This window comes from Streptacidiphilus sp. PB12-B1b, from assembly GCF_014084125.1.
Lineage (GTDB): Bacteria > Actinomycetota > Actinomycetes > Streptomycetales > Streptomycetaceae > Streptacidiphilus.
In genome coordinates this window covers 4,276,221-4,331,921 of record NZ_CP048405.1, presented here as the reverse complement: position 1 = coordinate 4,331,921, position 55,701 = coordinate 4,276,221, and the positions used below count along the sequence as shown (strand labels likewise).

54 protein-coding genes and 1 pseudogene (2 of these 55 running past the window's edge) are annotated in these 55,701 nt (G+C 73.3%); 29 read left to right on the top strand and 26 right to left on the bottom strand.

Going from position 1 to position 55,701, the window contains the following annotated elements:
• On the bottom strand, window positions 1-425 hold the 5' portion of the coding sequence (locus tag GXW83_RS19175; RefSeq protein WP_182444256.1) for a GntR family transcriptional regulator. Its footprint begins 298 nt before the window's first position; the window shows 425 of its 723 coding nt (coding positions 1-425); the start codon lies at window positions 423-425; its stop codon lies beyond the left edge, outside the window.
• Window positions 426-608: 183 nt separating this feature from the next.
• Between GXW83_RS19175 and GXW83_RS35370 the strand changes: the two genes are divergently transcribed.
• The 5 genes from GXW83_RS35370 to GXW83_RS19150 all read left to right on the top strand — a co-directional run bounded on the left by GXW83_RS35370 (window position 609) and on the right by GXW83_RS19150 (window position 3,933).
• Window positions 609-1,145 carry a hypothetical protein gene (locus tag GXW83_RS35370; protein WP_370466736.1) on the top strand — a complete coding sequence of 179 codons (537 nt, stop codon included), beginning with the start codon at window positions 609-611 and terminating at the stop codon, window positions 1,143-1,145.
• A 154-nt stretch (window positions 1,146-1,299) separates the two neighbouring features.
• A complete protein-coding gene (locus GXW83_RS19165) occupies window positions 1,300-2,544 on the top strand; it encodes an MFS transporter (RefSeq protein WP_182444255.1) in 1,245 nt (414 codons plus the stop codon).
• Between the two features lie 121 nt (window positions 2,545-2,665).
• Window positions 2,666-3,118 (top strand): hypothetical protein, encoded by a 453-nt coding sequence (locus tag GXW83_RS19160; protein WP_182444254.1) that lies wholly within the window; start codon window positions 2,666-2,668, stop codon window positions 3,116-3,118.
• A gap of 36 nt (window positions 3,119-3,154) precedes the next feature.
• Window positions 3,155-3,640 (top strand): DUF6292 family protein, encoded by a 486-nt coding sequence (locus tag GXW83_RS19155; protein WP_182444253.1) that lies wholly within the window; start codon window positions 3,155-3,157, stop codon window positions 3,638-3,640.
• 74 nt (window positions 3,641-3,714) lie between these two features.
• Window positions 3,715-3,933 (top strand): hypothetical protein, encoded by a 219-nt coding sequence (locus GXW83_RS19150; RefSeq protein ID WP_182444252.1) that lies wholly within the window; start codon window positions 3,715-3,717, stop codon window positions 3,931-3,933.
• Window positions 3,934-3,951: 18 nt separating this feature from the next.
• Here the strand turns inward: GXW83_RS19150 and GXW83_RS19145 are convergent, their stop codons facing one another.
• A complete protein-coding gene (locus tag GXW83_RS19145; RefSeq protein WP_182444251.1) occupies window positions 3,952-5,181 on the bottom strand; it encodes a saccharopine dehydrogenase family protein in 1,230 nt (409 codons plus the stop codon).
• A gap of 105 nt (window positions 5,182-5,286) precedes the next feature.
• On the opposite strand from GXW83_RS19145, the gene GXW83_RS19140 reads away from it, so the two are divergent.
• Entirely contained in the window at window positions 5,287-5,994 is a 708-nt protein-coding gene (locus tag GXW83_RS19140) for a TetR/AcrR family transcriptional regulator (protein ID WP_182444250.1), read from the top strand.
• A gap of 119 nt (window positions 5,995-6,113) precedes the next feature.
• Window positions 6,114-6,635, top strand: coding sequence for a Rieske (2Fe-2S) protein (locus GXW83_RS19135; RefSeq protein ID WP_182444249.1), 522 nt, complete (start codon window positions 6,114-6,116; stop codon window positions 6,633-6,635).
• 22 nt (window positions 6,636-6,657) lie between these two features.
• On the opposite strand, the gene GXW83_RS19130 is transcribed toward GXW83_RS19135, so the two are convergent.
• Entirely contained in the window at window positions 6,658-7,386 is a 729-nt protein-coding gene (locus tag GXW83_RS19130; protein WP_225447102.1) for a TetR/AcrR family transcriptional regulator, read from the bottom strand.
• Window positions 7,387-7,491: 105 nt separating this feature from the next.
• Here GXW83_RS19130 and GXW83_RS19125 point away from each other — a divergent pair, with 105 nt between their 5' ends.
• From GXW83_RS19125 to GXW83_RS19085, 9 genes are all read left to right on the top strand, one after another.
• The gene (locus tag GXW83_RS19125) at window positions 7,492-8,064 is read left to right on the top strand and encodes a YbhB/YbcL family Raf kinase inhibitor-like protein (protein ID WP_182444248.1); all 573 of its coding nucleotides are present in this window, start codon (window positions 7,492-7,494) and stop codon (window positions 8,062-8,064) included.
• A 152-nt stretch (window positions 8,065-8,216) separates the two neighbouring features.
• On the top strand, window positions 8,217-9,845 hold the full coding sequence (locus tag GXW83_RS19120; RefSeq protein WP_182444247.1) for an MFS transporter: 1,629 nt from the start codon (window positions 8,217-8,219) through the stop codon (window positions 9,843-9,845).
• A gap of 196 nt (window positions 9,846-10,041) precedes the next feature.
• Complete coding sequence (locus GXW83_RS19115; protein ID WP_182444246.1) at window positions 10,042-10,848, top strand: SAM-dependent methyltransferase; 807 nt, start codon at window positions 10,042-10,044, stop codon at window positions 10,846-10,848.
• On the top strand, window positions 10,845-13,001 hold the full coding sequence (locus GXW83_RS19110; RefSeq protein WP_225447101.1) for a bifunctional diguanylate cyclase/phosphodiesterase: 2,157 nt from the start codon (window positions 10,845-10,847) through the stop codon (window positions 12,999-13,001). Before GXW83_RS19115 ends, GXW83_RS19110 begins: the two co-directional genes overlap by 4 nt.
• Window positions 13,002-13,381: 380 nt before the next feature.
• The gene (locus tag GXW83_RS19105; RefSeq protein WP_225447100.1) at window positions 13,382-14,380 is read left to right on the top strand and encodes a glycosyltransferase family 2 protein; all 999 of its coding nucleotides are present in this window, start codon (window positions 13,382-13,384) and stop codon (window positions 14,378-14,380) included.
• Window positions 14,377-15,801 (top strand): glycosyltransferase family 2 protein, encoded by a 1,425-nt coding sequence (locus tag GXW83_RS19100; protein ID WP_182444245.1) that lies wholly within the window; start codon window positions 14,377-14,379, stop codon window positions 15,799-15,801. Before GXW83_RS19105 ends, GXW83_RS19100 begins: the two co-directional genes overlap by 4 nt.
• The gene (locus GXW83_RS19095) at window positions 15,798-17,144 is read left to right on the top strand and encodes a lipopolysaccharide biosynthesis protein (RefSeq protein ID WP_182444244.1); all 1,347 of its coding nucleotides are present in this window, start codon (window positions 15,798-15,800) and stop codon (window positions 17,142-17,144) included. The genes GXW83_RS19100 and GXW83_RS19095 overlap by 4 nt, the downstream gene beginning before the upstream one ends.
• Complete coding sequence (locus GXW83_RS19090) at window positions 17,141-18,079, top strand: glycosyltransferase family 2 protein (RefSeq protein ID WP_182444243.1); 939 nt, start codon at window positions 17,141-17,143, stop codon at window positions 18,077-18,079. The genes GXW83_RS19095 and GXW83_RS19090 overlap by 4 nt, the downstream gene beginning before the upstream one ends.
• The gene (locus GXW83_RS19085) at window positions 18,076-18,888 is read left to right on the top strand and encodes a polysaccharide deacetylase family protein (RefSeq protein ID WP_182444242.1); all 813 of its coding nucleotides are present in this window, start codon (window positions 18,076-18,078) and stop codon (window positions 18,886-18,888) included. The genes GXW83_RS19090 and GXW83_RS19085 overlap by 4 nt, the downstream gene beginning before the upstream one ends.
• 26 nt (window positions 18,889-18,914) lie before the next feature.
• Here GXW83_RS19085 and GXW83_RS19080 read toward each other — a convergent pair whose 3' ends face one another.
• The 5 genes from GXW83_RS19080 to GXW83_RS19060 are packed head-to-tail and all read right to left on the bottom strand — an operon-like array spanning window position 18,915 to window position 23,575.
• Entirely contained in the window at window positions 18,915-19,670 is a 756-nt protein-coding gene (locus tag GXW83_RS19080) for a family 16 glycosylhydrolase (RefSeq protein ID WP_182444241.1), read from the bottom strand.
• Window positions 19,667-20,251: a hypothetical protein gene (locus tag GXW83_RS19075; RefSeq protein WP_182444240.1), complete on the bottom strand. Its 585-nt coding sequence runs from the start codon at window positions 20,249-20,251 to the stop codon at window positions 19,667-19,669. The genes GXW83_RS19080 and GXW83_RS19075 overlap by 4 nt, the downstream gene beginning before the upstream one ends.
• The gene (locus GXW83_RS19070) at window positions 20,248-22,221 is read right to left on the bottom strand and encodes a glycosyltransferase (RefSeq protein WP_182444239.1); all 1,974 of its coding nucleotides are present in this window, start codon (window positions 22,219-22,221) and stop codon (window positions 20,248-20,250) included. Before GXW83_RS19070 ends, GXW83_RS19075 begins: the two co-directional genes overlap by 4 nt.
• A complete protein-coding gene (locus tag GXW83_RS19065; protein ID WP_182444238.1) occupies window positions 22,200-22,364 on the bottom strand; it encodes a hypothetical protein in 165 nt (54 codons plus the stop codon). Before GXW83_RS19065 ends, GXW83_RS19070 begins: the two co-directional genes overlap by 22 nt.
• A complete protein-coding gene (locus GXW83_RS19060) occupies window positions 22,361-23,575 on the bottom strand; it encodes an FAD-dependent oxidoreductase (protein ID WP_225447099.1) in 1,215 nt (404 codons plus the stop codon). Before GXW83_RS19060 ends, GXW83_RS19065 begins: the two co-directional genes overlap by 4 nt.
• A gap of 273 nt (window positions 23,576-23,848) precedes the next feature.
• Between GXW83_RS19060 and GXW83_RS19055 the strand changes: the two genes are divergently transcribed.
• The 3 genes from GXW83_RS19055 to GXW83_RS19045 all read left to right on the top strand — a co-directional run bounded on the left by GXW83_RS19055 (window position 23,849) and on the right by GXW83_RS19045 (window position 26,392).
• Window positions 23,849-25,174 carry an ATP-grasp domain-containing protein gene (locus GXW83_RS19055; RefSeq protein ID WP_182444236.1) on the top strand — a complete coding sequence of 442 codons (1,326 nt, stop codon included), beginning with the start codon at window positions 23,849-23,851 and terminating at the stop codon, window positions 25,172-25,174.
• Between the two features lie 89 nt (window positions 25,175-25,263).
• The gene (locus GXW83_RS19050; RefSeq protein WP_182444235.1) at window positions 25,264-25,488 is read left to right on the top strand and encodes a hypothetical protein; all 225 of its coding nucleotides are present in this window, start codon (window positions 25,264-25,266) and stop codon (window positions 25,486-25,488) included.
• Between the two features lie 310 nt (window positions 25,489-25,798).
• Complete coding sequence (locus GXW83_RS19045; protein WP_182444234.1) at window positions 25,799-26,392, top strand: hypothetical protein; 594 nt, start codon at window positions 25,799-25,801, stop codon at window positions 26,390-26,392.
• Between the two features lie 196 nt (window positions 26,393-26,588).
• Here GXW83_RS19045 and GXW83_RS19040 read toward each other — a convergent pair whose 3' ends face one another.
• Together GXW83_RS19040 and GXW83_RS19035 are read right to left on the bottom strand one after the other, a co-directional pair.
• Entirely contained in the window at window positions 26,589-27,392 is an 804-nt protein-coding gene (locus tag GXW83_RS19040) for a lytic transglycosylase domain-containing protein (RefSeq protein ID WP_182444233.1), read from the bottom strand.
• A 629-nt stretch (window positions 27,393-28,021) separates the two neighbouring features.
• Window positions 28,022-28,690 (bottom strand): class F sortase, encoded by a 669-nt coding sequence (locus GXW83_RS19035; protein WP_370466735.1) that lies wholly within the window; start codon window positions 28,688-28,690, stop codon window positions 28,022-28,024.
• A gap of 154 nt (window positions 28,691-28,844) precedes the next feature.
• Between GXW83_RS19035 and GXW83_RS19030 the strand changes: the two genes are divergently transcribed.
• Entirely contained in the window at window positions 28,845-29,411 is a 567-nt protein-coding gene (locus GXW83_RS19030) for a GNAT family N-acetyltransferase (protein ID WP_182444232.1), read from the top strand.
• Between the two features lie 40 nt (window positions 29,412-29,451).
• Here GXW83_RS19030 and GXW83_RS19025 read toward each other — a convergent pair whose 3' ends face one another.
• From GXW83_RS19025 to GXW83_RS18980, 10 genes and pseudogenes are all read right to left on the bottom strand, one after another.
• Window positions 29,452-31,824 carry a ricin-type beta-trefoil lectin domain protein gene (locus GXW83_RS19025; protein WP_225447098.1) on the bottom strand — a complete coding sequence of 791 codons (2,373 nt, stop codon included), beginning with the start codon at window positions 31,822-31,824 and terminating at the stop codon, window positions 29,452-29,454.
• Window positions 31,825-32,016: 192 nt separating this feature from the next.
• Window positions 32,017-32,664 carry a histidine phosphatase family protein gene (locus tag GXW83_RS19020; RefSeq protein WP_182444231.1) on the bottom strand — a complete coding sequence of 216 codons (648 nt, stop codon included), beginning with the start codon at window positions 32,662-32,664 and terminating at the stop codon, window positions 32,017-32,019.
• 118 nt (window positions 32,665-32,782) lie between these two features.
• Window positions 32,783-33,031 (bottom strand): hypothetical protein, encoded by a 249-nt coding sequence (locus tag GXW83_RS19015; RefSeq protein WP_182444230.1) that lies wholly within the window; start codon window positions 33,029-33,031, stop codon window positions 32,783-32,785.
• Between the two features lie 31 nt (window positions 33,032-33,062).
• Window positions 33,063-33,323 (bottom strand): hypothetical protein, encoded by a 261-nt coding sequence (locus GXW83_RS19010; protein WP_182444229.1) that lies wholly within the window; start codon window positions 33,321-33,323, stop codon window positions 33,063-33,065.
• A 98-nt stretch (window positions 33,324-33,421) separates the two neighbouring features.
• Window positions 33,422-33,625, bottom strand: coding sequence for a hypothetical protein (locus tag GXW83_RS19005; protein WP_182444228.1), 204 nt, complete (start codon window positions 33,623-33,625; stop codon window positions 33,422-33,424).
• Window positions 33,626-33,900: 275 nt separating this feature from the next.
• Window positions 33,901-34,749 carry a helix-turn-helix transcriptional regulator gene (locus GXW83_RS19000; RefSeq protein ID WP_182444227.1) on the bottom strand — a complete coding sequence of 283 codons (849 nt, stop codon included), beginning with the start codon at window positions 34,747-34,749 and terminating at the stop codon, window positions 33,901-33,903.
• A gap of 36 nt (window positions 34,750-34,785) precedes the next feature.
• The gene (locus GXW83_RS18995) at window positions 34,786-35,310 is read right to left on the bottom strand and encodes a DUF6879 family protein (RefSeq protein ID WP_182444226.1); all 525 of its coding nucleotides are present in this window, start codon (window positions 35,308-35,310) and stop codon (window positions 34,786-34,788) included.
• Window positions 35,285-35,527: a hypothetical protein gene (locus GXW83_RS18990; protein WP_370466882.1), complete on the bottom strand. Its 243-nt coding sequence runs from the start codon at window positions 35,525-35,527 to the stop codon at window positions 35,285-35,287. Before GXW83_RS18990 ends, GXW83_RS18995 begins: the two co-directional genes overlap by 26 nt.
• 125 nt (window positions 35,528-35,652) lie before the next feature.
• A pseudogene (locus GXW83_RS18985) lies at window positions 35,653-36,181 on the bottom strand (DUF6879 family protein).
• A gap of 131 nt (window positions 36,182-36,312) precedes the next feature.
• A complete protein-coding gene (locus GXW83_RS18980) occupies window positions 36,313-37,239 on the bottom strand; it encodes a hypothetical protein (protein WP_182444225.1) in 927 nt (308 codons plus the stop codon).
• Window positions 37,240-37,447: 208 nt separating this feature from the next.
• Here GXW83_RS18980 and GXW83_RS18975 point away from each other — a divergent pair, with 208 nt between their 5' ends.
• Window positions 37,448-38,485: a P1 family peptidase gene (locus GXW83_RS18975; RefSeq protein ID WP_182444224.1), complete on the top strand. Its 1,038-nt coding sequence runs from the start codon at window positions 37,448-37,450 to the stop codon at window positions 38,483-38,485.
• 264 nt (window positions 38,486-38,749) lie between these two features.
• Here the strand turns inward: GXW83_RS18975 and GXW83_RS18970 are convergent, their stop codons facing one another.
• The gene (locus tag GXW83_RS18970) at window positions 38,750-39,628 is read right to left on the bottom strand and encodes a hypothetical protein (RefSeq protein ID WP_182444223.1); all 879 of its coding nucleotides are present in this window, start codon (window positions 39,626-39,628) and stop codon (window positions 38,750-38,752) included.
• A 161-nt stretch (window positions 39,629-39,789) separates the two neighbouring features.
• Here GXW83_RS18970 and GXW83_RS18965 point away from each other — a divergent pair, with 161 nt between their 5' ends.
• The 5 genes from GXW83_RS18965 to GXW83_RS18945 are packed head-to-tail and all read left to right on the top strand — an operon-like array spanning window position 39,790 to window position 47,137.
• Window positions 39,790-41,508 carry an acyclic terpene utilization AtuA family protein gene (locus GXW83_RS18965; RefSeq protein WP_182444222.1) on the top strand — a complete coding sequence of 573 codons (1,719 nt, stop codon included), beginning with the start codon at window positions 39,790-39,792 and terminating at the stop codon, window positions 41,506-41,508.
• Between the two features lie 58 nt (window positions 41,509-41,566).
• The gene (locus GXW83_RS18960; RefSeq protein ID WP_182444221.1) at window positions 41,567-43,165 is read left to right on the top strand and encodes an acyl-CoA carboxylase subunit beta; all 1,599 of its coding nucleotides are present in this window, start codon (window positions 41,567-41,569) and stop codon (window positions 43,163-43,165) included.
• Entirely contained in the window at window positions 43,162-45,237 is a 2,076-nt protein-coding gene (locus GXW83_RS18955; RefSeq protein WP_182444220.1) for a biotin carboxylase N-terminal domain-containing protein, read from the top strand. The genes GXW83_RS18960 and GXW83_RS18955 overlap by 4 nt, the downstream gene beginning before the upstream one ends.
• A complete protein-coding gene (locus GXW83_RS18950; RefSeq protein WP_182444219.1) occupies window positions 45,234-46,394 on the top strand; it encodes an acyl-CoA dehydrogenase family protein in 1,161 nt (386 codons plus the stop codon). The genes GXW83_RS18955 and GXW83_RS18950 overlap by 4 nt, the downstream gene beginning before the upstream one ends.
• A gap of 59 nt (window positions 46,395-46,453) precedes the next feature.
• The gene (locus tag GXW83_RS18945) at window positions 46,454-47,137 is read left to right on the top strand and encodes a TetR/AcrR family transcriptional regulator (RefSeq protein ID WP_182444218.1); all 684 of its coding nucleotides are present in this window, start codon (window positions 46,454-46,456) and stop codon (window positions 47,135-47,137) included.
• Window positions 47,138-47,228: 91 nt separating this feature from the next.
• Here the strand turns inward: GXW83_RS18945 and GXW83_RS18940 are convergent, their stop codons facing one another.
• Window positions 47,229-47,657, bottom strand: coding sequence for an OsmC family protein (locus GXW83_RS18940; RefSeq protein WP_182444217.1), 429 nt, complete (start codon window positions 47,655-47,657; stop codon window positions 47,229-47,231).
• 174 nt (window positions 47,658-47,831) lie between these two features.
• Between GXW83_RS18940 and GXW83_RS18935 the strand changes: the two genes are divergently transcribed.
• The gene (locus tag GXW83_RS18935; RefSeq protein ID WP_182444216.1) at window positions 47,832-49,052 is read left to right on the top strand and encodes a hypothetical protein; all 1,221 of its coding nucleotides are present in this window, start codon (window positions 47,832-47,834) and stop codon (window positions 49,050-49,052) included.
• Between the two features lie 38 nt (window positions 49,053-49,090).
• Here the strand turns inward: GXW83_RS18935 and egtD are convergent, their stop codons facing one another.
• From egtD to egtA, 4 genes are read right to left on the bottom strand one after another with little or no spacing between them, the layout of a single operon-like run.
• Window positions 49,091-50,071 carry an L-histidine N(alpha)-methyltransferase gene (egtD, locus tag GXW83_RS18930; protein ID WP_182444215.1) on the bottom strand — a complete coding sequence of 327 codons (981 nt, stop codon included), beginning with the start codon at window positions 50,069-50,071 and terminating at the stop codon, window positions 49,091-49,093.
• Entirely contained in the window at window positions 50,068-50,874 is an 807-nt protein-coding gene (gene egtC / locus GXW83_RS18925; RefSeq protein WP_182444214.1) for an ergothioneine biosynthesis protein EgtC, read from the bottom strand. The genes egtD and egtC overlap by 4 nt, the downstream gene beginning before the upstream one ends.
• Window positions 50,874-52,274, bottom strand: coding sequence for an ergothioneine biosynthesis protein EgtB (gene egtB / locus GXW83_RS18920; RefSeq protein WP_370466734.1), 1,401 nt, complete (start codon window positions 52,272-52,274; stop codon window positions 50,874-50,876). The genes egtC and egtB overlap by 1 nt, the downstream gene beginning before the upstream one ends.
• A complete protein-coding gene (gene egtA, locus GXW83_RS18915; RefSeq protein ID WP_182444213.1) occupies window positions 52,271-53,545 on the bottom strand; it encodes an ergothioneine biosynthesis glutamate--cysteine ligase EgtA in 1,275 nt (424 codons plus the stop codon). The genes egtB and egtA overlap by 4 nt, the downstream gene beginning before the upstream one ends.
• Before the next feature lie 243 nt (window positions 53,546-53,788).
• On the opposite strand from egtA, the gene GXW83_RS18910 reads away from it, so the two are divergent.
• Window positions 53,789-54,499, top strand: coding sequence for a helix-hairpin-helix domain-containing protein (locus GXW83_RS18910; RefSeq protein ID WP_182444212.1), 711 nt, complete (start codon window positions 53,789-53,791; stop codon window positions 54,497-54,499).
• A 404-nt stretch (window positions 54,500-54,903) separates the two neighbouring features.
• Window positions 54,904-55,701, top strand: partial view of a type I polyketide synthase gene (locus GXW83_RS18905; RefSeq protein WP_182444211.1) — the start only. Its footprint extends 13,461 nt past the window's final position; the window shows 798 of its 14,259 coding nt (coding positions 1-798); the start codon lies at window positions 54,904-54,906; its stop codon lies beyond the right edge, outside the window.

Sequence of the window (55,701 nt, the reverse complement as noted above, 5' to 3'; positions counted from 1 at the left end):
ACCGCGAACGTCGTCCGGCTCTGGCCTCTGCCGGCGATCCACTCTCTGCGGACCACCTGGTCGCCCGGGTCCAGGTCGAACAACTCGGCAACGTACAACGGCGGAACGACCAGTTCGGCCGCGGTCACCCGGCTGGTCTCGCCGTCGGCGAGGATCGACTTGACCCGCTGCACCCTGGCCAGCCGGTCGCGCCCGGAGAGTCCCACCCGGGGGTCGTCGGCGACGAAGGTGCCGCGCGGCGTGGTCCTGATGAAGCCCTCCACCTGCAATGCCTGGAGCGCGCGGGAGACGGTGGCGGCGGCCACCTGCCACTGGCCGCTGATCTCGCGGTTGGTCGGAAGCTTCGTACCCGGTTCCAGGTCACCGGACAGGATGCGCTGACGGAAGTGGTCCGCGATCACGGTGAACGTCTTGGGAGCTGCCATCGCCTTACCTCACAATGCATCTGAGCTGCCGTCAGGTCGCAACCTAGTGCACCGGGAACCGTTGCGCGAGTGCTTCGGCCAGTCACAAACTGAACTAGTGCACCCGGATCCGACGGGACGCGGGCCCCGGTGCGGCCCCTCGGCAGGCGTGCCGTTCGGGACATTCAGGCCAGGAGGTGCGATATGGGCATGGTCGCCCGGGACGGAACGCCCACCCCGTCCGTTCAGCCACGCCCAGAGGTCGCCTGGGACCGCCGGGCCCGGCTCTGGAGGGTCACCACCGCAGGTGAACCGCTCGTCGGCGAGGACGGCCGACCGCTCGGCTGGCTGCTGTTCAGCGCCGCGTTCGACGCCAAACTGGAGCACGAGCAACGCCGCCGACCGCCGCACCCCGAGCCCCAACCCGGCCCCGAGCCAACGCCGGTGGCGCCACCGGCGCCCGAGGCGGCGTCCCGGTCCGGGGCCGGGTCCGCGCCCGCCGGTCACGCGGAGCCGCAGCGGCCCGGCTTACCCGAGGTCGGTGCCTGGGTGCTGGACACCCGCACCGACCGGGTCGCTCTTGTGGTCGACGTCCTGTACGGACGGGTCTACCTGCGCAAGGCGGGCGGCGGTACCGAATGGGAGGCGATGCCCGCGCACCTGCGCCCGGCCACCGCGCGGGAGGAACTCTCCGCCCGGGTGGCCGAGATCAACTTCCGCAGCCGGGCGGGCGGTGCGTAGCAGCGCGGTGGTGATCCGCACCGCTCACCACTGACCCACAACGATTGGTTGTTCTTCTTCGGCTCGGGGTTGTTGGATCTGCAGCTCCGCCGCCTGCTTTGATACCCCTGGTCAATGCAGGGTTGTTCGACAGAGGTAGCGGGGTGCGGTGGGCATGGCGGGTCGGCGGTCGCTGGGGCGGCGTTTCGGATGGCTCTGGGCGGCGTACGTGGTCAGCGCCTACGGCTCGGGATTCGGATTCGGCGCCTTCCCGCTGATCGCCATCCTGGTGCTGCACACCGGTCCGGCGAAGGTGTCGGCGCTGTCGGCGGCCGGGCTCGCGGTCGGCGCGCTGGTGGCGGTGCCGCTCGGCCCCTGGGTGGAGTTCCGCCGCAAACGGCCGGTGATGATCGCCATGGACCTGATCAGGTTCGCGGCGATGACCACCATCCCGGTCGCCTTCGCGCTCGGTCGGCTCAGCTTCGCCCAACTGCTGGTGGTGTCAGTGGTCGTCGCCGCAGCCAAGATCATTTTCAGGTCGGCCAGCGGCGCCTACCTCAAGGCGCTGGTACCGACGGAGGACCTGCTCGTCGCCAACGGCCGCTTCGAGTCCGCCACCTGGACGTCCATCGTCGTCGGCCCGCCGCTCGGCGGCGCGGCGGTCGGACTGTTCGGCCCGGTGACGACGGTGTTGGTCGACGCGGTCAGCTACCTGCTCTCCGCCGTCGGAGTCGGCGCCATCGGCGGCGGCGAAGCGCGACCCGAGCGGACCGGAGCACGAGGGTTCCGGATGGGCGAACTGCTCGACGGGTGGCGCTACCTCCTGGGCCACCCGGCACTGCGCCCGCTGTTCCTGAACACGATCCTGGTCAACGGCCTGATCCTGGCCACCGAGCCGCTGCTCGCCGTCCTCATGCTGGGCCGCCTCGGGTTCGCGCCCTGGCAGTACGGGCTCGCCTTCGCGGCGCCCTGTGTCGGCGGCCTGATCGGCTCACGGCTGGCCCGCCGACTCGTCGCCCGGTTCCGTCGGCACCCGGTCCTGCTCGCCAGCGGCACGCTGCGCGCCTGCTGGATGCTCGGCCTGGCCTTCGTCCGGCCCGGAGCCGCCGGAATGCTGCTGGTCATCGTCCTGCAACTGGGCCTGGTCACCAGCGCGGGCGTGTTCAACCCGGTGCTCGCCACCTGCCGCCTGGAGCAGACCCCGGCGCACCGGGTCGCCCGGATGCTGTCCGCGTGGACGGTCACCGGCAACCTCACCACCGCCGCCATGACCGCCCTGTGGGGCCTGCTGGCCGGGGTCACCGGCTCCCGCGCCGCGATCGCCGCCGCGGGCGTGGCGCTCCTGGCCACGCCTCTGCTGCTGCCCCGGCGGGACGACAGCCCGCAACGCGAGCCGGAACCGGCCCTGAGCCAGGCATAGCCGCGCCGCCCGCGCCCGCCCGCCCGCAGTCGGTGCGGACGGCGACTGTCAGTGCCGCTGCCTAGAGTCCTGGACATCAGCGACATCACCGGGCACGCGATCGACGAAGGCGGCTGCACGCATGGGCGCATCAGGCTGGGACTACATCACCCCGTTCGACACCGACGTGGCCACCACCCTGGCCCGGCTGCACGAGCAGCTGTTCCAGGCCGAGTACGCGGGCGACTACGCCACGCTGCGCGACCTGTGGCAGGACGAGGAGTTCATGGGCGAGGAGGGCACGCACAGCATCCTCGACGTCTGCCGCGTGGTGACGACCACCGCGCCGCCGAAGCCGTCCGTCTCCGACGACTACAGCACGATACGGCCGCTCGCCCCCGAACGCGTCCTGCACCACTTCGGCACCGAGCGGCCCTCCCGCCGCCAGTACCAGCAGCGGTGCGAGGCCGAGCGCAGCGCCGGTGCCACCACCCTGGCCGACGAGTGCCGGATGCGCTGGACCGGCCTCTACCTCGTCCTGCACGAGCACGACCGGCCGACCGACGTCGCCTTCTGGGGCTGCTCGGGCGACTGATACACCACCTCCGCGCGCAACCCGAAGGGAACCGCCGTGACCGACACCCCCGATCCCCACGGCCCGTACATCGCCGCTGTCGCCGCCGCCCTGGGCCCGGACTGCGCCGCCGTCGAGTCCGCGTACCCGCCCGGCGGCGACCCCCCGTACGCGCTGGTCACGCTCGCCCCCGGGCGTGCGGCCACCGCCGGGTACGACGGCCTCCGGCTGGCCTGGGGCCCCGACCGGGGCTGGGACTGGTTTCCGGAACTGGCCGGCGACGACTACGAGTGGATGGGCCTGGACCTGCTCCACCCCCTGGTGCAGCCGGTGGTGGCGGCCCCGGCCCTGGTGGCGGCGGCGGTCCGGCTGCTGCTCCTGGCCCGCACCGAGCGGCTGCCGTTGCCCGGCCCGGAGGCGCCCGGCGCGTCCACCGCCATACCCGCCCTGGGGGCGGCCGTCGCCCGCGGCCACCTCGACCCGGTCACGGCAGCCGCCCTGGCCGCCTACTGGCCCTCGGAACGCGGCTGGTCACGGCCCTGACTATGCTGTGGCCCGGCTCCGGGCCCACGCTCGGCGCGGTGTAGCACCGGCGGGTGCGGGGAGAGGTGCGGAGCATGGCCAAGCCGGTGCGGGCGGCGATCGGGGACGTCTGGATCACCTGCGGCTTCTGCCGGGGCGAGGTCTTCCGTGACCGCGAGGTGACGCTGAACACCTCCGGCATGGAGCTGCTGAACCTGGGCTGGGCCAACGAGTCCGCCACCGGCCTGATCTGCTGGAGCTGCGGCTTCGTCCAGCTGTTCATGAACGACGACCTCAACCTCTACAAAACCTGAGCGGGGCCCGGTCCGGGGTCACTGCTCGCGCTGGCCCCAGGGGGAGCCGTAGGCGATGAGCAGGTCGAGGAAGGGCTTGGGGGCGAAGGCTTCGGGGCCCAGGACGCCGGCGCCGGACCAGGCGCCGGAGGCGAGCAGTTCCAGGGCGACGACCGGGTTGATCGCGGTCTGCCAGACGACGGCCTGGGAGCCGTACTCGCGCATGGACCACTGGTTGTCGACCACGTGGTAGAGGTAGACCTCGCGCGGGCTGCCGTCCCGGAGGCCCTTGACCCAGGTGCCGGCGCAGGTCTTGCCGTGCATGCGGTCGCCGAGCCCGGCCGGATCGGGCAGGGCCGCGGCGACCACGTCGCGCGGGGAGACCTGCACCGGGCCGCGGTCGCTGGGGACGGTCAGCGGGGCGGTGCGGTCCAGGCCGAGGGCGTGCAGGGTCTTGAGCTTGTCGATGAAGTCGTCGCCGAGGCCGTACTTGAAGGTGACCCGCTTGGTGTCCACCCAGCGGGGCACCAGCAGCACCTCCTCGTGCTCGACGTTGACGCACTCCACCGGGCCGATGCCCTCGGGGAAGTCGAAGACCTCGGGCTCGCTGAAGGGCGGAGTGGTGTACCAGCCGCGGTCCGACTCGTAGACCACCGGCGGGTTGAGGCACTCCTCGATGGTGGTCCAGATGCTGAAGGACGGCGCGAAGTCGTAGCCGTCGACGGTGAGGTTGGCGCCGTCGCGGATGCCGATCTCCTCGATCTCGTCGAAGAGTTCGTCGGCGGCGTAGCGGGCGAAGACGTCGGACAGGCCCGGCTCCACGCCCATGCCGACCAGGGCCAGCCGCCCGGCCTTCTCCCAGGCGTCGGCGCGCTCGAACTGGCCGTCGCCGAGCTTGACGCCGGTCAGCTCGTACGGGCGCTCCGGGTGCGGCTGCGACAACGACATGGCCATGTCCACGTAGTGCGCCTCACCGGCCAGCGCCGCCTCGAACAGCGGCAGCACGAAACGCGGATCGGTGGCGTTCATCAACACATCGCAGTGGTGCGCGTTCAGCAGCGCGGTGACGGCGGCCTGGTCGGAGGCGTCGATGCGGGCGGCGCTGAAGCGGGATTCGGCCGGATCGCGCTCCACCAGCGCGGCCACGGCGGCTTCGGCCCGGGAGAGGTCGTAGTCGGCGACCACCATGTGGTCGAAGAACGACCGTCGGGCGGCGATCCGGGTGATGGCGGTGCCGACGCCGCCGGCTCCCACAAGCAGTACGCGCATGGTGAAATCCGATCTTTTCCGAGGTTGTGGGCGGTTCTGCGGCCCTGTGACGATCAAACGCCAGCGCCTCGACGAACGTCAATGGCGTTGGCATAAGCTTGCTGGATGGCGAAGACAGTGGTGCCGCAGGACGCGCGGCAACGGCGGCGGCGGACCAAGCAGGGGCAGGTGCTCTCGCACGAACTGATAGTGGAGACCGCGCTGCGCATGCTGAGCGAGCACGGCGCGGAGGGGCTGACCGCCCGCCGTCTCGGGCTCGGCCTCGGCGCCGACGCGAGCGCGGTCTACCGGTACTTCAACGGCATGGACGACCTCGTCCTGGCCATCGCCGACGAGTTGATGAGCCGGGCGGTGCAGCACTGGCAGCCGGTCGGGGACTGGCGCTCCGACCTGCGCGACCTCGGGCTGCGGATCCACTCCGCCTACCTGGCCCACCCGCAGGCGGCGGTGCTGACCGCCAACCGGGTCAGCGGGCGACCGCACGAGATCGCGGCCGACGAGGCGATCCTGGGCCTGCTGCGCGGAGCCGGCTTCCCCGACCGCACCGCCGTGCGGATCTACCACGTCTTCATCGACCAGAGCCTGGCCTTCGCCGCCCTGGACGCCGCCTCCATCGCCATGCCCGCAGCCGCCCGGCAGCTGGACGAGGAGGTCTGGAAGGCCACCTACGCAAGGCTCCCCGAGCTGACCCACCCCCATATCGCCTCCACCGCAGCCCTGCTGGTGGAACGGATGAACCTGAGCGCCTATCCGGCCGCGCTGGACATGGTGCTCGCCGCCGCGGCGGCGGAGCTGGCCGCCGTGACGGGCTGACAGCCGGCGCTGCGCCGGACGGGGGAATGACGGGGGAACGCGGGACGGGGGTGAACCCGCGGCGCGCGGGGTGCGTAGAGGTCCGGGACAGCTACCCCTCCCCGTGTTTGGAGTAACCGATGGCGAACGACCAGGCATCCGCGAGCGCTCCCCGGAACGCGCACGTCCCGGCCCGGCGTACGGTCCTGGCGGGGACCGGCATCGCCGGTGCCGCCGCGCTGCTCACCGCCTGCGGGGCCGGCGGCTCGGGCAGCTCCGGCAGTTCCGGCGGCTCGTCCGGTTCGGACGGCTCGGGGGCGGCTCCCGCGCCGCAGGGCTCGGCGTCGCAGAGCTCCTCGTCGGAGGGGTCGGCCGCCCAGGGGCTCACCCCGACCAGCGCGATCCCGGTCGGCGGCGGCAAGGTGTTCACCTCGCAGCAGGTCGTAGTGGTCCAGCCGACGGCCGGTGAGTTCAAGTGCTTCACCGCCGTCTGCACCCACCAGGGCTGCATCGTCGGAAGCGTCTCGGACGGCCTGATCACCTGTCCCTGCCACGGCAGCCAGTACCACATCACCGACGGCTCGGTGGCGCGCGGCCCGGCGCCCTCCCCGCTCGCGGCCAAGACCATCACCGTCACCGGCGGCGAGATCTCGCTCGGCTGAGAGGGAGTGACGACCCGTCGGCTCACTCCTCGGAGTGCAGCAGCCCGGTCAGCATCCGGGTGATGATGCGGTCGAAGAGCAGCTCCTGCGACTCCCCGCGACTGATCCGGGGTGCGGGGGCGAGAGCGGCGGCCAGGTGCGGGTGGTCGCCCGCATCGGTCACCCGGGCGAGGTACTCCGCCTGCGCCCGCTGCCACTGCGGGACGCTCTGCCCGGCCAGGCGCTGGGTGAGCTCGGCCCGGGTGAGGGCGGTGACGACCGCCCCGAGCACCCCGACGGCCTCCAGCTTGGTCCGGGCGCTGACCCGGAGACCGGCCATGGCGGCCAGGGCGTGCTCCAGGTAGGCGACCGCGTTCGGCCCCAGTGGGCTCCTCGATGCTGTGGCATCGAGGAGCCAGGGGTGGGCGAGGCAGACCCTCCGGCTCTGCCGGGCCAGCTCCAGCAGGTCGGCGAGCCACTCGCCGGAAGCGGGACCGGAGGCGGAGCCCGTGCCGGGGTACGAGACCTCGCCGTTGACCCGGTCGACCATGAGCTCCAGCAGCTCGTCGCGGGTGGCCACATAGCGGTAGAGGGATGCCTGTCCGGCCCCCAGGGCATGCGCCACCGCCCGCATGGTCACCGCGGGCAGCCCCTGTTCGTCGGCCAGGGCGACGCCCGTAGCCGCGATCCGGTCGCGGTCGAAGGTCGGAGCCGGACCCCGCGCCGCCCGCGCGGGGCGAAGCCAGATGCTGGGGACAGGCGACTCGGTCATGGGCCCTCCTTTTCTGCGAACGACGTATGCAGTAGCTTAGGCGGCATCAACTGCGAACGCCGAACGCAGTAATCCGCTGTGATCGATGAAAGGCCGGAGACGACCGTGCCCCTCCTGGGATCCCTGCTGAAGAACAAGCGCGCCGGCGAGAGCCGGCTCGCCTGGAACCTCCCGGCCCTGGCCGGGCCGGAGATGCTGGAGCTGCGCAGCGCCGACTTCGACCACGGCGCCACCCTGGCGCTGACCCACGCCGGCAGGCGGGCCGGCGGCCGCAACACCTCCCCGGCGCTGGCCTGGACCGGCACGCCCGAGAACGCCGCCCAACTGCTGCTGGTCGTCCAGGATGTGGACTCGCCGACCAGGACCCCGTTCGTGCACTGCGTCGCACTGCTGGAACCGGCCCTGCGGTCGCTGCCCGCCGGGGGGCTGGACGCGCAGGGCCCGGCCGGGGGAGTACGGGTGCTGCGCTCCGGCATGGGGCGCGGCTACCTGGGCCCGGAGCCCATCCGGGGCCACGGCACGCACCGGTACGCCTTCCAGCTGTTCGCCCTCCCCGCCGCGCTCACCTCGGCTGCGGGCGGGGCGGCACTGGACGGTGCCAAGCCTGCGGCCGTCCTCGGCGCGGTCGCCGGGCCGGTCCTGGCCCGGGGGCGGCTCGACGGGCTCTACGCACGCTGAGGGCGCCCCCTGAGCGCGGACGAAGGTTCACCGGTAGCCGCGATTCGCTGGCAGTAATGTCTCCGGTGATCGAACGTGGTGTGTATCACGCGTGCACGTCGACGACCGCGACCGGATCAGGCCAGCGCGTCTGCATCAGCCGAGGAGAGAGCATGACCGTCAGCGCAGGCACGGCCGGGCGCCCGAGGAATCTCGTGCTCGCCGCGATGATCTTCGCGGTCGCCATGACCTTCATCGACCAGACCATCGTCTCCATCGCCGTGCCGCAGATCCAGCGCGAGCTGGGGCTGAGCAGCACCGGCGTGCAGTGGGCGGTCAACGCCTACCTGCTGTCGCTGGCCGCGCTGTTCGCCTTCGGCGGGCGGCTCGCCGACACCGTGGGCCACCGGAAGATGGTGGTGCTCGGGGTGCTGCTGTTCGCCGGGGCCTCCGCGATGTGCGGGCTGACCCCGAAGGGCGGCGCGGCCGAGGCGTGGATCGTGACGTTCCGGGCGGTCCAGGGCGCGGGCGGTGCGATCATGTTCCCGGCCGCCCTGGGCATCGTGGTGCAGACCTTCGCGCTGCGCGAGCGCGGCCGGGCGCTGGCGATCTTCTTCGGCATCGCCGGCGGCCTGACCGCGATCGGCCCGATCCTCGGCGGCTACCTGACCGAGTGGACCTGGCGGGCCATCTTCTGGGTGAACATCCCGGTGGCCGTGATCGCCCTGATCCTGATCTGGCTGTCCAAGCCGGTCACCGAGCACCGGCCCGCCCCGATGGACTACCGGGGCCTGGCGCTGATCGTGGCCGGGGTCGGCCTCAGCGTCTTCGGCTTCCAGCAGTCCCAGGTGTGGGGCTGGGGCAACCCCGGCATCGGGCTGTGCATCGCGGCCGGCCTGGCGCTGCTGGTGGTCTTCTTCTTCGTCGAGCGCCGCACCGAGTCGCCGCTGATCCAGGTCGACATCTTCAGGATCCGGGCGTTCCTGGTCGAGAACATGGTGCTCGGCGTCGCCATGCTGGTGTTCGTCCCGGTGTTCTTCTTCGCCAGCGAGTACGCGCAGATCGCCCTGGGCAAGTCGGCCTCGCAGGCGGGCCTGTACCTGCTGTACTTCTTCCTCGGCTTCGTCGTCGCCTCGCAGATCGGCGGCCGGATGCTGGACCGGGGCGGCGCCAAGCGCCCGGTGACGCTGGGCTGCGCGCTGTCCGCGGTGGGCTTCGCGCTGTGGGCGGGCAAGGTCACCGGGCTCGACTTCAACTCGCAGATGTGGTATGTCATCCTGGCCGGGGCCGGCATGGGCTTCATGCTGAGCCCGGCCAGCACGGACGCGCTGAACCGGGCCTCGCGGCTCTCCTACGGTGAGGCCACCGGCATCACCCAGACCGTCCGCAACTACTCCGCCAGCCTGGGCCTGGCGATCCTGGGGACGATCCTGGTCTCGCAGTTCCGCTCGCGGATTCTCAGCTCGCTGCTGGCGCAGGGCATGCCGCACGCGCAGGCGTCGGCCACGGCGTCCGCCATCTCGCAGTCCTCGCAGGGCGGGGGCTCCGGCAACACCTCGACCATCCCGCACTTCATCCGGCTGGACTTCGCCTACGCCACCCGCGGCGTCTTCTACACCATGGCCGGGATCATGGCGGTGGCGGCGCTGGTGGCCCTGTTCGGGCTGGAGCGGGGCCGACAGGCCGACCCGACCGAGGAAGGGCCCGGGGCGCCGGCGGACGTCCAGGGCGGCGCCGCGGCAGGCCCGGCCGCGCCCGGCGGCGCGGACGGCGTTGGGGACGGCGGCGCGCGGCTGGACTGACACAGGCGCGCGGCTGGACTGACACCGGCAGCCCCCCGCCGCCCGGCGAACCGGCCCCCCGGGCCCGGTGCCGGAGGGGCGCAGGACGGCCGACGGGAGCGGACGGGTCTCCTGTGTTCAGGGGTTGCACCCGGTATGCAACGGTAGGAGGCTTTTGCTGTTCGCTGTCCGCGCTCCGAGCCGAAGGAGTCCCGCCATGACTCGACCGACGTGGGTGCCGGCGGGAACGGACCTCGACAAGCCCAACGCCGCCCGGGTGTACGACTACTACCTGGGCGGCTCGCACAACTTCGAGGTGGACCGGGAGATGGCCCGCAAGGCCATGGCCCTGTGGCCGGAGCTGCCGTCGATCATGCGGGCCAACCGGGCCTTCCTGCGCCGGGCGGTGCAGTACGCCGCCGAGCGCGGGGTGACCCGGTTCCTGGACATCGGCTCGGGCATCCCCACCTTCGGCGCGGTGCACGAGATCGCCCGCGAGGCCGCCCCGGACGCCCGGGTCGTCTACGTGGACCGCGATCCGGTGGCGGTGGCGCACAGCCGGCTGCTGCTGGAGGACGACCCGCTGAGCCAGGTGGTGGAGGCGGATCTGCGCGACCCCGAGGGACTGCTGGCCGAGCCGGCGGTGCAGGCCCTGCTGCGGCCGGGCCTACCGGTCGCGGTGCTGCTGGTCGCGGTGCTGCACTTCGTCACCGACGCCGAGGAGCCGGAGCGGCTGGTCGCGGCGGTGCGCGACGCCCTGCCGCCGGGCAGCCTGCTGGTGCTCTCGCACGCCGGGCTGGAGGGCCGCCCGGACCAGGCCGGCCCGCACCAGGACCTCTACGCGCGCACCCCGACCCCGCTGACCATGCGCACCAGGGAGCGGATCACCGACTTCTTCGCCGGATTCGACCTGGTCGAGCCGGGGGTGGTCTACCTCCCCGAGTGGCATCCGGACAATCCCGCGTCGGTGGGGCCCCACCCCGAGCGGCTGACAGGCATGGCAGGGGTGGGGCTCCGCTCGTGAACGCCTCCGCACACGCCTCCGCGTCCGAGGACGACGGGGACCGGGAGCCGGCCGACCGTTTCTGCGAGGCGTGGGGCGATCTGCTGCGCTCCGCCCACGACGGCACGCTCACCTCGGGCACCACCCGCCGGCTGGTCAACCGGACCACCGTGCTGCTCAACCTGGCGCGCACCAGCGAGCCGGTCGACCCCGGGCCGGCCTCGGAGGCCGGGGCGATGCTGGTGCACGCCCACTACACCGATCCGGCGACGCTGGCCCGGGCGGTGGAGCTGCTGCTGGACCACGGCGCGGACCACGGCGCGGACGACGGCCGGGGCCCGGCGCTGGCCGGGGCGTTCGCGGCCGGGTGGGCGATGGCGCTGCGCGAGCGGACCCTGCGCGAGCAGGAGTCGATCCGGCTGGCGGCGGACACCGCCCGCCGGGGCGCCGAGCGGGCGCTGAGGGATTCCGAGGCCCGGTTCCGGGCGCTGTTCGAGGGCGCCGCCATCGGCATCGGCATCGGCGACCTGGAGGGCCGCATCCTGCAGGTCAACCCGGCGCTGGGGGAGCTGTTCGGCGCCCGCCCGGAGGATCTGCAGGGCAGCCGGGTGGACGACCTGGTCCACCCGGACGACACCCCCGGCGTCTGGGACGCCTACGGCGAGCTGGTCAGCGGCAAGCGCGAGCACTTCCAGGTGGACAAGCCGTACTACCGGCAGGACGGCGAGGTGGTCTGGACCCATCTGACGGTCTCGCTGATCCGCGACGAGGACGGTGCGCCGCGCTACCAGGTGGCCATGCTGGAGGACATCACCGACCGCAGCCGGCTGCAGGAGCGGCTGCGGCACCAGGCCACCCACGACCCGCTGACCGGCCTGCCCAACCGGGCGGCCTTCTTCGACCGGCTGGAGCGGCTGTTCGAGGCGCCCGACCCGGCCGCCCGGTTCGCGCTCTGCTACGTCGACCTCGACGGCTTCAAGGTGATCAACGACAGCCTCGGCCACGAGGCCGGGGACCAGCTGCTGGCAGCGGTGGCCGGGCGGCTGTCGGCCGCGCTGGTGCCGATGGGCCACCTGGTGGCCCGGCTGGGCGGCGACGAGTTCGTGGTGCTGCTGGAGAACTGCAGCGGCGAGCAGGAGGCGGTGGCCGTCGCCAAGACCGTTCTGGGCGCTCTGGCCGGGCCGGTGCTGGTGGGCGACCACCGGCTGTCGGTCGGGGCCAGCGTCGGGGTGCTGGAGCGCAGGGTCGCCACCACCACGCCGATGGCCGCCGTCCGCGCGGCCGACCTGACCCTGTACCGGGCCAAGGAGCAGGGGCGCGGCCGGTGGATGCTCTACGACCCCCGGCACAACGCCCGCGCGGTCAGCCGCTACGCCGTGTCCGTGCGGATGCCGGTGGCCCTGGACCGGGGCGAGTTCTTCGTCGACTACCAGCCGCTGTGCGCGCTGTCCGACGGCTCCCTGGTCGCGGTGGAGGCCCTGGTGCGCTGGCGCCACCCGCAGTTGGGGGTGCTCGGCCCGGAGGAGTTCGTGGCCACGGCGGAGGAGACCGGCCTGATCATGCCGCTGGGCCGGTGGGTGCTGGAGCAGGCCTGCGGCCAGGCGGCCGAGTGGGCGCGCCGGTTCGGCCCGGCCGCGCCGCAGGTGAACGTCAACCTGGCGGTCCGGCAGACCCGCAACGCCGGGCTGGTGCCCGATGTCGCGCGCATCCTGCGGTCGACCGGGCTGGATCCGGCGCTGCTCCAGCTGGAGATCACCGAGAGCGCGGTGGTGGGCCGGGACGACGAGTCCCTCCAGGTGCTGAACTCGCTTGTGGCAATGGGGGTTTCGCTCGCCGTGGACGACTTCGGCACCGGCTGGTCCAACCTGGCCTACCTGCGGGACCTGCCGGTGTCCGGCCTGAAGATCGCCGGCCCCTTCGTCGCGGACCTGCACGACCCGGAGCGCGACGAGGCGCTGGGCTGGCGGATCGTCGGAGCGGTGGTGTCGCTGGCGCACACCCTCGGGCTGACGGTCACCGCCGAGGAGGTCGAGAGCGAGCAGCACGCCGAGCGACTGCGGCAGATGGGCTGCGACTGGGCGCAGGGCTGGTACTTCGGCCGCCCGGAGCGGCCACGGGAGATCTCGCGCCGGATCGCAGCCGCAGTTGCGGCCACCGACGGCTACTCAGGGTAGTAACTGGTCGCTGGTATCGGGCAATTCATCAGAAATCCCAGAAATACCCCGGATGGTCTTGACTCTGGGTGACGAATCTGAGGATGATGGGTCTATGGCACCGCACTGGTCACTAGTGCGGCAGTACATACGCCAGTTCGGATCTGTCGACGCCCAGGCGTCTGAGTTCGAGAGCGACGGTTCCGTCGCCGCACCGGAGCACACCTTCGCGGGTCACCTGCTTCGGACGATCGTTCTCCTTCCCCCGCCGAGGGGAGCAGTGTGCACTGCGGCAGGCATGCGGCCCGGTCGTTCCACGACCCCGCTGAGCCCCGCGTCCAGCACCCCGTACGGTGCGACCCGTTCCCGGGCGCGCCCCCCGCCTCCGGAGAGGCACCAGGATGAGCACCACTCTGCCCGAATCCCAGCGTCTGCCCCAATCGCAGCGCCTGTCCGAGACCACGCGCGGCTTCCCCGCCGAGGCCGCCTCCGCCCGGGTCGTCCGCGCGGTCCCCGACGAAGCAGCGCCGCCCGCCGGGCCCGACGAACCGGCCACCCGCGGCCACCGCGACGGCCGACCCGGCCGCCGCGCGACGGACCGCGCAGCCGACCTCTCCACCACCGCCGACGGCACCGAGCAGCACCCGCACCGGCGCGAACACGACGCACCCGCGCTCCGACACACCGTCAGCCTGGTCGTCCCCGCGCACAACGAGGCCCGCAACATCCCCTGGGTCTTCGAACAGATACCGCGCTGCGTGGACGAGGTCATCCTGGTCGACGGCGACTCCAGCGACGCGACCCTGCGGATGGCCTCGCAGTGCCTGCCCGCCGTGCGCATGGTCCAGCAGACCGGACGCGGTAAGGGCAGCGCCCTGCGCACCGGCTTCGGCGCCGCGACCGGCGAGTACATCGTGATGATCGACGCCGACGGCAGCATGTCGCCCGACGAGATCCCGCACTTCCTGCACTTCCTCGACCACGGCTTCGACTTCGTCAAGGGCTCCCGGTTCGTCGCCGGCGGAGGCTCGCTGGACCTCACCCGGATCCGCTCGCTGGGCAACCGCGCGCTGCTGGCCGTGGTCAACCGGCTCTACGACGCCAAGCTGACCGACCTGTGCTACGGGTACTGCGCCTTCCGCCGCAGCTTCCTGGACGAGCTGGACCTGACGTCCACCGGCTTCGAGATCGAGGCCGAGATGATCACCCACGCACTGCGCTCGGGCCTGCGCATCGCCGAGGTCCCCAGCCTGGAACTCCCCCGCCGCAACGGGCGCTCGCACCTGCACGCCGTCGCCGACGGCCGCCGGGTGCTGCGGACCCTGATCGAGGAGCGCCCCGGCGCCCGGATCCCCGCGACCGCCGCCGCTGCGGAGGCCGCCGCGGTGGGGCAGACATGAACGGCCACGACCAGCGCACCGACCCGGCCTGCCCCTGCCTTGTCGCCCGCGAATCGCCCTACACCCCCGCACGGGTCGTCGAACTGGACCTGGACGACGCCGGAGAGCCCCGCTCGCCGCTGCGCCCCCGCCCGGCCGGCCCGGACGGACGCGTGTTGGCGCTGGTGCGACTGCACGGACACCCGCTCGGACTGGTCAGCGCCACCGGCGTTCCCGGCGACCCCGCCGGGATGCGCCGGGCGCTGGTCGACGCCGCCCAGCACCGGCTGGCCGAGCCGATCGCCCGGCACCTGGCCGCGGACGCCCTGCGACAGCCGGCCTTCCCGGCCGCGCACGGACCGCACCCCTGCCGGGCCCGCCGGGCCGAGGTGCTGGCCGACCCGCCGACGATCAGCGTGGTGGTCGCCACCCACAACCGGGTGGGTACGCTCCGGGAGTGCCTGGACTCGCTGCTGCGGACCGGCTACCCGGGGCTGGAGGTCATCGTCGTCGACAATGCCCCGGCCAACGACGACGCCCAGGCCCTGATCCGCAGGCAATACCAGGACCGGGTCCGCTACCTGCGCGAACCCGTCGCCGGGCTGGCCCGGGCGCACAACTGCGGCCTGGCGGCGGCCGGCGGCGAGATCACCGCCTTCACCGACGACGACACCGTCGTCGACCGGGAGTGGCCCGCCGCGCTGGCCGAGGCATTCGCCGCCGACCCGCGCACCGGCTGTGTCACCGGGCTGATCGTGCCCGCCGAGCTGGAGACCAGGACCCAGGCCGACCTGCAACGGCACGGCGGCTACGACAAGGGCTTCACCCCGCGCTCCTGGTCGCTGGACCGGCCGCCGGGCGACCCGCTGTTCCCGTTCACCGCCGGACGCTTCGGCTCGGGCGCCAACATGGCCTACCGCACCGACCTGCTGCGCCGCCTCGGCGGCTTCGACCCGGCCACCGGCACCGGCACCCCCGCCCGCGGCGGCGACGACCTGCTCGGCTTCTTCCGGGCCCTGGTCGCCGGGGCCACCCTGGCCTACCGCCCGGACGCCGTCGTCTGGCACCGCGACCGCCGCACCCCGCAGGCCCTGGTCGACCAGGCGTTCGGCTACGGCACGGGCCTCGGGGCCTTCCTCGCCGCCGCCGTCGCCAACGAACCGGACATGCTCCCGGCACTCGCCCGCAGGCTGCCGCGCGGCATCCACTACGCCGCCACCCGCCGCCGCTCCGCCAAGGCCGGAGCCGCAGCAGCCGGAGCCGAGGCCGGTGCCGGGGCGGGGACCGGGGACGGCTGGTCGCGGCGGCTCACCCTGCTGGAGGTCCAGGGCCTGCTGTACGGGCCGGTCGGCTACCTCCGCAGCCTGCACCGCACCCGCAGGCTCGACCACGGCCACCGGCCGGGGCCCGGGCCGCGGCAGCCGGAGCCGGTAGCGTCATGACCACCCGAGTGGAGACCCCGGCGGCGGCGCCCGCGCAGTACACCCGCACCGTGTCGCTGCGGTCCCGGCTGCGGGTTCCGCGGAACAGCGAGCCGCTGCTGCGCAACGGGCACGTGCTGAACCTCAGCGCGCTGGTGACCGCCGCCCTGGGCGCCATCTACTGGATCCTGGCCACCTCCTGGTACAGCACCGCCTCGGTCGGCCGCAGCTACGCCGCGCTGTCGGCGGCCTCCCTGCTGGCTGGCATCGGGCAGCTGAACCTGGCCGACATCCTGGTCCGCTTCGTGCCCTCCGCCGGGCGGCACACCCGGCGGCTCACCCTGCGCTGCTACACCGCGAGCGCCGCCTTCAGCACGGCGGTCGCGGTGCTCTTCCTGGTGCTGGTGCCGGTGGTCGCGCCCGGCCTGGACTACCTGCGCACCCCGGTGGCCGCGGTCTGCTTCGTCGCCGCCACCGCCGGCTACGCCATCTTCGTACTCCAGGACGGCGCGCTGACCGGACTGCGCCGTACCGGCTGGGTCCTGGGCGAGAACGCCGTCTTCGCCACGGTCAAGGTCGTCCTGCTGGTCGGCTGCGGCATCCTCGCGCTCAGCGCCGGCATCCTGGTCTCCTGGGCCGGGGCGCTGATCGTGGCGCTGCTGGTCACCAATGTCTACCTGTTCCGGCACGCCGTGCCGGCCCACGAACGGGCCGCCGCCACCGCCGCCGCACCGCCGCGGATGCTCCGCTACGCGGCCGCGGACTACCTGGGCGCGCTGTTCCGGCTCACCGCCTACAACGCCGCCCCGCTGCTGGTCCTGGACCGGCTCGGCAGCACCGACAGCGCCTACTTCTCGCTGGCCTGGGTGATCGCCTACACCCTGTTCCTGGCCGCCTACAACATGGGCAGCTCGATGATCGTCGAGGCCGCCCACGCCCCCGAACGGCTCGCCGAGAACGCCCGCCGGGTGCTGCGCCACAGCGGCGCGCTGCTCACCGCCGCCGCCGTACTGCTCGGCGTCACCGCCCCCTGGCTGCTGCGGCTGTTCGGCCCCGGCTACGCCGAGCACGGCACCACCCTGCTGCGGCTGCTGGCCGTGGCCGCCGTGCCCAACCTGCTGGTGGGCGTGGCCGTGGACGTCGCCCGGGCGCGCCGGAAGCTCGCCTGGGCGGTCGGCCTGCAGGCCGCCCTGTGCATCCTGGTACTCGGCCTCAGCGCGCTGCTGCTGCCGGTCATGGGCGTCACCGGGGTCGGCGTCGCCTGGCTGATCACCGAGTGCGCGCTCGGCCTGCCGCTGCTGCTCACGCTGCGGCGCTGGCTCCCCGTCACCACCCGTACCGCCGCACCGAGGAGGCCGCGATGAACACGCCCGCATCCCTGTCCGTGGTGATCTGCGGCTACACCGTGGACCGCCTGGACGACCTGTGCGCCGCCGTCGAGTCCGTACGCCGCCAGCGCACCCCCGTCGCGGAGCTGGTGCTGGTGACCGACCACAGCGCCGAACTGGCGGCCCGGGTCCGGGAGCGGTTTCCCGACCTGAGGATCGTCCCCAACCGGGAGCGGCAGGGCCTCTCCGGCGCCCGCAACACCGGCGTGGCCGCCGTCGGCGGCGAGGTGGTGGCCTTCCTGGACGACGACGCCGTGGCCCGGCCCGACTGGAGCGGCCGCCTGCTGGAGGGCTACCGCGACCCACGCGTCCTCGGCGTCGGCGGCATGGTCCGCGCCTGGTGGGAGACCGGCCGACCGGGCTGGTTCCCGCCGGAGTTCGACTGGGTGGTCGGCTGCTGCTACCGGGGCATGCCCGAACGGCGGTCCGCGGTACGCAACTTCATCGGCGCCAACATGTCCTTCCGGCGGTCGGCGATCCTCGCCGCCGGCGGCTTCCGCACCGACCTCGGCCGGGTCGGCACCCGCCCGCTGGGCTGCGAGGAGACCGAGCTCTGCCTGCGCATCGCCGCCCGCGACCGCGAGGGCGTGCTGCTGTACGAGCCCGCCGCCGTCGTCCGCCACCACGTGCCCGCCGCCCGCACCCGCTGGGCCTACTTCCGCTCCCGCTGCTACGCCGAGGGCCTGTCCAAGGCCGCCGTCGCCCGCCACGCCGGCGCCGGACCGGCCCTGGCCAGCGAACGCGCCTACTTGCGCTCGACCGTCACGCGCGCCTTCGCCCGCGGCCTGCGGCCCGGATCGGGCAGTGAAACCGCCACCTCCGCGGCCCTGGCCGCGGGCGTCGGGGCCACCGTGCTCGGCTACGCCGCCGGCCGCCTGAGCGGGGCGGCCACCGGCGGGGGTGCACCGTGACCACCGTCCCGGTCTTCCTCTACCACGCGGTGACGGACGACCCGCCCGCGTGGATAGCGCCGTTCACGGTCACCCCGAGGACCTTCGTGGAGCAGCTGGACCGGATCGCCGACAGCGGACTGTCGGTGATCCCGCTGCGCCGACTGGTCGCCGCCCAGCGCGGCGGCCCCGACGTGCCCGCCCACAGCGCGGTGCTCACCTTCGACGACGGCTTCGCCGACTTCTACTGGACGGTGGCCCCGCTGCTGGCCGAACGCGAACTGCCCGCCACCCTCTACGTCACCACCGGCGCGGTGCACGCCCCCGGCGGTCGGGCCACCGGCAGCCTGCTGCCGCCCGCACCGATGCTGAACTGGCGTCAGATCGCCTCGCTGGACGCCTACGGCGTCGAGATCGGCGGCCACTCCCGCACCCATGCCCAGCTCGACACCGTGCCCGGACGCCAACTCAACGATGAAGTAGTGCTCTGCAAAAGGGAGTTGGAAGACGTGGTGGCGCACCCGGTGACCGCCTTCGCCTACCCGCACGGCTACTCCAGCCCGGCGGTGCGGCGCAAGGTGCAGAAGGCCGGATGGTCCTCGGCCTGCGGGGTCGGCTACGCGTTCAGCTCGCCGGCCGACAGCCCGCTGCGCATCTCCAGGCTGATGCTTCGATCTGACATCACGTCACAACAGTTCCAGAACTGGACCGCCGGGCGGGGCGCGCCAGTCGCGCCCATGCCCGAGCAGCTGCGCACCAAGAGCTGGCGCGCCTACCGCAGGCTCCGCGCCGGGCTCGGTCGGCCCGTCGGCGGTCCACCCGAGAGTTGACGTGGCGTCAGTTGTGCTGCTGTGGCTCAGTGCTGCCAGACACGGACCCAGGCCACCTGCATCACCGCCGAACCCAGCGAGGGCGGCGGCTCGGTGGGATAGCCCACGGCCAGATTGAGCAGCATCTCCATGGGCACGTCCGGGATGTGGTCGGTCAGCCGGTAGCGGGAAACCCCGTCGACGTACCAGGTCAGCGAGGTGCTCTCCCAGTCGAGCGCGAAGACGTGGTAGCCGGCGGCCAGGTCCAGCGGGCCGTAGCGCCGCTGCTGGTGCAGATCGGCGCCGCCCGGACCGGCCCAGTGCAGGGTCATCTGCACCTGCGGCGCGCTTCCGGCGAACTCGGCGATGTCGATCTCCGGCGGGGTCGAGCGGGTGTCCGGCATCAGCCAGAACGCCGGGAACAGCCCCTGCCCGGAGGGCACCCGGATGGACGCCGCGAAGTAGCCCTGCTCGAAGGTGTGCCGGGGCGTGCCCGCCCAGGAGTCACGGCCGGTGGAGACCATCCCGGAACGCCAGGCGTAGCTGTCGCCGTCCGAGCCGATCGTGGCCCGGCGGGTCGCGGTCAGGCTGAGCACGCCGCCGCCGACGGCGACCTGGCCGGGCAGGTACCACTCCGACTCGTGGTTGCCCGCGTTGGTGCAGCCGCCCAGGTTCCAGTCGTAGCAGGTGGTCCAGCGGGCCGGGTCCAGCGAGGCGCCGTCGAAGTCGTCGTGGAAGACCAGCCGCCAGCTGCCGGGCGCGGCCGGGCCCGAGGTCGCCGGGGGCGTGGCCGGGGTGCTCACGCCCGGGGCGGCACAGAGAACGGCGCGTTCGGGGACGGCGCGGAGGCCCGGCCGCCGCAGGCCGCGGTCAGCAGCAGCCCGGCGGCGGCCACGGCCCGCACCGCCCGGCCGCGCATCCGCCGCGCCGCCCCCGGCGCCCGCCCCGGGCCGTCCGCTGCCGCTGCCGTCCGTGCCGCCCGCCGGTCAGCCCGGCGTCCGGCCCGACGTCCGCGCCCGCCGCGCGGCCCGAACTGGGCCAGCAGCACCAGCAGCGTGGTCAGCGCCGCCAGTACCCCCAGGGCCCGGCGGACGCTGAGACCGTGGCTGAGGAAGAAGCCCTCGGCGACCAGCGCGCCCAGCGACAGGCTCAGCGCCACCGTCAGCACCGCCGCCTCCAGCGCCGCCGACGGCCGGTCCCGGCGGCCCGGCGGGCGCGCCGCCAGCCGTACCGCCGCCGCGCCCGGGCCCAGCACCGTGAACGCCGTCACCAGCAGCACCCGCAGCGGGTCGGCGGCGGGCAGCGCGGTGGACGCCAGCGCCACCCAGCCGGACCCGGCGATGCCCAGGTCCACCAGGAGCCGGCGCAGGCGCTGCCTCCTCATCGGACCGCGCCCGATCGGACCGCGCCGGTCGCGGGCACGGGATTGGGCACGAAGCGGTACACGACGGCGTCGGGGTTGCGGTAGACCACGCTGAAACCCGGCGTGCTGCTCACGGCCTCCTCCAACTGCCCGAAGGTCTCCTTCGGGAGCAGCCCGGTCAGGTACAGCTGCGCCTCCTGGCCCCGGGTGAACACCAGGTAGGCGGGGGCCCCGGGCGGCGCCCCGGCCACCGCCGCATCCAGGCCCGCCAGCGGGTTCTGCACCAGCAGCGAGGTGATCTCCGGCGCCTGCTGGTAGAGCTGCACCAACCGGTGGTCGTCGTAGTGCTGGTAGATGCCCGGGACGTTGTCGGTCAGCGCCACGATCACCGAGCCCGGGGGAGTGCCGGTGACGTACGCGGCGGCGTCCACCTCGTTGCGGGTGAACCAGTTCATCTGCTCCTTGCTGTCGTAGCTGACGAACAGCCCGCCCAGCAGGCCCAGCAGCAGCACCGACACCCCGGCCACCCGCAGCGGCGGGCGCCCGCCGGAGCGCAGCACCAGGGCGGCGACCATGAAGGCCATGGCCGGGAGCGCGAACAGGTAGACCCGGAAGATGATCTCCCCGCCGTAGCTGTTGGCCGCCAGCAGCGGCAGCGGCGACAGCACGGCCAGCGGGATGCCGGTGCGCCTGGTCCAGGGCCGGCGCACGAAGCAGGCCGCGGCCAGCAGGAACACGGCGGCGGACAGGCTGCGGTCCACCAGGTCGGTGACCACCTGGCCGGGCGCGGCCGAGCCCAGGCCGGCCAGGCCGGAGACCGCGTTGCCGTCCGGTGAGAGCAGCGCCTGCCCGAAGCTGCGCAGGTTGGCCGAGATGTACGGGCGGGCCACGGTCGCGCCCCAGGCCACCACCATGACCACCGCGCTCACCAGCAGCGGCAGCGTGACTCGGCGGTTGCGGCGCGGCAGCGACAGCGCGGCCAGCACGGTGACCAGCATCAGCGGGGTCAGCTGGTGGGAGGAGATGATCGCCGCCTCGATCAGCAGCACCAGCAGCAGCCGGGAGGGCTCCCAGCCCCAGACCCGGCCCCAGTGCGGGGCGCGGCCGGGCGCGCCGCTCCCGGCGGGCTGCGCCGAGGCGGCCAGTACCGGCGTGGCCCCGCCCGGATGCCTGCCCGCACCGGCGCCCGCATCCGCGGCCGCCTCGGCGTCCGGGCCCTGTGCGGTGCGCTCGCGTTCGGCCGCCAGCTGGCGGAAGACCACCGCCAGCACCACCACGTACAGCAGGAAGGCGAACGCCTGCGGCGAGAAGTAGTCCTGGCCGACCCAGGAGCAGGAGTAGAAGATCCAGGCCGCGCCCCAGACCAGCCTGCGGTCGTGGCTGACCGTCCGGTAGAGCAGCAGCAGCGGGGCCAGCAGCAGCGCGTTGACCACCGGCGGCGTCCACTGGGCGTAGCCCAGCGCCGAGTGCAGCCCGGTGGCGCGCAGGAACAGCGCGTTCAGCGCGAAGAAGCCCGGCCACTGGTTGTAGATCGCCAGCGTGCCCGCGTTCGGCACCGGGCCGCCGTGCCGCATCATCGCGTCGATGATGGCGAGGTGCTTCCACGCCCAGGAGTAGCGCAGCACGGGGTAGAGCAGCGCCGGGGTGGCGTGGATGACCGCGATCAGCCCCAGCACGTAGCCGGTCAGCCACCCGGCGCCGGTCCGCCGGTCGTACAGGGCCAGCACGAAGCCGAGGGTGAGCAGCACCACCGCCGCCCAGTACGCCGGGGGCAGCACCTGCAGCAGGCCGAGGTCCCGCATCCGGTCCAGCGCCACGCCGCGCAGCGAGAGCAGCCACAGCAGCAGCGCCAGCGGCAGCGCGACGCGGGCGGCGACCGCCCGGGCGAGCCCGCCCCCGGAGAGCCGGGCCGCCCCGAGGGGAGCGCTCCCGCCGGGGAGGGGCACCGCCGTGGCCGGACCGGTCGGGATCAGCTCCGGTCGGTCGCGCAAGGAGCCGCCTCCTCGGACGCCGCGGCCGGGCCGATCCGCGGCCCGGCCTTCGGGCGGACGGCCGCCGGACGCGCGGCGGCGGTGTTCGCGTCGCTGGCGTCCGAGGCGCTGGCGTCCGCAGCGGTGGCGTCCGCGTCGGTCATCGGCGGGCCGCCACGGCGCTGCTGATCCGCCCGGCGGCGAATCCGGTGCCGCACACGAAGCGCAGCAGCGGGCCGAAGGTCGCGGCGGCGGACAGGCCGGTGAAGTACAGCCCCGGCACCGAGGACTCGAAGCCGGCGGACAGCCGCGGCGCGGTACCGGTGCGCCGCACCATCCCCCGCAGGCCCGGGGCCAGCAGCCCGATCCGGTCCACGTCCACCCGGTAGCCGGTGGCGGCGAGCACGTGGTCGGCGTCCAGCACCTCGGTGCCGCCGCTGCGGTCCGCCAGCACCAGCCGCGCGCCCGAGGAGGCCCGCTGCGCGGACCGCACCGAGCGCCCGGTGAGCACGTCCACCCGGCCCTGCACCCGCGCCCGCAGCCACCAGGCGCCGGCCGGGCCCAGCACGGTCCGCAGCAGGTGCGCCCGCACGTCCACCGGCAGGTAGCGGTAGGCGGCCGGGATGCCGCTGAAGGCCCGCAGCGACCAGCCGGGGCCGAGCGGGGACGGCGGCTTGACCACCCGTACGGTCCACGGCTCGTCCGCCGGGAGGTCGGTCGTCGGGGGCGTGCCGAACAGCAGCTGGTCGGTGCGGGCCACGATGGTGGGCACGGCGCCCGCCTCGCGCAGCAGCGCGGCGCTCTCCAGCGCCGACTGCCCGGCGCCGACCACGGCCACCCGCTGCCCGGCGAACCGGCCCAGGTCGGCGTGGTCCGCCGGATGCGAGACCAGCCCGTCGCCGGCCAGGGCCGCCAGGTTCGGGGGCACGTGGGCGTACGGGCTGAGGCCGGTGGCCAGCACCACCGAGTCGCTGGTGAACTCCTCGCCGGACTCCAGCGAGATCCGGAACTGGTCGCCCCAGGTGTCGATGCGGCGCACCGCCGTCCGCTCCACCTCGGGGACGCACTGCTCGTTGAACCAGAGTCCATAGCGTACGAACTCGTCCAGCGGAACCGGGTGCTGGTCGCCGCCGGAGACCCGGCCCTCGGCCGCCCGGAAACGGTCCAGGCTGAATGCGCCGGTGGGATCGGAAATGGTCGAGGCGCGCGGCGTGGACTTCAGGAACATTCCCACGGGCATGCGCGTGCGCCAGCTGTCCATCGGCTCGCCGAGGATTCGCACCGGGACACCGCGCGCACTCAGGTGCGCCGCCGTGGCCAGGCCGTACGGTCCGGCGCCGACGACGGTGACCGGTGCCGCCGACGGGCCCGTCACCGTCGTGCCCCGTCGGACGAGGCGCCCCGGCGCGGGGGACAGGGGTAAAGGGGAACGGCCATCGGGAGTCCTCCTCGATATGGGTCTCCAGTCCCTACGATGTACCCGGTCGGCCCGGAAATTACTTCGGCCATTCGTGTTCGAATCCCCGCCCGGGCGGTGCGGCCCGGGCCGCGGGCCGCACCGCATCGGGTCGCGCGACGGCGGACCGCCTCGCAGAATGGGCGGAGGACGTGAGCGCCGGACGTTCGCCGCCGCCTGCCCTGCGGCCCGGTGCCGCCCGTCCGCCGCTGCCCGCCCCCGCTGGCCGCCACCCGCCGCCGCGCCGACCGGATCGAGGTCGTGATGCACCGTTCCGGGCCCGCGCTGGACCGGTCCGTCCCGGCGCTGCTGGTCAAGGTGGGCCGCTATCCGCAGCACCACGGCGGGGTCGGCGCGCTGCGCACGCTGGGCCGCGGCGGGGTGCCGGTCCACGCGGTGGTCGAGAACCGGCTCACCCCGGCGGCGCTGTGCCGCTACACCGGCGGCCGGTTCGTCCGGCCGAGCACCGGCTTCGAGCAGCCGGCCGACCTGGCGGACGCGCTGCTGGCGATCGGCCGATCCATCGGGCGGCGCAGTGTCGCGGTGGCCACCGACGACGAGGCCGCGCTGCTGCTGGCGGAGCACGCCGACCGGCTGGCCGAGTGGTTCCTGCTGCCGCCGGTCCCGGCCGGCCTGCCCCGGCGGCTGGCCGACAAGGACGGCCTGCACCGGCTCTGCCTGGAGCACGGCGTGCCGACGCCGCTCTCCCGGGCCCCGACCGACCGCGCCGGACTGCTGGCCACCGGCCGGGAACTCGGCTACCCGCTGGTGCTGAAGAACCTGGAGGCGTGGACCAGGCTGCGGGCGCCTGCCGTGCACCACACCACCGTCGTCCGGGACGAGCGCGAGCTGCTGGCGGCTTTCCCGGCGGACACCGTGCCGTCGGTGCTGGTCCAGGAGTACCTGCCGCCGGAGCAGGCGGAGGACTGGATCACCCACCTCTACTGCCCGGCGGACGGGTCGGAGCCGCTGGTCTTCACCGCGCGCAAGATCCGCTCCTGGCCCCCGGACGCCGGGGTGACCACCCGCGCCCGCGCGCTGGAGAACCCGCCGCTGGCGGAGCAGGCCCGGGAGTTCTGCCGCCGGGTCGGCTACCGGGGCGTGGCCGATCTGGACTGGCGGCTCGACCGCCGCGACGGGCGCTACAAGCTGGTCGACTTCAACCCGCGCACCGGCGCGCAGTTCCGGCTGTTCGAGACCGAGGACGGGGTGGACGTGGTGCGCGCCCTGCACCTGGACCTGACCGGACGTCCGGTGCCGCGCCGCGCCCGGCAACGGGCCCGGGCCTACACCGTCGGCCAGCTCGACCTGCCCTCGGCCGCGGTCTGGGCCTGGCGGGAGCGGCGGCTGCCGCCCGAGCTGCTGCCGCGCCGCAGCACCGAGCGGGCCTGGTTCTGCCTGGACGACCCGGTGCCGGCGCTGGCCGAGTCGGTGCTGTTCGGCGGCTCGGTGGCGCAGCGGCTGGCGTCGCCCGTTCGGCGGACGGCGTCGGGGGACCGCCGTGCCCGCCGTGGCTGATTCGTATAAGGATTGAGTCCTTCCTGCATCCTGACGGGACCTCCGTCGCCGAGAGGCGGGGTCCATCACCTGGGACAGAGGACCACGCCATGCATCAGATGCGACCTGAGGTCACCGATTCGCTCTCCGGAACCGCCCAGCCCGTCTACCTGTGGCACATCGCCAAGGACACCGGCGCCGACATGCTCTGCGGACGCACGCTGTTCGGCGGCGTCGCCGTTCCACCGGTCCAGCAGGGACCGGCCCACCAGGAGCAGCAGTGCCAGCTGTGCCTGTCCATCTACCGTCGGGCACTCCAGTCCGCAGCCACCTGACGATCAGTCAATCCACATCTTCGCAAGGCAGTTCAGTGCCCCCGAGGGGGCGTGCAGGGGCCGCTCCGGCATCGGGGCGGCCCCTGTCGTACGGGGTGGCCAACGGCTCCGTCGGAGCTGGCGGCTTGGAGAAACCCCAGTTCAGAGCGGTGTCGATGCCCGTTCGGAGCAATGCCGGGGCCATTACCGGGCTTTCCGGTCGCCGTCGCCGGTGCGGCGGCCTAGCGTCGCCATCAAGGACGAAATGTCGCTTTCGGTGCCTGTTCGGGCACGCGGCGTTTCGCCGGAACTGATGGAAGGGATTTCCTCCATGCGTCGAACCACGATAGCCGTGCCCCTGATCGCGGCCGCTGCGGTCGTCGGTCTGTCCACCCCGGCGGCGTTCGCCCAGGGTGGCACCAGCAGCAATGTCACCTCGTTCGGGTTCAGTGTGTTCCCCACGACCGTGGCCCCCGGCGGCACCGTGGCCTTCGCGGCGACCGGTTGCAGCTCCACTGCGACGGCGGCGGCCCCGGCTCTGTTCAACACGGTCACTCTGTCGGGCAACAGCACCTCGCAGACCGGTACCACCACGGTGGGCACCGACGCCAAGCCCGGCGCGCAGTACAGCGTGACCTTCACCTGCGGCGGGGAGTCCGGCACCACGCCGCTGACCATCTCCGCGTCCAGCAGCTCCAGCTCCACCTCGAAGTCGACCACCACGACCACCACGCCCGCGACCACGACCACGACCACCCCGGCGACCACCACGCCGGCCGGTGCGGTGGCGACCGGTGCCGGCGGCTCCGTCTTGACCGGTAACCCGGTCGAGACGGCGGCCGGCGCGGTGCTGCTGGCCGGCGCCGGAGCAGGCGCGGTGGCGACCATGCGTCGCCGTCGTCGCGGCGGCAGCGCGCTGAGCTGACGCGCTGACGCCTGACGGCGCCTGACGCCTGACGCCTGGCGTCGTCACCGGGGGAGGACGAAGGCTGCCGAGGGGTGGGAGGGGCAGCACTGCAGGGGCCCGGCACACGAAGTCGTGTGCCGGGCCCCTGGTTGTGATCGCCGCAGGTACCCCTGTCCGGTGCCTGGGCGCCGCAGGGGTGGTCTAACGGGTTCTGTCAGTACCAGCCGTTGGCCTGCCAGAAGGCCCACGCCTGGTTCGGGCTGCCGTACGTGGTGTTCATGTACTGCAGGGCCCACTCCAGCTGAGTGGTGGCGTCGGTCTGCCAGTCGGCGCCGGCGGAGGCCATCTTGTCGCCGGGCAGGGCCTGCGGCAGGCCGTAGGCGCCCGAGGACGGGTTGGTCGCGGTGACGTCCCAGCCGCTCTCGTGCGAGATGATCTCGTCGAACGAGGCCAGCTGGTCGGCCGGGACGATGGCGGCGGCGATGGCCTGCGGGCTGCCGGAGGCGGCGGCGCTCGCCACGGCCGAGGAGGAGGAGCTCGACGCGCTGGACGCGGTGGAACTGCTGCTCTGCGCGGAGGAGTTGCTGTTCGCGGTGGCCTGGTTGTAGGCGTTCTGCGCCGCGGAGGCCGCAGCGCTGTTCTGCTGCGCGGACGAGGTGGTGGAGGTCGACGGCGCGGCGGCGGGCGCGGCGGCGGGCGCGGCAGCGGTGGTGGTGGCGGCGGAGCCGTGGATCGCGGCGTAGTACGCCTGCTGGGCGGCCTGCGCAGCCTCCTTGTTGAGGTAGGCAAGGTGCGCGGCGGCCTGGGCCTTGGCGTCGGCGACGGCGGCGGCGGAGCTGACCGCGGCGGCCGGGGCGGCCTTGACGGCGGCCGGCTTGGCGACGGCCACGGCCTGATGCACCGCGGCGACCGGGGTGGAGGCGTGGGCGGCGGAGGCGGCGAAGCCGCTCAGGGAGGCAATACCGGCGGCGGCGGCGACCAGGGCAGCAGAAGCACGCATACGGGTGGAAACGGACATGGGAGAGTTCGACCTCAATCGGGTTGGCGGGGTACCCGCCGAAGGTGTCCGGCCGCTCCCGGACAGGGGGAGCGGCCACCTCGGGTGGCGGGCACTGGGCACTCCGCTTGTGGGCTAGTGCCAGAAGGAGGATGAGGCGGCGGGAAGGCGCCGCTGCATCCGGTGACCGGGCTAATTCTTAGCTGGCGCATCGGCGCAGGCCAAGGGCGTCACTTACTAGGCAGGTTCGTAGTCGAACAGGGTTCGCGCGGTCCGCCCGGCGGTGGCTCGCGCGGCCCGCCTCCGGGCCCGCGCGGTCCGTGCCGGGCGTCCTCGGCGGCCGTCCGGAGCGGCCCGGTGGCCAGTGCTGGCGGTGGCCCGGCGCGCCGGGATGCGAACCGGCGGACGCGCCGGGCCGGTCGCCGACGATCACGGCGGGAGCGGCCCGGCGCCGGGCGGAAGGATCAACTATGGACGGTCGTACCACCCCGAGGGCGTGTGGCGACCGTCACGTCAGGCCGCCGTCAAATGTCCGTTTCGGTCCCGTTTTCGAGGGGTACGGGCCGTCCGGCTCGGCCGCCGCGACCTTGGAAATCCGGGCATATCGCCCACTGTGGCGGCGATCGCCGCGGCGAACCCGCCCGGGCGGCTTACTTCTTGCCGGTCAGGTGCGCGTAGACGACCACATTGCCCAGATACCCGGTGGACGCGGTGTACCCGCCTCCGCAGGTGATCAACCGCAGTTCGGGGCGGGTCGTCGGTCCGTAGACCTTCTGCGAGGGGAAGTCGTCCTTCTGGTAGACCGCGATGGCGTCGACGGAGAAGACGGCGATGCTGTGGTCGTTGCGGGTCACGTCGATCTGCTGGCCCTTGTGCATCGCGCCCAGGCCGTAGAAGACGGCCGGGCCCTTGAAGGTGTCGACGTGCCCCAGCATGATCGCGTTGCCCGCGCTGCCGGGGGTGGGGCCGTCCTGGTACCAGCCGGCCAGGTTACGGTCGGTGTCGGGCGGGACGTTCAGCCGCCGGTCCGGGCCCAGGCCCTCGCCGGTGACCGGGGCGTCCACCCCGATCGAGGGGATGCTGATGCGGACCGGCGCGGCCGTGGGCATGGCCGCCACCTGCGGTCCGCCCGGGGCGACGGCGCTGCCGGAGGTCCCCGGAGACGCGGTGGCCGGTACCGCGTCCCAGGCCGAGGGCTGCGGCGGGGCGGAGGTCCGCAGGCCGTCGCGCACCATCCAGGCCCCGGCTCCGGCGGCCAGGACCGTCATGACCAGCACCGCCGCGGTCGTCCGGCTCCGGGTGCGGAACTCTGCAGCCACGGGCACTCCCTCGACCTAGTCTCTTATACCTTTGTATTCTTATAGACCCTTTGTCCCTATATAAGGGGAAGCCACTCCGCCGCTACGCTGACGCTCGTCCGCCCGGAGTACCGGGCGCGGGACACGGCAGCCGGGCCGGGGAAGGGGCGGTGGCGTGAGCACCGAGGAGAGCCGGGCGGGCATCCGCCCGGCGCGCGAGGACGACTTCGCTGCGGTCTGCGGCATCGTCAACCACTACATCCGCACCAGTACGGTCAACTTCCGCACCGAACCGCAGACCCCCGAGGAGTGGCGGCAGGACTGGCGCGCCCACCGGGCCACCCACCCCTGGTACGTCCTGGAACGGGACGGCGCGGTGGCGGGCATCGCGTACGCCGCGCCGTGGAAGGCGCGCGACGCCTACCGCTGGACCGCCGAGACCACCGTCTATCTCGCCCCCGGGCAGCACGGCCGGGGCCACGGCACGGCGCTGTACCGGCGGCTGCTGGCGACGCTGGAGGCACAGGGCTACCGCAGCGCGATGGCGGTGGTGGCGCTGCCCAACGACGCCAGCGCCCGGCTGCACCGCTCGCTCGGCTTCGAGCAGGTGGGGCTGGTCCGGGCGGCCGGGTTCAAGCTCGGCGGCTGGCACGACGTCGCGTTCTGGCAGCGGGTCCTGGCCGAGGACGGCCGACCGCCGGGCCCGATCGGCCCGGTGCCGGGGGAGGGCCCAGCGGACTGAGCCTCCCCCGGCCGGTTGCGCCGGCGCCTGTCCGCGTGGGTCAGGGCGTCGGCAGCGTCCACTGCTGGTTCGACCCGCCGTTGCAGGTCCACAGCTCCAGTTGGGTGCCGTCGGTGATGTTGTAGCCGGTGTCGTCCAGGCACTTGCCCGACACCGGGTTCACCAGCATCCCGGCCTGGGCCTGCCACTGCTGGTTGCCGCCGCCGTTGCAGTCCCACAGCTCGACCGGCGCGCCGTCGGCCGTGCTCGCGTTGGTGATGTCCATGCACTTGCCGTTGATGCGAATGGTGCCGTCGGTCTCCACGGTCCAGTTCTGCGCCGAGGTGCCGTTGCAGTCCCACATCTGCACATGGGTGCCGTCGGCGCTGGAGCCGGTGTTGTCGTCCACGCACTTGAGGGTGTCGTCACCGGCCTCGATGGGGCCGGTGGCCGGGCTCGCCGTCCCGATCGGGGTGACCGACAGGTTGTCGAACTGGTCGGTCTGGTAGCCGCTGGTGCCGAAGCCGACCATGCCGGTGAGGTAGGTGCTGTCGGTAACGCTGCCCACGGTGGTGCCGTCGATCGCCGCGCTGATGCTGTCGCCGTCGAAGGACAGCGCCAGGTGGTGCCAGCTGCCGGTGCCCAGGGCGGACACCGAGCCGGAGGCCAGAGTGGTCAGCACGTCACTGGTGTTGTTGCGCACGATCGACCAGGCCCCGGTGTTGCTGACCTGCAGGTAGTAGTCGTCGATCCCGGCCGGGCCGAAACTGTGCTGCACCCCGACCCGGCCCAGCAGCTGCACCGCGCCGGCCTGCTGGATCAGGGTGTCCGCCGACACGGTGTAGTTGCCCCAGTTCAGGCCGCCGCCGATGGTGTAGGGGGCGGAGTTGCCGTCCCACTCGATCGGCTGCACCGGCGCCTGCTGGGCGACGCACCGCCCGGAGCGCCCGCCCGCGCACGGCTCGACCTCGAAGGCCCCCTGCTGCTGGGACAGGTAGCGCGGCTGCTGGTCCGACGTGTCGCTGTCGAAACTGTCGGAGTACGGCAGGGCGAGGCTGCTCGCCGCCGGAGCGGTGGTCGTGCCCTTGCCCTGCCCGCTGGTGGTGGTCAACGAGTACACGTAGCCCGGCTGCACGGTCAGCGAGTACGAGCCGTTGACCGGGGTGATGCTGGGCTGCTGGACGAAGGCGGTGGCCGGGTCGGTGGAGTTCACGTTCGTCGCCCACACGTGCACGGTGCCGTCCGAGAGGCCGCCGGAGACGTTCAGCGTGACCGTCTGCGCGGCGCTCGCGGTCGTGGTCTCGATGATCGTCGAGTAGTCGGAGCCGTTGGTGGACTTCAGCGAGACATAGCTGCCGTTGGACTCGCTGCCGCCGAGGTAGCCCGAGCCGGAGTCCAGGAACTGCCAGCCGGGCGCGGTGAACTGGGTCACCTGGGCAGTCGTCCACAGGCTGGTGCCGACGCTGTAGTTGCCCGACCACGGCTGGTTGGCCAGGACCAGCCCGTCGGTGTCGTAGGGCAGCGTGGGGTAGACGGCGGCCACCACCGGCCAGTTGATGTAGGCGGTCAGCCCGCCGTCCACGTAGCCCCGGGTGATGGAGCGGATCAGCGCGGGCGCGCCCGAGTCCAGATCCTGCGAGCCGTTCTCGCTGGCCCACAGCGGCTTGCCGGTGCCGGTGGCGGTCGCATTGCCGGTGCAGGTGTCGGCGTTCCCGCCGTCCCCGCCCGCGCAGGGGTAGTGCACGCCGATGATCGAGACCGCGTTGGCGAAGGCCGAGTTGCTCGCCACGTCGCCCGCGACGCTCCAGTCACTGTCGGCCCCGACGATCTGCACCGCCGAATAGCCGTCGGCGTTCAGCGTGGAGCGCAGCTGCTCGTACCAGGAGACGTTGTAGCCGCGCTCGTTCCAGCCGCCGAGGTAGTTGATGGTCAGCCCGTGCGAGGTGGCACAACCCAGCCAGCTGACCAGGTAGTTGATCATGTCGGTGGACCAGAAGTTGCCATTGCCGATCCAGCCCGGCGCGCCCCAGGCCAGCCCGTACAGCTTGATGCCCGGGTTGCGCGCCTTGGCCTGCTCCATCAGCCACCACTCGTATCCGGTGCCGCAGTCCACGCTGCCCGAGGTGTGCATGTGGCTGGACTCGGAACCGTCGGTGGAGTTGGTGTCCCCGCCGATCTCCACCTTCAGGATCTGCAGGTCGGCCCCGTAGCCGGGCTTGAACAGGTAGTCCAGGATCTGCTGCTGTTGCGTTGCCGGGTAGTCGGTCAGCAGGCGGGTGTTCCCGCCGCCGCCGCTGATCGCCCCGACCCCGTCGAAGGTCCGGCCGCCGCTGGTCCCGTTGACGGCGATGGTGGTCGCGGTGGCGGCATGGGCGGTCGAGGCGTCGATCCCGGCGCAGGCGGTCCCCAGCAGGGCCAGCAGGAGGAGCAGCACCAGGTGCCGTAACCTCCGATGACGGACATGGATCACAGCAGTGTCCCTTCGTCTGGTCGTTTTGGATGGAAAGTGTTTGGTACTGTTTAAAGTGACGCCCCGTTAGCTTGATCATGTCAAGAATCGTGCATGCACCGGCCCACCCCCTATCTCGGGTAGGCCCGGTGGGCACGATGGCTGGAGTTCCTCGTCCTACATGCGTAGCTCGGGAGGGAAACCGGTCCAGCGGAGATCGTCGGGCAGGTGTCGCATGTCGTTGTACACCAGCACGGACGACGGGCGCCCGGGGGCGTAGCGGATCACGGTCAGTGCGGCATTGCCGTGGTTGAAACCGAGCCAGCGCCACTGGGGCGCGTCCGTGGCGTGCCGGACCAGCCAGCCGATCAGGAAGTTGTGCGTGACCACCAGCTCGTGCCGCTCCCGCGCCCCCGCGACCGGACCGGTGAACCGCTCCACCGCCCGGGCGGCCAGCACCGGGCCCCGCGTCCGCTCCTCGGCGGAGAACCCCTCCAGGAAGCGCAGCAGGAAGTCGGCGCTGTCGTGCGGCAGTTCGTCCCGCTCCGGGACGTACGGGACGAAGTCCCCGGCGACGTCGGTTTCGTGCAACGTCACGTCGTGCAACTGCTCGGCGATCAGGCGCGCGGTCTGCGCGGCGCGGGGCAGCGGGCCGTGGTGCGCCACCGAGACGGCGCTGCCGCGCAGCCGTCGGCCGAGCAGCACCGCCTGTCGGCGGCCGGCCTCGGTCAGACCGCCCCCGTTCCCGCCCCCGCCCGGCGCTGCGACGGCCTGCGCTTCGCCGTGTCGGACGAGATAGAGGTACCGGGTGGCCGTCTCCGCCATCGGTGGCGCTCCTTCATTCATCGACGGATGTTGCCCGCCGCAGGACAGTTGCTGAAAGTGTTGCGGCCCCGGCCTGCCGGGCCGGGACCGCAACGGTTGAGGGGCGGCGAGTGGACGCCTACAGGGTGAGCGCCCTGCGGATCGGTACCCGGCCCAGACAGTAGGGGCACGTCCAGCACTGGGGGAAGTGCATCAGCTCCTGCCCCTCGCACGCGGGGTTCGCGCAGTACCGGCGCTCCTCCGGCGGAATGATCGGCCAGTCCGCGTCGTCATTGAGGATCCAGCCGGGCTGGTGCCGGTCCCCGGCCGGATTGGGCAGCGCCCACGGCTTGAGGTCGCCGTTGCGATCGACCGCCGACTCCCGCACGGGCTCCCGCGCCGGAATCTGCCGTCGGTGCTCAGGCGCCGGCCACATCCGTCAACTCCCCGTGTTCACGAGCCAGTTCGACGTCCGTCGGATAGAACGAGGTGAACTCGCCCGCCACGATGCCGTCCGGGACGCTCGGGTGCCCCTCGGCGTCCGGCAGTTCGGCCACGATGACGCAGTTCTTCACGATCGGGTCGAGGTCGGTCTCCGACGCCTTCACCCACCGCGTCCCGGGCGCAAGGGGGTTGTTCCAAGCGATGGTCTGCCTACCATGGGTGAGCGTTCCGCTCATGGTGTGCCTCCTGACAGGAACGTACGCCCGGCTGAACCGCCGGGCGGCTGTGCAACCCGCCTCGGCCGGTGCGCAATCACCGTGCTGGGGCGGGGAGTTCAGTTGGGGGAGTGTCCGTCGGCGACGTGCCGGTGCCGCCGCACCCGCGCGTCCGTCAGCCGCGAACCGTCACCGGCGAGGAGCGCGCTCCGCGCCTCCTGCACCAGTCGAGCGCAGTCGGCGCAACCCCGCGCACCGACGGGCAGGTCGTCGGGCGCCGGCTTCACCAAGGGGTCGGCATCCGCCATGTCCTCCATCAGCACGCCGACACCCCCGCCAACGCCCTGAGCGCCGGGCCGTACGGTACGAACCAGCTGAACTGCTGCATCATCGCCGCGTCGTAGGCATCCGCCTCGCACAGCTCGCAGCGCCGCGTCCGCGCCAGGAGGATCGCCTCCCGGCCACACCCCGCACACGCCTCCGGCCGCGCCGTACAGCACCAACCGCCCATGTCCCACGCTCCCTCCGTGTCCTTCGTCCATCACGGTAGGGAGCGGCACGAAGCAGTTGCCACAATCTTGCGCTTAGTTGCCGTTGTTCACTCCAAAGCGACTATCGCCGAAGTGATCAGGGCTCGTGCCCGCGCTCCGTAGACGGCCATGGCGGCCAGCCGCTCGAATGCACGTGTGTAGTCGGCCACCTCTCGGGGTTGCGTCACCGTCACACGGGCCGTGAGCAGTTCGATCTCTACGCTGTTGTCGTCAAGCAGAACGAAAGTCTCTTGCATCCACAGACTCCGACTGGAGCCGAACGGGATGATTCCGAGCGAGACGGAAGGTAGTGACATCAATGAGAGCAGATGGCCCAGTTGTCCTGCCATGGCCTCGGCACCCCCCAGGCCGCTGCGGAGAACTGACTCCTCGATCAGGAATGCGAAGCGATGGTTGCCCTGACGAAGGATGCTCGCGCGATCCATACGTGCCTGGACAGCCTCAGGAACATCGTTGGGAATGTCCTGGAACTGCGTGACGCTCTCCAGCAGTGCTGTGGCGTAGGCAGCCGTCTGTAGCAAGCCTGGGACAACGACTGAACAGTAGACCCGAAATTGCCACGTTCGTTCGTAACGAGCGACGTAGGATTCCTGGAGGCTTCGGAGTCCGGTGTGCTGCAAGCGGCGCCACTCGACGTACATGGACTCGACAGCGCGCAAGGCTGCGATCAAGTCGGGGATCTGCGAAGTTGCTTTGCAAGCCGCGCACCAGACCCGGATGTCGTCCTCTGAGGGGGCGGACTTGCCGCTCTGGATACGGCTGGTCTTTGCCGGATGCCAGCCGCACCGGGCAGACAGCACCTCTCCCGTGAGCCGCGCGTCCTTGCGGATCTCTGCCAGCCGATCGGCGATTGCCTTACGGGCAGCGACGACGCTGGATGAAGGGGATGATGACACTGTCTGTCCGGTGATTTTGGAGCGGGCTTATGGGAGTCAGGCGCTGTATTTCGCGTGAGGGATGCCGCGCTCCCATACGCTTTCGAAAGCTGATTTACACAAGGCTGCGACAGTGGGTTCGTTCGTGATTTCATGGCCGGCCAACTCGCCGTCACCGGTGAAGAAGTTCCAGAGGACGACTTCGCCGTCAATCAGCCAGAAGTCGTTGCCGGGCAAAGCGATGTCGGACGCGCGACGCCTGGGCAGCCAACGGACATCTTCCCCTGCCATCAGGTTGACCGCCGTGGTGATGTGCTCATACCTGATGTACTCCGTCACCGGCTCCGAGATGATCCGCGCACGGCGAACCAAAACGCCCCGGGCCACGGTTCGGCGGACCAAGTTCGTCCAGGCCGACCAGTGCGGTGAATCCGGGTTCATCTCTGCTGTGCCGGTCCGTTGCCAGCGCTGGAAGTCATCGGCTTCTTCGCCGGACGAGTAGACGTCCCGCATCTCCAGGTGGACGGCAGAGTGCCTGGCTGACTCCAACAGCGCCTCAAAGTCCTCGGCGCTCAGCGACATCGCAAGCCTCTCTGATCAGCGGCACCATGCGGGCTGGGATGCGCACGATGCCCTCGGTGTCGGGAAGTGAGCCGAACTCACCTGCCTCGACCTGGGTTTTCTGGTCTGCCTTCGTCCCCTGGAATACGAGGTCGAACGTCTCGTCGTCCACCAGCACTGTGGGGCAGTTACCACCTTGGGACTCCGGGTCCTTGCCCACGAACAGTAGCGGCATCACAACCTCCAAGGCTCATATGGTTGCAGGTACTTGCTTCACAGTCACGGTGGGCGAGTGGGCGCGTCAAGGGCGCATGCGGTACGCGAGGGGGCGCTCATGGGCTCCCAGCGCCCCCAGGGGCTTCGTCAGACGGTGTAGTCCTGGTGCGGGATGCCGCGCTGCCAGACTGTTTCGAAGGCTGATGCGCAAAGCTGAGCCACGGCTGGCTGCTGGCTGAAGGACAGTCCGGGATCGGCCCAGTCGCCTTCGCCGGTGAAGTGGTTGAACAGGACGCCTCGCCCGTCGAACAGCCAGAAATCGTTGCCCGGCAGAGCGATGTCGGATGCTTGCCGTCTGGGCATCCAGCGGACCAACTCGCCTGTCTCCACGTTGACCTGGGTCATGGCGTGCAGGTAACGGGTGTACAGGCTCACCGGCTCCGAAACGATCCTGGCGTCGCACGACCACACCCCGGGCGGTGGTCGTGCGGATCAGAGAGGTCCATTCGCGCCAGTAGTCCGACTGGCCGTCAAGGTCAGACTTTCCAGTGCGCCTGAACAGTTCGACCGCCTCTGCCTCGTCCGGCACGCCGTAGACGTCGCGCATCTCCAGGTGTACGGCGCTGTGTTGTGCCGACTCCAGGAGGGCTTCGAAGTCCTCGGCGCTCAGCGACATCGCAAGCCTCCCTGATCAGTTGCACCGTGCGGGCCGAATAACCCTGCCGCGCCGTTCCGTTGACTGACGATAGCGGTAGGTGACGACGCGGTGCGGCCGGAGCCGCTCGGGTTGTCGGCCTGGTCGCAGGGTCAGGCGGTGCTGACGAACTCGCCGTCGGTCTGGGCGGTGCCGCCGCCGACGGTGGGTTGCAGGGGCAGGATCTCCTCGGCGGTGGGTACGGCGTGGTCGGGCAGCCGCAGCGGGGACGAGAGGACGACGTCGCCGATGGGGTCGGCCAGCGCGGGCCAGGTGTGCAGGTTCTCGCAGTCGGCGGCGGCCTGCCCGGCCCACTCCGGCGGGGCGGCCATGGAGAGGAACGCGCCCTCGCCCAGCCCCAGCATCAGGTGAGTGGACATCAGCGAGCGGGCCAGCACGGCGTCGCCGTCGGAGTCGCTCCGCTGCGGCGTCCAGCCGTCCGCATTGTGGACCACGGCGGTCAGCCGCTGGACGGCGCGCGGACCGGGCACCTCGGCTACGGCCAGGCGGATCACCCCGCGCACCTCCGCCCGGCGCAGCACGATCCGGCCGATCAGGTGCCGGCTGTCGTCGTACACCGCCTCCGTCTCCTCGCACGCGGGCCGGTCGAACGGCAGTGTCCGGCCCTCGCCGCGCAGCTCGCTGACCTTCACGGCCAGCTGGATCCGCTCCTCGACGCCCTCGGACCACGGGGTCAGCACCCGGTCGGCCAGCCGCAGCTCGGGGACGTCCTGGTAGGCGCCGTCCGGGCCGGTCCGCTGCAGGGTGCCGCGCCGGACGTGCAGGAAGCGCAGCTCCGCCAGCAGCGTGGCATCGGGGTGCGGCTCCATCAGGCATTCGGTGCGCTGGGACGAGGGCTCGTCGCTCTCCGCCCCCCAGGCGGGCGGCACCAGGACGCCGCAGTCCGGCCGCAGCCCGTGGGACTCGCCCGGGCTGGTGTACGCGTGCGGCGCGGGCTCCGCGAAGAGGAGGGCCCCGGCGATCCGGCGGGCGGCGGCGAACCGGGTCTCGATCTCCGGGGTGAGCGCGGTCGTCGGCATGGCGGCGGGTCCTCTCGGGTGGGCGGTGCGGCGGCGCGGGAGGGCACGGGGCACGACGGTGCCTCGGAAGGTGCGCGGCGCTCCACCCCCGTGTCCCCCCTCAGCCTGCGGGCGTACCGCCCAGGACGGGACATCGGCAGGGCCGAACCGGTGAATCGGCGGGTCCGGACGGCCCCTGGGGTGGCCGGAACCGTGGCAGGGTGGTGGGATGAACGGCTTGACTGATGTATCCGGGCTGCGCGTCGGTCATGCGCAGCGGATCGGCGACGGCTGGCTCACCGGGGTGACCGTGGTGCTCGGGCCGGACGGCGGCATGGTGGCCGTCGTGGACGTGCGCGGCGGCGGCCCCGGGACCAGGGAGACCGACGCGCTGGACCCCCGGAACCTGGTGCAGCGGATCGATGCGGTGGTGCTCACCGGCGGCAGCGCCTTCGGCCTGGACGCGGCGGGCGGCGTCGCGGGGTGGCTGGAGGAGCAGCGCCGGGGCGTGCGGGTGGGCCCGGAGCCGGGGCAGGTCGTCCCGGTCGTGCCCGCCGCCGCCCTGTTCGACCTGGGTCGGGGCGGGGAGTGGCGGGCCCGTCCGGACGCGGCTCTGGGCCGGGCTGCCGTCGAGGCCGCCGCGCGGACGGCGTCGGGCGCGCGCGTGCCGCAGGGGTGCGTGGGCGCCGGTACCGGGGCGGTGGCCGGCGGCGTCAAGGGCGGCATCGGGACGGCGAGCACGGTGCTGGAGTCCGGCGCGACCGTCGCCGCGCTGGTCGCGGTGAACGCCGCCGGGTCGGTGCTGGACCCGGCCACCGGCGAGCTGTACGGCGCGCGCTTCGGCGAACCCGGCGAGTTCCCGGCGGAACTGGCGTCGGTGACTCCGCCGCCGGTACCGCCCGCCGGGCGGCCCGGGCCGCTGAACACCACGCTCGCGGTGGTGGCCACCGATGCCACGCTGACCCGGGCGCAGGCCCAGAAGCTGGCCGGTACCGCGCACGACGGCCTGGCCCGGGCGATCCGTCCGGTCCACTCGCTCTCCGACGGCGACACCGTCTTCGCACTCTCCACCTGCGGCCGACCGCTCGTCCCCGAGAGCACGGCGGCCGGGGCAGTCGATCCCGCCTTCGGCGTCCACATCGAGGCGGGCGCGCTGAACGCGGTGCTGGCGGCGGGCGCGGACGCGCTGACCCGCGCGGTCGTGCACGCCATGCTGGCCGCCGAGACCGTCGGCGACCTGCGCTGCTGGCGCGACCTGCGCGGGTGACGGCGTGGCGGCGACGGTAGGTCGGTGACGGCGCGTAAGTGACGGATGGGACGGCGACCGCGCGATCGCATCACGGTGTGGCGGTGATGGTGGGTCAGGGCGGGGTGATTCGGTTGGTGCCCGGATAGAGGCGCGCCGGGTGACGGTGGGCGGCGGCTCTGGGCGGGTTGATCCGATCGGTGCCCGTGGCGGGCGGGTCGGCCTGATCGATAGGGCGGCCGGGCCGGGTGAAAGTGACGGCGGCGACGTGGCGGTGATGCCTGGTCAGGGTGGGCTGATCCGGTCGGGGTCCGGGGCGGGGCCGGGTGCGTCGGCCGGGCTGGGGGCGTCGGACGGGGCCTGTGGGTGCTCCGGGCCGTCGCCGGGGTCCTCGGGAGGGTGGGCGGCGGCGCGGCGCTTCGCGCGTGCGGCGAGTGCGGACAGCAGGCCGACCAGGGCGATCAGAGCCACCAGGACGACGAGCGGGATGACGATGTCGTCCGCCGAGAGCGGTCCGCCGTCGACGCCGGGGGTGACCGGGAGGGGCGCCTGCGCCACGGTAGTGGGCGGTGGCGCGGCCGCCTCCGCCGAGGCGGCTGCGGCCTGGTCGGAGGCCAGGTTCGCGCCGAGGGCCGTGGCGAGCGCGGTGAGCGCGGCCTGCGGATCGTGCGGGAACCGCGCCTGGGCCGCGCGGACGTAGCCGTCCGTGGCGGTCGTGCTCAGGAGGAGCGCGCTCGCGCCGAGCCGGTCGCCGACCAGGACGACGCAGTCCGGCACCGGGCCGGTGCCGGACGTGGACACCTCCGAGCTCAGGGCGGCGGCCAGCCGGTCCGGCGACCCGTAGGTGTCGACGGCGGCGGTGTCGGGCAGTTCGGCCACGCACATCGAGCCGTGCACGGAGCGGACGACGGCCCGGAGCGCCGCGATCTGCGCCGGGCCCGCCGTCAGCGACGGCGCGACGTACACCGGGTCGCTGCGCAGGGCCTGTCCGGCGGCGGCGACGGGATCGTCCAGCCCCGGGGCCGGTGCCGCGGTGGCCCCGATCAGCGCGGGCAGTGCCAGCGCCGCCCCGGCCAGCAGCAGCGCCGGTCTGACTGGGGCGGCGGCCCGGATCGTCGGGACTGCCCGGGCGGACCGGTGTAAGCGTGCCGAACCCGTGCCCATCGTGGCCCCCCCTGCCATCGCCCTGCCGTTGCCCGGCCATCGACCTGCCGTCGATGCCGTCCTGCCCGTTGATGGTTCCACCCCCGGCCGCTGCGAGAAACCCCTGCGTAAAACAAGCGATCATGATTGCTTTTTTTCAGGGCCCGTGGCACGGTGGGCCGATGACCGATCCCGACGTGATCGCCGCTCCCCGCGAGCCCCTGCGCATCGGCAATGCCTCCGGCTTCTACGGGGACCGCTTCTCCGCCGTGCAGGAGATGCTGACCGGCGGCGAACTGGACGTCCTCACCGGCGACTACCTGGCCGAACTCACCATGCTGATCCTCGGCCGGGACCGGCTGAAGGACCCGGGGCGCGGCTATGCCAGAACGTTTCTGCGCCAGCTGGAGTCCACCCTCGGCCCGGCGCTGGAGCGCGGCGTGCGGATCGTCACCAACGCGGGCGGGCTGAACCCGGCGGGCCTGTCGGCCGCCATCGGCGCGCTGGCCCGGCGGCTGGGGCTGGAGGTGAAGGTCGCCCACGTCGAGGGCGACGACCTGCTGGCGCGCGCCGAGGAGCTGCGGCTGGGCAGCCCGCTCACCGCCAATGCCTACCTGGGCGCCTGGGGCATCGCCGCGTGCCTGGACGCCGGGGCCGACGTCGTCGTCACCGGCCGGACCACCGACGCCGCCCTGGTCGTCGGGCCCGCCGCCGCCCACTTCGGGTGGGGTCGCGGGGACTTCGACGCGCTGGCCGGAGCCGTCGTCGCCGGGCACGTGATCGAGTGCGGAACCCAGGCCACCGGCGGCAACTACGCCTTCTTCACCGAGATCGAGGACCTGCGCCACCCGGGCTTCCCCATCGCCGAGGTCCACGCCGACGGCAGCAGCGTGATCACCAAGCACCCCGGCACCGGCGGGGCGGTCACCACCGGCACCGTCACCGCCCAACTGCTGTACGAGATCGGCGGCCCCCGCTACGCCGGCCCGGACGCCACGGCCCGGTTCGACACCGTCGCCCTCGCCCGGGAGGGGCCCGACCGGGTCCGGATCAGCGGGGTGCGCGGCGAGGCCCCGCCGCCCGCGCTCAAGGTCGGCTGCACCCGCATCGGCGGCTACCGCAACCAGGTGGAGTTCGTGCTCACCGGGCTCGACATCGAGGCCAAGGCGGCGCTGGTCCGGGCCCAACTCGGCGCGCTGGAAGGCGTGGACGCCCGCTGGACGCTGGCGCGCACCGACCGCGCCGACGCCGACAGCGAGGAGGAGGCCAGCGCGCTGCTGCGGTGCGTGGTGCGCGGCGACGACCCGGCCAAGGTCGGACGCTCGTTCAGCGGTGCGGCGATCGAGCTGGCGCTGGCCGGATACCCCGGCTTCCACGTCACCGCGCCGCCCGGCGACGCCTCGCCCTACGGCGTCTTCGAGGCCGCGTTCGTGGAGGCCGGGCTGGTCGGGCACCTCGCGGTGCTGCCGGACGGGCAGCGGCTGCCGGTGCCCCCGCCGGACGAGACCCGGGCGCTCGCCGAGGTCGCCGAACCGCCGCTGCCCGAGCCGCTGCCCGGCGCGGGCGGGCCGACCCGGCGGGCGCCGCTGGGCCTGGTGGCCGGGGCCCGCAGCGGCGACAAGGGCGGCGCGGTCAACGTCGGCGTCTGGGCGCGGACCGACGACGCCTGGCGCTGGCTGGCGCACGCGCTGACGGTCGGGGAGTTCCAGCGGCTGCTGCCCGAGACCGGCGGACTGCCGGTCACCCGTCACCTGCTGCCCAACCTGCGCGCACTCAACTTCGTGGTGGACGGCCTGCTCGGGGCGGGCGTCGCCGAGCAGGTCCGCTTCGACCCGCAGGGCAAGGCGGTCGGCGAGTGGCTGCGCTCGCGCCGCATGGACATACCGGAGGCACTGCTGTGAACAACCACCCCGTACCGACACCCCCGTCGGCGCGCGTGCGGACCACCGGGTGGTCCGGATGACGGTGCTGCGATCCGCGGTCGACCCGGCCTCGCCGGAGTACGCCCGCAACCGGGAAGCGACCCTGGCCCGGCTGGCCGAGCTGGACGCCGAGCACGCCAAGGCCATCGCCGGGGGCGGCCCGCGCTACCGCGAGCGGCACCACGCCCGGGGCAAGCTGCTGCCGCGCGAGCGGATCGAGCTGCTGGTCGACCAGGACGCGCCGTTCCTGGAGCTGTCCACGCTCGCCGCCTGGGGCAGCGACTTCCCGGTCGGGGCCGGACTGGTCACCGGCATCGGCGTGGTCGAGGGCGTGGAGTGCCTGATCACCGCCAACGACCCCACCGTCCGCGGCGGCGCGAGCAACCCGTGGACGCTGCAGAAGGCGTTCCGGGCCTCGGAGATCGCGGCCGAGAACCGGCTGCCCACGGTCAGCCTGGTGGAGTCCGCCGGAGCCGACCTGCCCACCCAGAAGCAGATCTTCGTCCCCGGCGGCCGGATGTTCCGCGACCTCACCCGGGCCTCGGCGGCCGGCGTGCCCACCATTGCGCTGGTGTTCGGCAACTCGACCGCGGGCGGGGCGTACATCCCCGGCATGTCCGACCACGTGGTGATGGTCAAGGAGCGCGCCAAGGTGTTCCTGGCCGGGCCGCCGCTGGTGAGGATGGCCACCGGCGAGGAGTCCGACGACGAGTCGCTGGGCGGCGCGGAGATGCACGCCCGCACCTCCGGCCTGGCCGACCACATGGCCGTGGACGAGCTGGACGCGCTGCGCATCGGCCGCCGCATCGTCGCCCGACTCAACTGGCGCAAGGCCGGTCCGGCGCCCGCCCCCGAGGTGCTGCCGCCCCGGTACGACCAGGAGGAGCTGGCCGGGATCGTCCCGACCGACCTGAAGATCCCCTTCGATCCGCGCGAGGTGATCGCCAGGATCGTGGACGACTCCGACTTCGACGAGTTCAAGCCGCTCTACGGCTCCAGCCTGGTCACCGGCTGGGCCCGGCTGCACGGCTTCCCGGTCGGCGTGCTGGCCAATGCACGCGGCGTGCTGTTCAGCCAGGAGGCGCAGAAGGCCACCCAGTTCATCCAGCTGGCCAACCAGTCGGACACGCCGCTGCTGTTCCTGCAGAACACCACCGGCTACATGGTCGGCAAGGAGTTCGAGCAGGGCGGCATCATCAAGCACGGCGCGATGATGATCAACGCGGTGTCCAACTCCACCGTGCCGCACCTGACCGTCGTCATGGGGGCCTCGTACGGCGCCGGGAACTACGGCATGTGCGGCCGGGCGTACGGGCCGAGGTTCCTCTTCTCCTGGCCGGGCGCCAAGTCGGCGGTGATGGGCCCGGCGCAGCTGGCGGGCGTCATCTCCATCGTCGCCCGGCAGGCGGCGCAGGCCCGCGGCGAGGCCTTCGACGAGGCCGGGGACGCGCTGATGCGGGCCGCCGTCGAGGAGCAGATCGAGAGCGAGTCGCTGGCCCTGTCGATGTCGGGCCACCTCTACGACGACGGGGTGATCGACCCGCGCGACACCCGCACCGTGCTCGGGCTGGCGCTGTCCGCCGTCCACTCCGCGCCCGTCCGGGGCGCCACCGGATTCGGGGTGTTCCGCACATGACCGACACGCCTTCTGCCGCTGCCGCCGCTGCCGGTGACAGGCCCGGTCCGGCGGCGCTGGGCCCGGCCCGGCCGATCGGCTCGGTGCTGGTGGCCAACCGGGGCGAGATCGCCCGGCGGGTCTTCCGCACCGCGCGGGAAACCGGCCGATCCACCGTCGCGGTGTACTCCGACGCCGACGCGCCGGCCCCGCACGCCGCCGAGGCCGACGCCGCCGTACGGCTGCCCGGCAGCGCGCCCGCCGACACCTACCTGCGCGCCGACCTGCTGGTGGACGCCGCGCTGCGGGCCGGGGCGGACGCCGTCCACCCCGGCTACGGCTTCCTGTCCGAGAACGCCGACTTCGCCCAGGCGGTGATCGACGCCGGACTGGTGTGGATCGGTCCGCCGCCGCAGGCCGTGGCCGCCATGGGCAGCAAGATCGAGGCCAAGCGGCTGATGGCCGCCGCCGGGGTGCCCGTTCTCGCCGAGCAGGACCCGGCCGACCTCACCGAGGCGGATCTGCCGGTGCTGGTCAAGGCGTCGGCGGGCGGCGGCGGACGCGGCATGCGGGTGGTGCGCAGCCTGGCCGAGCTGCCCGGCGAGCTGGAGGCGGCCCGGGCCGAGGCCGCGTCCGCGTTCGGCGACCCGACCGTGTTCTGCGAGCCCTACCTGCCGACCGGGCACCATATCGAGGTGCAGGTCCTGGCCGACCGGCACGGCACGGTGTGGGCGGTCGGCGAACGCGAGTGCTCCATCCAGCGGCGGCACCAGAAGGTGATCGAGGAGGCGCCCTCCCCGCTGGTCGAACGGCTGCCGCAGATGCGCGCCGAGCTGTTCGAGGCCTCCCGCCGGGCGGCGCTGGCGGTCGGCTACGTCGGCGCGGGCACGGTCGAGTTCCTGGCCGACGACTCCGGCCGGTTCTTCTTCCTGGAGATGAACACCCGGCTGCAGGTGGAGCACCCGGTCACCGAGTGCACCACCGGCCTGGACCTGGTCCACTGGCAGCTGCTGATCGCCGAGGGGGCCGCGCTGCCGCCCGAGCCCCCGGCCCGCACGGGCCACGCCATCGAGGCCCGGCTGTACGCGGAGGACCCGGCGGCGGGCTGGCAGCCGCAGAGCGGCACCCTGCACCGCATCCGGATCCCCGGCGTCGCCGCCGAGTTCGCCGTACCGGCCGGTCAGGGGCTGCGGCTGGACTCCGGGGTGGCCGACGGCTCCGAGGTGGGCATCCACTACGACCCCATGCTGGCCAAGGTCATCGCCTGCGCGCCCAGCCGGGCCGAGGCCGCCGCCATGCTGGCCCGGGCGCTGGCCCGCGCCGAGCTGCACGGCCCGGCCACCAACCGGGAGCTGCTGGTCCGGGTGGTGCGGCACCCGGCGTTCCTGGCCGGGGAGACCGACACGGCCTTCCTGGACCGGCACGGCCCGGACGTCCTGGCCGAGCCGCTCGCCGACAAGGACGCGGTCCGGCTCTCCGCCCTGGCCGCCGCGCTGGCCGAGGCCGCCGGGCGGCGCGCCGCCGCGCCGGTGCAGCGCGGCCTGCCCCCGGGCTGGCGCAACGTCCCCTCGCAGCCGCAGCGCACCCTCTACACCGGCCCGGACGGGGAGCTGTCCGTCGGCTACCGGCACACCCGGGCGGGCCTGGACGCCGAGAGCCACCCGGGCGTGGAGCTGCTGCGGGCCGCGCCGGACCAGGTCGTGCTGGCCGTCGCCGGGGTCCGCCGCAGCTTCGCCGTCGCCCGGCACGGGCGGCAGGTGTACGTCGACTCGGCGCTCGGGCCAGTGGTGCTGGCAGCCGTGGACCGCTTCCCGGACCCGGAGGCGCAGACCGAGCCGGGCTCGCTGCTGGCGCCCATGCCCGGAACGGTGGTCCGGCTGGCCGTGCGGCCGGGCGAGCCGGTGACGGCCGGTCAGCCGCTGCTGTGGCTGGAGGCCATGAAGATGCAGCACCGGATCGACGCCCCGACCGACGGCGTGCTCACCGAACTCCTGGTCGAGGTCGGGCGCCAGGTCGAGGCGGGCGCCCGCCTCGGTGTCGTCCGCACCCCCGAACTCCCGGACACCTCCACCTCTTCGAAGGGGCAGCCGTGAACTTCACCGAGACCGAGCAGCAGCGCGATCTGCGGGCCGCCGTCGCCCAGTTGGGCCGCCGCTACGGCTTCGCGTACGCCAACGCCCGGGCCCGCCGCCACGAGCCGCTGCGCGAACTCTGGCAGGAGACCGGCAAACTGGGCTTCACCGGCGTCAACCTGCCGGTGGAATACGGCGGCGGTGGCGGTGGCATGTACGAACTCGCCATTGTGCAGGAGGAGTTGAGCGCGGCCGGATGCGGCCTGCTGATGCTGGTGGTCTCGCCCGCCATCTGTGGCACCGTCATATCCCGCTACGGCACCGAGCAGCAGAAGCAGCGCTGGCTGCCCGGCATCGCCGACGGCTCCGCCATCATGGCGTTCGGCATCACCGAGTCCGAGGCCGGCTCCAACTCCCACCGGATCACCACCACCGCCCGGCGCGACGGCGGCGACTGGGTGCTCTCCGGCAGCAAGGTCTACATCTCCGGCGTGGACCAGGCCAACCACGTGCTCATCGTCGGCCGGACCGAGGACACCCGCACCGGCCGGCTCAAGCCCGTCCTGTTCGCCGTCCCCACCGACGCCCCCGGCTTCCGGGCCAGCCCGATCGACATGGACGTGGTCATGGCCGAACGGCAGTTCGGCATTGTCCTGGACGGCGTCCGGCTGCCCGCCGAGGCCCTGATCGGTGAGGAGGACGCCGCGCTCGCCCAGCTCTTCGCCGGACTCAACCCCGAGCGGATCATGGCCTCCGCGCTCGCCGTCGGCATCGGCCGCTACGCCCTGGAACGCGCCGTCGACTACGCCAAACAGCGCAGCGTCTTCGGCGGCGCGCCCATCGCCACCCACCAGGGCGTGGCGCACCCGCTGGCGCAGATCGCCATCGAGGTGGAGCTGGCCCGGCTGATGATGCAGAAGGCGGCCGGGCTCTACGACGCGGGCGACGACACCGGCGCGGCCGAGGCCGCCAACATGGCCAAGTACGCCGCCGCCGAGGCCAGCATCCGGGCCGTGGACCAGGCCCTGCAGACCCACGGCGGCAACGGCCTGGCCAGCGAGTACGGCCTGGCCACGCTGCTGGCCGCGGCCCGGGTCGCCCGGATCGCGCCGGTCAGCCGGGAGATGATCCTCAACTTCGTCGCCCAGTCCACACTCGGCATGCCGAAGTCGTACTAGAAGCCGTGCCGGAAGGCGTACTGGAAGCCGTACCGATCATGGGACGCCATAATGGGGCCATGCCCAGCCGCACCGCCCCCGGACACTCCGCCGATCCCGAAGCCGCTCCGGAAGCCGCTCCCGGAACGGCGGCCGGGCACCGGGCGCCGCAGCAGGACCGCAGCCGGGCCACCCGGCAGCGGCTGCTGGAGGCGGCGGTCGAATGCCTGGTCGAGTTCGGCTGGACCGGCACCACCGTCACCGTGGTCGCCGAGCGCGCCGGGGTCTCCCGGGGGGCCGCGCAGCACCACTTCCCCACCCGGGAGGCGCTGACCACCGCCGCCGTCGCCCACCTCACCGAATCCCGCACTGCCGGCATCCAACGCGAGCTGGACGCGCTCGCCCCGCCCGCCGGCGGACTGCGCACCGAGGCGGTGGTGGAGCTGATCGTCAGCTGGTTCACCGGCGTGCCGTTCCGCGCCGCCCTGGAACTGTGGGTGGCCGCCTCCTCCGACCCGCACCTGCGCGAACTGGTCGTCCCGCTGGAGGCGCGCACCGGACGCAAGGTGCACCAGGCCGCCGTCGAACTGCTCGGCGTGGACGAGACCGCCCCCGGCGTACGCGAGATCATCCAGGCCACCCTGGACATGGCACGTGGCCTCGGCCTGGCCAACCTGCTGACCGACGACAGCCGCAGGCGGCGCGGCATCATCCGCGAGTGGTCCCGCGTCCTGGACGCGGCCCTGGCCCCGGCAGGCCACTGACCCCGGGCAGGCGACCGGCCTCGGTGGACGACCGGCCCCGGCAGGCGGTTGACCGCCCACCGGGACCGCAGTGCTGCGCCCGGACCGGGTGCTAGACCAGCTCGGCGTCCAGCGTGATGTTCTTGACGCCCGCGAGCGCCTGGCTGACCGGGCAGTTGGCCTTGGCGTCCAGCGCCGCGGCCTGGAAGTCCGCCTCCGACAGGCCCGGGACGCGGGCCTTGACGGTCAGGTGGATGGCAGTGATGCCCTCACCCGGCTGAAAGGTCACCTCGGCGCGGGTGTCCAGGGCCTCCACCGTGTGGCCCTGCCCGGCCAGGCCGTGCGAGAACGCCATCGAGTAGCAGGACGAGTGGGCCGCCGCGATCAGCTCCTCCGGGCTGGTCTGGCCGTTCGGCTGCTCCGAACGCGACGCCCAGCTCACGTCGTAGACGCCGATCTTGGAGGACTCCAGGGCGACCGTGCCCTTGCCCTTGAGCAGGTTGCCTTCCCAGTGGGTTGCTGCCGTGCGAGTCGTTGCCATGCGTGACTGCTCCTTGGATCCCTGAACTGCCTGGACTGGCTGACAATGCGTGAGTGCCGTCCCAGCCTACGAGTTCACCCCCGTCCAAGCGCGGCAACCCGGCGCGGCAGCGCACTCCGTGTCCGGGGCCCCTGCTCCCGCCGCCAGCCCAGGTCTGCGGGTAGCGTGCTGCCCATGCAGTTGAACGGGGCCGAGACCACACAGAGCGGGACACCGCGCGGGCACATACTCCTGATCGGAGGCGCGCCTGGCGGCCGCCGAAGCCAACTCACCCGCCCCGAGGCGAGCTTGGCGCTGCTGGCGACCGTGCCCAGCGCGGCCCTGCTGGGCGGCGACCTGCCCGTCGACACCGTGCAACTGGCCGACCCCGCCGAACCCCAGGCGCTGCTCGGCTACCTGCGCACGGCAGCCGCCGCCGCCGGACCGCTGCTGGTCGCCCTGGTCGGCGCACTGACCGCCGACCGGCGCCAGCGGGAACTGCACCTGGCCCTGGCCCGCTCCCGGCCGGATAACGCCCGCTACACCGGCATGCCCTGGAGCTGGCTGGCGACCGAGCTCGGACAGCGCCCGCCCGGCAGCACCACCGTCCTCGCCGACCTGATCGCCGACAAGGACGCCTGGAACGCCCTGGCACTCGACGGCGGCGCCGCGCTGACCAGCGGCGTCCCGGTGTGGGGCCAGATCAGCCCGCCGAAGACGGCCGCCGAGGGCGTCGCCGCGCCCTACACCCGCTCCCTGGTCGACCTGCTGCGCCGCTCCACCGGCCGGAGCACCCTGGCCGACCTGCACCAGCTGGCGGTCAGCACCGCCCGGCTGCCGGACCGCGCCGTGGTACTCAGCTCGGCGTACACGCCCTTCGCGGCAGCGGCCCCGGCAGCACCGCCCGCCCCGGTGTTTCCGCAGGCGGTGCTGAGGGGGCCGGCGCTCGACGGGCCGCTGTTCGCGGGCGGGATGCCGCAGCAGCGGCGGACGACCGAGGAACTGCTGGCCGCCAGCGTCGCCGCCTGCCAGGCCGGGGAGCTGGAGCGGGCCGGACGACTGGCCCGGGAGGCGGAGGAGCTGGCGGCGCGCGGCAGCGGCGCGCACTCCGCCCCGGCCGTCACCGCCCGCGAGGCCCGCGCCCACCTGGCCCACCTCGGCGGCGCCCCGGCCGCCGCCGCGGAGCTGTGGCTGACCGCCGCCGAGGACCGGCTCGGCTTCCAGGGCCCGGACGACGCCGAGGTCCGGGCCGCCGTCGACAACGCCCATGCCTGCTGGGCCCGGGTGACGGACCGGCGCACCGCCGCCCAGCTCGGCCCCGGCCTGCTGGCGCTGCGCCGCACCGTCCCCGGCGCGGGCGGCCGGGGCCTGCTGGCCGCCGAGCGGCGGCTGCACCAGATCCAGCAGGGCCTGTAGCCCCGGCCGGTCGCGGGCCTGACGCGTTTCGGGCCGGGTCAGCCCCCGGCCGGGAAGGAGAGGCTGAGTGCGTACTGCTCGGCCGGGTCGGTCCACCAGTGCCGCAGGGTCAGCCCGGCGCGCTGCAGCTCGTCCCGCACGCCCTGCTCGCGGAACTTGGCGGAGGTCTCGGTGTGCAGGTCCTCGCCCTCCTCGAAGAAGACCACCAGATCAAGCTCGCGGACCTTCACGCTGAGCGGGTGCAGGGCACGCAGCCGCATCTCGATCCACTCGTGCTCGGCGTCCCACACCGCCACATGGCGGAAGTCGTCGGGCGCGAAGTCGGCATCCAGGCCGTGGTCGAGCACCGACAGCACGTTCTTGTTGAACTCGGCGGTCACCCCGGCCGAGTCGTCGTATGCGGCGACCAGCGTGGCCGGGTCCTTGACCAGGTCCGTGCCCAGCAGCAGGGCATCGCCCGGCTCCAGTTCGGCGGCGACCCTGGCCAGGAACGCGGCCCGGGCCTCGGGCAGCAGATTGCCGATGGTGCCGCCCAGGAAGGCCAGCAGCCTCGGGCCCCGGGTGCCGGCCAGCCCCAGGTGCTGGTGGAAGTCGGCGACCAGGGCGTGCACGCCCAGATCCGGATAGCTCTGGCCCAGCCCCTTCGCGGCCTGCCGCAGCGCGCTCTCGCTGACGTCCACCGGCACGTACTCGCGCAGCGGACCGGCCGCCAGCATGGCGTCCAGCAGCAGCCGGGTCTTCACCGACGAGCCCGAGCCCAGCTCGACCAGGGTGCGGGCGTGGACGGCCGCGGCGATCTCGGGCGCCCTGGCGGTCAGGATGCCGTGCTCGGTGCGGGTGGGGTAGTACTCCGGCAGGGCGGTGATCTGTTCGAAGAGGTCGCTGCCGTGGGCGTCGTAGAACCAGGTCGGCGGCAGAGACTTGGGGTGCGCGGTCAGGCCGTGCAGTGCGTCGGACCGCAGCGCCTCGGTGAAGTAGTCGGCGGGCAGACGGTTTTCCAGGGTGAAGGTGGGGGTCATCGGAAAGCGGTCCTCTCCTCGACGGGCCGGTGGGCCACAGGGGAAAGCGGGATGGTGCGGACCGAGGCCGGGGTGGCCAACAGGGCGCAGCGCTGCGGCACTTCGTGCCAGGCGTCCGCGTCGTCGGTCTCGACGGGGGAGTCGTCGTCGGGCTCGGAGGCGACGACGACCCGGCCCGCTCCGGCCCGGTACCACAGGCTGTCGCCCCAGCGGGTGGCGGCGATCGCCTGGCCGTCGGTGAGCAGCAGGTTGAGCCGGGCCTGCGGGCGTACCGCGGCTGCCATCCGGACGACCGCGGCGAGCGCGGCGTCCGGTGGTTCGCCTGCGGCGAGCCGTTCGTGGACCAGCACCCAGAGCAGGGCCGAATCGCTGGCCGCCTCCAGGCCGAGCAGCGCGGCGGACGGCAGCAGCGTGCCGGTGTCCTCCGGCAGCCGCCGCCAGTCCTGGACCGCCCCGTTGTGGCTGAACAGCCACCGCCCGGTGCGGAAGGGGGCGTTGGCGGAGGCGTCCAGGGCAGTGCCCGGGGTGGCGTCGCGCACGGCGGCCAGCACCGCGCCGCTGCGCAGGGTGCGGGCCAGGTCGGGCAGGTCGGGATCGGCCCAGATCGGCACCGAGCGCCGGTAGCGGGCCGGGGTCCGGTCCGGGCCCGGGGGGTACCAGCCGATGCCGTAGCCGTCCGCGTTGACCGTCCCGTACTGCTGCCTGCGCGGTTCCCAGGACTGCCGGAACAGTCCGTGCGCGGGCGCGGTCAGCAGCTCGGCCAGGGACACCTCGGGCCCCAGGTAGGCGAGATGACGACACATCAGTCGCCGTCCGGGTCGCGGGCGGTGCGCAGTCCGGAGAAGATCTGACGGCGGATCGGATAGTCCCAGTTGCGGAAGGTCGCCCGGCAGGCGACCGGGTCGGTGCCGAACGAGCCGCCGCGCAGCACCTTGTAGCCGCCGTCGAAGAAGACCTCGGAGTACTCCCGGTAGGGGAAGGCGGTGAAACCCGGGTAGCCGGTGAAGTCGGTGGAGGTCCACTCCCAGACGTCGCCCAGGAGTTGACGCGCCCCGCAGGGCGCCGCGCCGTCCGGGTGGCTGCCCGCCGGCGCCGGTTGCAGGTGGCGCTGGCCGAGGTTGGCATGCTGCGGCTGCGGGTCGTCGTCACCCCACGGGTAGCGCCGGGTAAGGCCTTTGGCGCTGTCGTGGCGGGCGGCCTTCTCCCACTCGGCCTCGGTCGGCAGTCGGCGTCCGGCCCACCGCGCGTAGGCGTCGGCCTCGTACCAGCTGACGTGCACCACGGGCTCCTCCCCGGGCACGGGCTCGGTGCGGCCGAACCGGTGGCGCAGCCAGCCGTCGCCGTCGCGCTGCCAGAACAGCGGCGCCTCCAAGCCGGCCTGGCGGCAGTGCTCCCAGCCCTGCGGGCTCCACCAGTGCGGCTGGCGGTAGCCGCCGTCGCTGATGAACTCCTGGTACTGGGCGTTGGTGACGGGCGTGGTGTCCAGCCAGAAGGCGGGGACGTCCACGGTGTGCGCGGGCCGCTCGTTGTCCAGCGCCCACGGGTCGTCCGAGGTGCCCATGGTGAACGGGCCGCCGGGGACCAGGACTTCGCGGGGCAGCGCGTCCGCGTCGGGCGGCGCGGCCGGGGGCGCGGGCGCGTGCAGCACCGGTGGTCCCTGGCGCAGCTGGTGGGTGGCGAGCATGGTCTCGTCGTGCTGCTGCTCGTGCTGGGCGATCATCCCGAAGACGAAACCGCCTTCCAGCAGCGGATCACCGCTCCGCCCGGCCCGGGCGAGGTCGTCGAGGACGTCCAGGGCGTGGGTGCGGACCTCGGCCGTGTAGTTGCGGGCCTGCTCGGGGGTGAGCAGCGGCAGCGCGGGGCGTTCGGCGCGCGGGTGCTGGAAGGCGTCGTACAGCGGATCGAGCTCCGGCCGCAGGGCCGGGCGTCCGCCCGCCGCGCGGACCAGCCAGATCTCCTCCTGGTTGCCGATGTGCGCCAGATCCCAGACCAGGGGCGACATCAGCGGCGAGTGCTGGGCGGTGAGCCCGGCGTCGTCCAGGCAGTCGGTGAGCAGCGTGGTCCGGGCCCGGGCGGTCTCCAGGGCCGCGCGGGCGCGCCTCCGCAGCGGTTCGGTACCGGCGGCGGTCGCGCTGCCGGTGCCGGTGTCCGTCGTTGGTGCGGCGCCCATCGGGGCGTCGGCGACGGTGGGGTGGTCGCTCATCGCGTCGCTCCTTCCGGGAGCTGGGTCCTGGCCGCCCGGTGCAGGGCGTCCAGATCGTCGTCGGCCGGGCAGCGGCCCAGCTCGGGGTAGCGCTGGGCGAAGTCCGCCAGCAACCGCCGCATCGGCTCGGGCGCGCCCGACCTGGCCAGCGCGTCCGAGGCGGCGCTGAAACAGGCCCGGGTACTGGCGCCGACCCGGGTGTCCCCGGGGCCGTGACGGGCGGCGTGCAGCCACATCTGCCACGGCGGCAGCTCCTGCCCGCCGGTGAGCTGCTCGGTCGCCCGGTAGGCGGCGCGGGCCGCGACCGGATCGTCCAGCAGGGCGGTGACCAGCAGTGCGGGCACCATCCAGTCGTCGCCGCGCTGGGCGTCGATCATCCTCAGCTCCAGATAGCCGCGCGGCCTGACCGGCGGAAACAGCGTGGTCAGGTGGTACTCGGCGTCCTCGAGGGCGGGCCGGCCCTCCGACGCCGGATCGCGCAGCCAGGACCGCAGCGGCATGTCCCGCGGCGCGGTCCAGGCCGCCCCGTCCGAGCGGCGCAGGCACAGCAGGTGGGCATCGAGCGCGTACCGCGCCCATGCCGTGCGCGGATCGCCGTCGGACTCCGGCGGACGGGTCCGGCCGGGGTCCATGTTGGCCCAGACGGCCTGCCGGGTGGACACCCAGCCGGTGGGCCGGCCCTGCCACAACGGGGAGTTGGCGAAGGCCGCCACCAGCACCGGGCCCAGCCGGTGCAGCAGCGCCCAGCGGAACCGGTAGCCGGTGGTGTCGTCGCCCTCGTCCCCGGCGTCCACATTGACCTGTACCGATGCGGTGGCCCGCATCATCATCCGGCCCCAGGGCCCGGCCGCGTCGAAGTACGCCTCCATGGCCTGGTAGCGCGGCAGGTCCAGCACCCGTTCCGGGGTGCGGTAGGGCTCCAGGCCCCGGCCCTCCAGGACCAGCCCGGCCGAGGCCAGGGTCGCCCGCAGGACCGACATGTCCAGTGCGGTCTGCTCCAGACATCGCGCCGGGGAGGGGGCCGGGCAGGAGCTGAGCTCCACCTGGCCGCCCGGCTCCAGGGTGATCCGGCCGCCGTACGGCAGGCCGCCCGGGGAGCCGAGCGGGGCCAGGGCGTGCTGCAGGCGCTCCAGCGGCACGGCGGCGGCCGGATCCTGCCCGTCGCGCACCAGCCACTCCAGTTCCACCCCGGTCTGCCGGGGCGGGCCGGTCTTGAAACAGATCCCGGCTATGTGCGCGAGCGCGTCGTCCTCGCGGAGCCAGCCGCCCATCATGTCGATCCTCTCGGTACGAGGCGCGGACCGGGCCGACGGTGCGGGCGGGGCGCCGTCGGGGCGCCCTGGCCGACCGGCAATCGGTCCGACACCTGTCGAGTATGTGTCGCCCCCGCTGGAGGGGCATCTTGAGCAGCCGCGCGCCCGGTCGGCCGAGACCCCCGCCGAGACCCCTCTGGGACGCCGCTGACCAGCCCGGCAACGCTTGTCCGGGCTGCCCGGCGGCCGTAGCGTGGGGGTGTGGCCAAGGCGGACGGCGCCGGCCCCCCGGCCGGAGCACTCAGCCCCTGGGGCAGTGTCCTGTGGGCGCTGCTGCCGCTGCTGACCATCGGGCTCGGAACAGTGTTCGTGCTGGGCTGGGCCGCGCAACGGCTGCGCTCGCGGCTGCTGGCCGCCGGGACGGGCCTGTCGCTGGCGCTGACCGTGTCCGCGCTGGTCCTGCTCAACGCGCCGAACGGGTCAACGGCGGGCGGGGTCGGCGGCGCGCTGATCCTGCTGCTCATCGGCGGCGGCCTGGCGTCCACGTTCACCGTCCGTGGCCGACTGGTCCGTCCTGGCTACCCCGGCCTGACCGCCGCCGCGGACGCCACCGGCGCCCCGGCCCGCTCCGGCTCGGTGGATCCGGCGGTCGCCGCGGCCCTGGAGCGCCGTGGACGCCGCAACCAGGCCAGGGCCCTGCTGCAACGGGATCCGGCACTCGCGCGGGAGCTGCGGGTCGGCCGCCCGGACCTGCCCCGCTCGTTCGACGACGGCGGCCTGGTCGACGTCAACCACGTCCCGGCCGAGACGCTGGCCGCGTTGCCCGGCGTCACGGCAGAGCTGGCCGCGCGCATCGTCCGGGTGCGTGCGGAACGCGGTGGCTTCGCCCTCGCCGAGGAACTCGCGGTCTGTGCCGACGTCCCCGAGCCGCTGCTGGCGGACCTCTCCGAACGGCTGCTGTACCTCCCATAGCCGTCTGCGTCGCTTTTCGTGACCGCCGCCGGCGGCTGTCGCGGCATGCGCTATTGGGCTGCTATCCGGCTTCGGCAGGATCGGTGCCGTAGCTCCCGCAGTGGTCGCCCCCCGGCGGATCGAGGCGCACCGGGGCAGGTGGCCCCGCCCTTGGCGTGCCCGTGACCGCACGGGCGACGCGGCTGGAGCGGATCGGACAGAGGGGTAGCGAGAGGTAGATGACGGACCGTCAGAGGTGCTCGGACATCCGGCGGCTTCCGGACACATGCGGCAGCGACATGCCGTAGCCACGCGCCGCAGCGTTGACGCTGACGGCCACCCGCCCGGCGACCGACGAGCCCGGGCGGCGTGCGGAGGTTCCGCGACCGATGGTCCGACTTGCCGTGAAGGAGCCCTGAAACACGATGGCGCAAGGAACCGGTGCCGGATCTCCGCAGCTGTGGATGCTGACCGGCGGTGACAGCGAATCCCTGGCAGTCGGCGCACGCACCCTGCACGACCACCTCGTCCGGCCCGACCAGCAGGAATGGCACCCGGCGGACGTCGGCCGCGCCCTGTCCCGCGCCGCCGCGCAGGGCAACCGCCGCGCGGCGCTGGTCGCCGACCACCCCGACGGATTCCTGGAGCGGCTCGCCGCCCTCGCGGACGGCCGGGGCATGCCCGGGCTGGTCGAGGGCGAGGGGGAGTGCGGCCGGGTCGCGTTCGTCTTCCCCGGACAGGGCTCCCAGTGGCCCGGCATGGCCGCCGAACTGCTGGCGAGCTGCGCGCCCTTCCGGCAGCGGATGGACGACTGCGCACAGGCGCTCGAACCGCACCTCGACTGGTCCCTCCTGGACCTGCTGCGCGACCCCGGGCGAACCGGCGGGCCCGGGGCCGACCGCGCGGACGTCGTCCAACCCGCGCTGTTCGCGGTGACGCTGTCGCTGGCCGCGCTCTGGCGCTCGCACGGCGTGGAGCCGGGCGCGGTGCTGGGCCACAGCGTCGGCGAGATCACCGCCGCCTGCCTGGCCGACGCGCTCTCGCTGGACGACTCCGCGCGGGTCGTCGCGCTGTGGAGCCAGGCGCAGGCGACGCTGGCCGGGCGGGGCGAGATGGTCTCGGTGATGGCCGGGGCCGACGCGGTCGCACCCTGGCTGGACCGCTTCGACGGGCGGCTCGCCCTGGCGGCGGTCAACGGGCCGCATTCGGTGATCGTCTCCGGC

Coding starts and splice junctions, on each gene's coding strand:
- GXW83_RS35370 (WP_370466736.1), top strand. CDS start 609: ATGGGCATGGTCGCCCGGGACGGAACGCCCACCCCGTCCGTTCAGCCA.
- GXW83_RS19165 (WP_182444255.1), top strand. CDS start 1,300: ATGGCGGGTCGGCGGTCGCTGGGGCGGCGTTTCGGATGGCTCTGGGCG.
- GXW83_RS19160 (WP_182444254.1), top strand. CDS start 2,666: ATGGGCGCATCAGGCTGGGACTACATCACCCCGTTCGACACCGACGTG.
- GXW83_RS19150 (WP_182444252.1), top strand. CDS start 3,715: ATGGCCAAGCCGGTGCGGGCGGCGATCGGGGACGTCTGGATCACCTGC.
- GXW83_RS19145 (WP_182444251.1), bottom strand. CDS start 5,181: ATGCGCGTACTGCTTGTGGGAGCCGGCGGCGTCGGCACCGCCATCACC.
- GXW83_RS19140 (WP_182444250.1), top strand. CDS start 5,287: ATGGCGAAGACAGTGGTGCCGCAGGACGCGCGGCAACGGCGGCGGCGG.
- GXW83_RS19135 (WP_182444249.1), top strand. CDS start 6,114: ATGGCGAACGACCAGGCATCCGCGAGCGCTCCCCGGAACGCGCACGTC.
- GXW83_RS19130 (WP_225447102.1), bottom strand. CDS start 7,386: ATGACCGAGTCGCCTGTCCCCAGCATCTGGCTTCGCCCCGCGCGGGCG.
- GXW83_RS19120 (WP_182444247.1), top strand. CDS start 8,217: ATGACCGTCAGCGCAGGCACGGCCGGGCGCCCGAGGAATCTCGTGCTC.
- GXW83_RS19115 (WP_182444246.1), top strand. CDS start 10,042: ATGACTCGACCGACGTGGGTGCCGGCGGGAACGGACCTCGACAAGCCC.
- GXW83_RS19105 (WP_225447100.1), top strand. CDS start 13,382: ATGAGCACCACTCTGCCCGAATCCCAGCGTCTGCCCCAATCGCAGCGC.
- GXW83_RS19100 (WP_182444245.1), top strand. CDS start 14,377: ATGAACGGCCACGACCAGCGCACCGACCCGGCCTGCCCCTGCCTTGTC.
- GXW83_RS19095 (WP_182444244.1), top strand. CDS start 15,798: ATGACCACCCGAGTGGAGACCCCGGCGGCGGCGCCCGCGCAGTACACC.
- GXW83_RS19090 (WP_182444243.1), top strand. CDS start 17,141: ATGAACACGCCCGCATCCCTGTCCGTGGTGATCTGCGGCTACACCGTG.
- GXW83_RS19075 (WP_182444240.1), bottom strand. CDS start 20,251: ATGAGGAGGCAGCGCCTGCGCCGGCTCCTGGTGGACCTGGGCATCGCC.
- GXW83_RS19065 (WP_182444238.1), bottom strand. CDS start 22,364: ATGACCGACGCGGACGCCACCGCTGCGGACGCCAGCGCCTCGGACGCC.
- GXW83_RS19050 (WP_182444235.1), top strand. CDS start 25,264: ATGCATCAGATGCGACCTGAGGTCACCGATTCGCTCTCCGGAACCGCC.
- GXW83_RS19045 (WP_182444234.1), top strand. CDS start 25,799: ATGCGTCGAACCACGATAGCCGTGCCCCTGATCGCGGCCGCTGCGGTC.
- GXW83_RS19040 (WP_182444233.1), bottom strand. CDS start 27,392: ATGTCCGTTTCCACCCGTATGCGTGCTTCTGCTGCCCTGGTCGCCGCC.
- GXW83_RS19020 (WP_182444231.1), bottom strand. CDS start 32,664: ATGGCGGAGACGGCCACCCGGTACCTCTATCTCGTCCGACACGGCGAA.
- GXW83_RS19010 (WP_182444229.1), bottom strand. CDS start 33,323: ATGAGCGGAACGCTCACCCATGGTAGGCAGACCATCGCTTGGAACAAC.
- GXW83_RS18995 (WP_182444226.1), bottom strand. CDS start 35,310: ATGTCGCTGAGCGCCGAGGACTTTGAGGCGCTGTTGGAGTCAGCCAGG.
- GXW83_RS18980 (WP_182444225.1), bottom strand. CDS start 37,239: ATGCCGACGACCGCGCTCACCCCGGAGATCGAGACCCGGTTCGCCGCC.
- GXW83_RS18975 (WP_182444224.1), top strand. CDS start 37,448: ATGAACGGCTTGACTGATGTATCCGGGCTGCGCGTCGGTCATGCGCAG.
- GXW83_RS18970 (WP_182444223.1), bottom strand. CDS start 39,628: ATGGGCACGGGTTCGGCACGCTTACACCGGTCCGCCCGGGCAGTCCCG.
- GXW83_RS18965 (WP_182444222.1), top strand. CDS start 39,790: ATGACCGATCCCGACGTGATCGCCGCTCCCCGCGAGCCCCTGCGCATC.
- GXW83_RS18960 (WP_182444221.1), top strand. CDS start 41,567: ATGACGGTGCTGCGATCCGCGGTCGACCCGGCCTCGCCGGAGTACGCC.
- GXW83_RS18955 (WP_182444220.1), top strand. CDS start 43,162: ATGACCGACACGCCTTCTGCCGCTGCCGCCGCTGCCGGTGACAGGCCC.
- GXW83_RS18945 (WP_182444218.1), top strand. CDS start 46,454: ATGCCCAGCCGCACCGCCCCCGGACACTCCGCCGATCCCGAAGCCGCT.
- GXW83_RS18940 (WP_182444217.1), bottom strand. CDS start 47,657: ATGGCAACGACTCGCACGGCAGCAACCCACTGGGAAGGCAACCTGCTC.
- GXW83_RS18935 (WP_182444216.1), top strand. CDS start 47,832: ATGCAGTTGAACGGGGCCGAGACCACACAGAGCGGGACACCGCGCGGG.
- egtD (WP_182444215.1), bottom strand. CDS start 50,071: ATGACCCCCACCTTCACCCTGGAAAACCGTCTGCCCGCCGACTACTTC.
- egtC (WP_182444214.1), bottom strand. CDS start 50,874: ATGTGTCGTCATCTCGCCTACCTGGGGCCCGAGGTGTCCCTGGCCGAG.
- egtB (WP_370466734.1), bottom strand. CDS start 52,274: ATGAGCGACCACCCCACCGTCGCCGACGCCCCGATGGGCGCCGCACCA.
- egtA (WP_182444213.1), bottom strand. CDS start 53,545: ATGGGCGGCTGGCTCCGCGAGGACGACGCGCTCGCGCACATAGCCGGG.